47 protein-coding genes and 1 riboswitch (1 of these 48 running past the window's edge) are annotated in these 57,671 nt (G+C 65.0%); of the genes, 24 read left to right on the forward strand and 23 right to left on the reverse strand.

The window, feature by feature from the left end; genetic code table 11:
• The 3 genes from AOT83_RS16530 to moaA all read right to left on the reverse strand — a co-directional run.
• Nucleotides 1-504: transglycosylase family protein (locus AOT83_RS16530; protein ID WP_165592886.1), on the reverse strand; the 504-nt coding region annotated here is incomplete at its 3' end.
• Nucleotides 505-514: 10 nt separating this feature from the next.
• Nucleotides 515-687, reverse strand: a riboswitch (cyclic di-AMP (ydaO/yuaA leader).
• Nucleotides 688-983: 296 nt separating this feature from the next.
• Nucleotides 984-1,232 (reverse strand): MoaD/ThiS family protein, encoded by a 249-nt coding sequence (locus tag AOT83_RS16535; protein ID WP_057966608.1) that lies wholly within the window; start codon nucleotides 1,230-1,232, stop codon nucleotides 984-986.
• Nucleotides 1,233-2,225: a GTP 3',8-cyclase MoaA gene (moaA, locus tag AOT83_RS16540; RefSeq protein WP_057966607.1), complete on the reverse strand. Its 993-nt coding sequence runs from the start codon at nucleotides 2,223-2,225 to the stop codon at nucleotides 1,233-1,235.
• 92 nt (nucleotides 2,226-2,317) lie between these two features.
• Here moaA and AOT83_RS16545 point away from each other — a divergent pair, with 92 nt between their 5' ends.
• Entirely contained in the window at nucleotides 2,318-2,731 is a 414-nt protein-coding gene (locus AOT83_RS16545) for a cold-shock protein (RefSeq protein ID WP_030094326.1), read from the forward strand.
• Nucleotides 2,732-2,759: 28 nt separating this feature from the next.
• Nucleotides 2,760-3,452 (forward strand): DNA alkylation repair protein, encoded by a 693-nt coding sequence (locus AOT83_RS16550; protein ID WP_057966619.1) that lies wholly within the window; start codon nucleotides 2,760-2,762, stop codon nucleotides 3,450-3,452.
• Here the strand turns inward: AOT83_RS16550 and AOT83_RS16555 are convergent.
• Complete coding sequence (locus AOT83_RS16555) at nucleotides 3,449-3,952, reverse strand: DUF2771 domain-containing protein (RefSeq protein ID WP_057966606.1); 504 nt, start codon at nucleotides 3,950-3,952, stop codon at nucleotides 3,449-3,451. The two genes, AOT83_RS16550 and AOT83_RS16555, sit on opposite strands and share 4 nt — an antisense overlap.
• Nucleotides 3,949-5,616, reverse strand: coding sequence for an MFS transporter (locus AOT83_RS16560; protein ID WP_109394957.1), 1,668 nt, complete (start codon nucleotides 5,614-5,616; stop codon nucleotides 3,949-3,951). Before AOT83_RS16560 ends, AOT83_RS16555 begins: the two co-directional genes overlap by 4 nt.
• Before the next feature lie 37 nt (nucleotides 5,617-5,653).
• Here AOT83_RS16560 and AOT83_RS16565 point away from each other — a divergent pair, with 37 nt between their 5' ends.
• Entirely contained in the window at nucleotides 5,654-6,391 is a 738-nt protein-coding gene (locus tag AOT83_RS16565) for a DUF3027 domain-containing protein (protein WP_057966604.1), read from the forward strand.
• Here the strand turns inward: AOT83_RS16565 and AOT83_RS16570 are convergent.
• Nucleotides 6,388-6,849, reverse strand: a complete 462-nt coding sequence (locus AOT83_RS16570) for an SRPBCC family protein (RefSeq protein ID WP_046252616.1) — start codon at nucleotides 6,847-6,849, stop codon at nucleotides 6,388-6,390. The two genes, AOT83_RS16565 and AOT83_RS16570, sit on opposite strands and share 4 nt — an antisense overlap.
• A gap of 41 nt (nucleotides 6,850-6,890) precedes the next feature.
• Nucleotides 6,891-7,136: a DUF2530 domain-containing protein gene (locus tag AOT83_RS16575; protein ID WP_030094332.1), complete on the reverse strand. Its 246-nt coding sequence runs from the start codon at nucleotides 7,134-7,136 to the stop codon at nucleotides 6,891-6,893.
• A gap of 80 nt (nucleotides 7,137-7,216) precedes the next feature.
• Between AOT83_RS16575 and AOT83_RS16580 the strand changes: the two genes are divergently transcribed.
• The 4 genes from AOT83_RS16580 to AOT83_RS16595 are packed head-to-tail and all read left to right on the forward strand — an operon-like array spanning nucleotide 7,217 to nucleotide 10,126.
• A complete protein-coding gene (locus AOT83_RS16580; protein WP_030094333.1) occupies nucleotides 7,217-7,648 on the forward strand; it encodes a MarR family transcriptional regulator in 432 nt (143 codons plus the stop codon).
• Nucleotides 7,649-7,682: 34 nt separating this feature from the next.
• Nucleotides 7,683-9,005, forward strand: a complete 1,323-nt coding sequence (locus AOT83_RS16585) for an MFS transporter (protein ID WP_057966603.1) — start codon at nucleotides 7,683-7,685, stop codon at nucleotides 9,003-9,005.
• Nucleotides 9,006-9,818, forward strand: a complete 813-nt coding sequence (locus tag AOT83_RS16590) for an RNA methyltransferase (protein ID WP_057966602.1) — start codon at nucleotides 9,006-9,008, stop codon at nucleotides 9,816-9,818.
• Nucleotides 9,815-10,126 carry a DUF2537 domain-containing protein gene (locus AOT83_RS16595; RefSeq protein WP_267888641.1) on the forward strand — a complete coding sequence of 104 codons (312 nt, stop codon included), beginning with the start codon at nucleotides 9,815-9,817 and terminating at the stop codon, nucleotides 10,124-10,126. The genes AOT83_RS16590 and AOT83_RS16595 overlap by 4 nt, the downstream gene beginning before the upstream one ends.
• Nucleotides 10,127-10,138: 12 nt before the next feature.
• On the opposite strand, the gene sepH is transcribed toward AOT83_RS16595, so the two are convergent.
• The 5 genes from sepH to AOT83_RS16620 all read right to left on the reverse strand — a co-directional run bounded on the left by sepH (nucleotide 10,139) and on the right by AOT83_RS16620 (nucleotide 13,453).
• Nucleotides 10,139-10,951, reverse strand: coding sequence for a septation protein SepH (sepH, locus tag AOT83_RS16600; protein WP_057966601.1), 813 nt, complete (start codon nucleotides 10,949-10,951; stop codon nucleotides 10,139-10,141).
• Nucleotides 10,952-11,187: 236 nt separating this feature from the next.
• Nucleotides 11,188-11,649 (reverse strand): lipoprotein LpqH, encoded by a 462-nt coding sequence (locus AOT83_RS16605; RefSeq protein WP_057966600.1) that lies wholly within the window; start codon nucleotides 11,647-11,649, stop codon nucleotides 11,188-11,190.
• Nucleotides 11,650-11,738: 89 nt separating this feature from the next.
• Nucleotides 11,739-12,047 carry a DUF202 domain-containing protein gene (locus AOT83_RS16610; RefSeq protein ID WP_057966599.1) on the reverse strand — a complete coding sequence of 103 codons (309 nt, stop codon included), beginning with the start codon at nucleotides 12,045-12,047 and terminating at the stop codon, nucleotides 11,739-11,741.
• Nucleotides 12,044-12,388 carry a DUF202 domain-containing protein gene (locus AOT83_RS16615; protein WP_057966598.1) on the reverse strand — a complete coding sequence of 115 codons (345 nt, stop codon included), beginning with the start codon at nucleotides 12,386-12,388 and terminating at the stop codon, nucleotides 12,044-12,046. The genes AOT83_RS16610 and AOT83_RS16615 overlap by 4 nt, the downstream gene beginning before the upstream one ends.
• A gap of 48 nt (nucleotides 12,389-12,436) precedes the next feature.
• Nucleotides 12,437-13,453: an AraC family transcriptional regulator gene (locus AOT83_RS16620; RefSeq protein WP_057966597.1), complete on the reverse strand. Its 1,017-nt coding sequence runs from the start codon at nucleotides 13,451-13,453 to the stop codon at nucleotides 12,437-12,439.
• A 71-nt stretch (nucleotides 13,454-13,524) separates the two neighbouring features.
• Here AOT83_RS16620 and AOT83_RS16625 point away from each other — a divergent pair, with 71 nt between their 5' ends.
• The 4 genes from AOT83_RS16625 to AOT83_RS16640 all read left to right on the forward strand — a co-directional run bounded on the left by AOT83_RS16625 (nucleotide 13,525) and on the right by AOT83_RS16640 (nucleotide 19,006).
• The gene (locus tag AOT83_RS16625) at nucleotides 13,525-14,367 is read left to right on the forward strand and encodes a short-chain dehydrogenase/reductase (RefSeq protein WP_057966618.1); all 843 of its coding nucleotides are present in this window, start codon (nucleotides 13,525-13,527) and stop codon (nucleotides 14,365-14,367) included.
• Nucleotides 14,364-15,848: an NAD(P)/FAD-dependent oxidoreductase gene (locus tag AOT83_RS16630; RefSeq protein ID WP_057966596.1), complete on the forward strand. Its 1,485-nt coding sequence runs from the start codon at nucleotides 14,364-14,366 to the stop codon at nucleotides 15,846-15,848. The genes AOT83_RS16625 and AOT83_RS16630 overlap by 4 nt, the downstream gene beginning before the upstream one ends.
• A 66-nt stretch (nucleotides 15,849-15,914) precedes the next feature.
• Complete coding sequence (locus AOT83_RS16635) at nucleotides 15,915-17,138, forward strand: bifunctional glycosyltransferase family 2/GtrA family protein (protein WP_078284292.1); 1,224 nt, start codon at nucleotides 15,915-15,917, stop codon at nucleotides 17,136-17,138.
• A complete protein-coding gene (locus AOT83_RS16640) occupies nucleotides 17,138-19,006 on the forward strand; it encodes a glycosyltransferase family 39 protein (RefSeq protein WP_078284323.1) in 1,869 nt (622 codons plus the stop codon). The genes AOT83_RS16635 and AOT83_RS16640 overlap by 1 nt, the downstream gene beginning before the upstream one ends.
• 81 nt (nucleotides 19,007-19,087) lie before the next feature.
• Here AOT83_RS16640 and serC read toward each other — a convergent pair whose 3' ends face one another.
• Nucleotides 19,088-20,203, reverse strand: a complete 1,116-nt coding sequence (gene serC / locus AOT83_RS16645) for a phosphoserine transaminase (RefSeq protein WP_057966593.1) — start codon at nucleotides 20,201-20,203, stop codon at nucleotides 19,088-19,090.
• A gap of 214 nt (nucleotides 20,204-20,417) precedes the next feature.
• Between serC and AOT83_RS16650 the strand changes: the two genes are divergently transcribed.
• Complete coding sequence (locus AOT83_RS16650; RefSeq protein WP_057966592.1) at nucleotides 20,418-21,473, forward strand: diiron oxygenase; 1,056 nt, start codon at nucleotides 20,418-20,420, stop codon at nucleotides 21,471-21,473.
• Nucleotides 21,473-23,155 (forward strand): FAD-dependent oxidoreductase, encoded by a 1,683-nt coding sequence (locus AOT83_RS16655; RefSeq protein ID WP_057966591.1) that lies wholly within the window; start codon nucleotides 21,473-21,475, stop codon nucleotides 23,153-23,155. Before AOT83_RS16650 ends, AOT83_RS16655 begins: the two co-directional genes overlap by 1 nt.
• A 3-nt stretch (nucleotides 23,156-23,158) precedes the next feature.
• Here AOT83_RS16655 and AOT83_RS16660 read toward each other — a convergent pair whose 3' ends face one another.
• A complete protein-coding gene (locus tag AOT83_RS16660) occupies nucleotides 23,159-23,626 on the reverse strand; it encodes a VOC family protein (RefSeq protein ID WP_057966590.1) in 468 nt (155 codons plus the stop codon).
• Nucleotides 23,627-23,672: 46 nt separating this feature from the next.
• On the reverse strand, nucleotides 23,673-24,809 hold the full coding sequence (locus AOT83_RS16665; protein ID WP_057966589.1) for a citrate synthase 2: 1,137 nt from the start codon (nucleotides 24,807-24,809) through the stop codon (nucleotides 23,673-23,675).
• A 110-nt stretch (nucleotides 24,810-24,919) separates the two neighbouring features.
• Here AOT83_RS16665 and pdxH point away from each other — a divergent pair, with 110 nt between their 5' ends.
• Entirely contained in the window at nucleotides 24,920-25,567 is a 648-nt protein-coding gene (pdxH, locus tag AOT83_RS16670; protein WP_030094351.1) for a pyridoxamine 5'-phosphate oxidase, read from the forward strand.
• 3 nt (nucleotides 25,568-25,570) lie between these two features.
• On the forward strand, nucleotides 25,571-26,224 hold the full coding sequence (locus AOT83_RS16675) for a GAP family protein (RefSeq protein ID WP_057966588.1): 654 nt from the start codon (nucleotides 25,571-25,573) through the stop codon (nucleotides 26,222-26,224).
• Between the two features lie 24 nt (nucleotides 26,225-26,248).
• On the opposite strand, the gene AOT83_RS16680 is transcribed toward AOT83_RS16675, so the two are convergent.
• From AOT83_RS16680 to AOT83_RS16695, 4 genes are read right to left on the reverse strand one after another with little or no spacing between them, the layout of a single operon-like run.
• The gene (locus AOT83_RS16680; RefSeq protein ID WP_075907867.1) at nucleotides 26,249-28,018 is read right to left on the reverse strand and encodes an AMP-binding protein; all 1,770 of its coding nucleotides are present in this window, start codon (nucleotides 28,016-28,018) and stop codon (nucleotides 26,249-26,251) included.
• A 15-nt stretch (nucleotides 28,019-28,033) separates the two neighbouring features.
• A complete protein-coding gene (pe, locus tag AOT83_RS16685; protein ID WP_030094354.1) occupies nucleotides 28,034-29,200 on the reverse strand; it encodes an acyltransferase PE in 1,167 nt (388 codons plus the stop codon).
• A gap of 52 nt (nucleotides 29,201-29,252) precedes the next feature.
• The gene (locus AOT83_RS16690) at nucleotides 29,253-32,273 is read right to left on the reverse strand and encodes an RND family transporter (RefSeq protein ID WP_057966586.1); all 3,021 of its coding nucleotides are present in this window, start codon (nucleotides 32,271-32,273) and stop codon (nucleotides 29,253-29,255) included.
• A 33-nt stretch (nucleotides 32,274-32,306) separates the two neighbouring features.
• Nucleotides 32,307-33,728, reverse strand: a complete 1,422-nt coding sequence (locus AOT83_RS16695; protein WP_078354431.1) for a condensation domain-containing protein — start codon at nucleotides 33,726-33,728, stop codon at nucleotides 32,307-32,309.
• A 300-nt stretch (nucleotides 33,729-34,028) separates the two neighbouring features.
• Between AOT83_RS16695 and AOT83_RS16700 the strand changes: the two genes are divergently transcribed.
• The 8 genes from AOT83_RS16700 (at nucleotide 34,029) to AOT83_RS16735 (ending at nucleotide 52,985) form a co-directional block, all read left to right on the forward strand.
• Nucleotides 34,029-45,140 carry a type I polyketide synthase gene (locus AOT83_RS16700; RefSeq protein ID WP_057966584.1) on the forward strand — a complete coding sequence of 3,704 codons (11,112 nt, stop codon included), beginning with the start codon at nucleotides 34,029-34,031 and terminating at the stop codon, nucleotides 45,138-45,140.
• A gap of 110 nt (nucleotides 45,141-45,250) precedes the next feature.
• Nucleotides 45,251-46,528, forward strand: a complete 1,278-nt coding sequence (locus tag AOT83_RS16705; protein WP_078313674.1) for an MFS transporter — start codon at nucleotides 45,251-45,253, stop codon at nucleotides 46,526-46,528.
• Between the two features lie 10 nt (nucleotides 46,529-46,538).
• Nucleotides 46,539-47,915 carry a DUF2252 domain-containing protein gene (locus AOT83_RS16710; RefSeq protein WP_057966582.1) on the forward strand — a complete coding sequence of 459 codons (1,377 nt, stop codon included), beginning with the start codon at nucleotides 46,539-46,541 and terminating at the stop codon, nucleotides 47,913-47,915.
• A 62-nt stretch (nucleotides 47,916-47,977) separates the two neighbouring features.
• Entirely contained in the window at nucleotides 47,978-48,955 is a 978-nt protein-coding gene (locus AOT83_RS16715; protein ID WP_057966581.1) for a GlxA family transcriptional regulator, read from the forward strand.
• A complete protein-coding gene (locus AOT83_RS16720) occupies nucleotides 48,952-49,719 on the forward strand; it encodes a DJ-1/PfpI family protein (RefSeq protein WP_057966580.1) in 768 nt (255 codons plus the stop codon). Before AOT83_RS16715 ends, AOT83_RS16720 begins: the two co-directional genes overlap by 4 nt.
• A 72-nt stretch (nucleotides 49,720-49,791) precedes the next feature.
• Nucleotides 49,792-51,075, forward strand: coding sequence for a citrate synthase (locus tag AOT83_RS16725; RefSeq protein WP_162269697.1), 1,284 nt, complete (start codon nucleotides 49,792-49,794; stop codon nucleotides 51,073-51,075).
• Nucleotides 51,076-51,148: 73 nt separating this feature from the next.
• The gene (locus AOT83_RS16730) at nucleotides 51,149-52,561 is read left to right on the forward strand and encodes a DHA2 family efflux MFS transporter permease subunit (protein WP_057966579.1); all 1,413 of its coding nucleotides are present in this window, start codon (nucleotides 51,149-51,151) and stop codon (nucleotides 52,559-52,561) included.
• 28 nt (nucleotides 52,562-52,589) lie between these two features.
• Nucleotides 52,590-52,985 carry a MarR family transcriptional regulator gene (locus AOT83_RS16735; RefSeq protein ID WP_057966578.1) on the forward strand — a complete coding sequence of 132 codons (396 nt, stop codon included), beginning with the start codon at nucleotides 52,590-52,592 and terminating at the stop codon, nucleotides 52,983-52,985.
• Here AOT83_RS16735 and AOT83_RS16740 read toward each other — a convergent pair.
• Both AOT83_RS16740 and AOT83_RS16745 read right to left on the reverse strand, forming a co-directional pair.
• A complete protein-coding gene (locus tag AOT83_RS16740) occupies nucleotides 52,982-53,965 on the reverse strand; it encodes an LLM class F420-dependent oxidoreductase (protein ID WP_057966577.1) in 984 nt (327 codons plus the stop codon). The genes AOT83_RS16735 and AOT83_RS16740 overlap by 4 nt on opposite strands.
• Before the next feature lie 59 nt (nucleotides 53,966-54,024).
• Entirely contained in the window at nucleotides 54,025-55,482 is a 1,458-nt protein-coding gene (locus AOT83_RS16745) for an NAD(P)/FAD-dependent oxidoreductase (protein WP_057966576.1), read from the reverse strand.
• Nucleotides 55,483-55,505: 23 nt separating this feature from the next.
• Between AOT83_RS16745 and AOT83_RS16750 the strand changes: the two genes are divergently transcribed.
• A complete protein-coding gene (locus AOT83_RS16750; protein WP_030094367.1) occupies nucleotides 55,506-55,865 on the forward strand; it encodes an FKBP-type peptidyl-prolyl cis-trans isomerase in 360 nt (119 codons plus the stop codon).
• 2 nt (nucleotides 55,866-55,867) lie between these two features.
• Here AOT83_RS16750 and AOT83_RS16755 read toward each other — a convergent pair whose 3' ends face one another.
• The gene (locus AOT83_RS16755) at nucleotides 55,868-57,181 is read right to left on the reverse strand and encodes a HAMP domain-containing sensor histidine kinase (RefSeq protein ID WP_046255527.1); all 1,314 of its coding nucleotides are present in this window, start codon (nucleotides 57,179-57,181) and stop codon (nucleotides 55,868-55,870) included.
• Between the two features lie 75 nt (nucleotides 57,182-57,256).
• Nucleotides 57,257-57,671, reverse strand: the 3' portion of a protein-coding gene (locus AOT83_RS16760; protein ID WP_046255528.1) for a response regulator transcription factor. Its footprint extends 320 nt past the window's final position; 415 of the gene's 735 nt are visible here — the last part of the coding sequence; its start codon lies beyond the right edge, outside the window; its stop codon occupies nucleotides 57,257-57,259.

Raw genomic sequence — 57,671 nt, forward strand, 5'->3', positions numbered from 1 at the left:
GGCCTCGGGGGCTTCGGCGACGAACTGCTCATCAGCCTCGGGGGCCGGAGCGGGCTCGGGTGCTGGGGCGGGCTCGGCAGCGGCCTGCTCCTCGTGGTGAGCGGCAGGGGTGATGTTCGCCGCGGGAGCGGTCCGGGGGGTAGCGCCGGACAGGCCACGACCGCAGACCGGCCAGGCTCCACGGCCCTGACCCGCGAGCACCTTCTCGGCGATCGCGATCTGCTGCTCCTTGGTGGCCAAGTGAGCGGACGGGGCGTACTGGCCGCCACCGCTGTTGATCCAGGTGCTGGGCGAGAACTGCAGTCCACCCTGGTACCCGTTACCGGTGTTGATGGCCCAGTTATTGCCAGATTCGCAACGCGCGACCTGGTCCCACTCGCCATCGGTGGCTGCGTTGGCCGTTGCGGCCATCATCAGACCGCCACCGACAAGGCCTGCACCTGCTACCGCGACCTTGGCCGCTTTAGCGCCCGCCTTGGTGGGCTTACTGTGCCGTCCACTCATATGTCCGTCGTATTCCTCTCTGTGACGCACCTGCGAAGTGAGCTGTCGGGTTCGAGCGAGAGGTCGCCCGGCCCGGTTTCCCGGGCTTCACCCCAAGAACCATGAAGGTTCATGCTGGAGATCAAGATCTCCGGCGGTTGGGTTCCCCGCCTCCGTCCCTTGATTTACCGACGAGGTGCCACACCCGAGGGACGGAGCTCGGTGCGCGGGTATGGACTCCGGATGACGGTACGTGTCGATCCGCATCTCGTCATGTTGGACATTTCACGGTGTTTCGTCCACGGCGGGGTGGGTTTATTCCCGTTGCCGGTGAGGTCTGCGCAGGTTATTGCGTAGCTCCACCGCCCCGTATCCACGCCGTGACCGTACTGTGACCTTGGGATGTGTGTCGTAGATCACGAAATTGCCTAGGTGTCTCTATATACAACTCTCAGAGATGCCTTAGAGCTTCCTTAGGAAATTGGCGGGCCAGCGCTCTTCTAACCGCCAGCGAACGGAGGCAGAACGTCCACGACAGACCCTGATTCCGGCCGGTGGGAGCGGTCGCGGACGGCCACGCCGTCATGAAGTAAGGAACAACGCGCCAATACGCGTTCCAGTTCCGGCCCTTTTGCGGCCAGCTGGCGCGTCAGGTCGTCGAAAGATGCCCCCGCGGGGAGCTCCACGGTCTCTTCTTCGATGCCTGCGGCATTCGCGGCGGCGGCGAAGTATCGGATTCGGATGCTCACCTAACCGCCGATCGCGCTCATGGGACGGTCAGGCTGCAGGAACGACGGGTCATTGATCCCGTGGCCCGGTTTCTTTCCCCACATGGCGGCCTGCCAGGCCGAGGCCACCACATCGTCGTCGGCACCCGAGCGGAGCAGCCCGCGCAGATCCGTTTCGGTGGTGGCGAACAGGCAATTGCGTACCTGACCGTCGGCCGTCAGCCTGGTGCGGTCGCAGTCCCCGCAGAACGGTCTCGACACCGACGCGATGATCCCGACCGTGGCGGGGCCCCCGTTGACCAGCCAGCGTTGTGCTGGGGCGCTGCCACGGGGCGCCGGATCCGCGCTCAGCGTGAATTCCCGGCTCAGGGCGGCGTGGACCTCGTCGGCGGTCACCATGTGAGCGCGGTTCCAGTGATGCCCGGCATCCAGTGGCATCTGTTCAATAATCCGCAGCTCGAAACCCCGCTCCAGACTGAACCGCAGCAGCTCGACCGAGTCCTCCTTGTACTGCTCGGGGGTCAGCACCGCATTGATCTTCGTCGGGGTCAGCCCGGCAGCGCTCGCGGCTTCCAGGCCGGCGAGAACGTCGGTCAGCCGGTCTCGGCGGGTGATCGCGGCGAAGCGATCCGCATCCAACGTATCCAGTGACACGTTGATGCGGTCCAGCCCGGCGTCCCGTAGTGTCGCGGCCTTACGGTCCAGACCGATGCCGTTGGTGGTCAGCGCGATATCCGGGCGTGGTGACAGTGCGGCCACCGCGGTGATGATTCGCTCCAAATCCTTGTATATCAACGGCTCTCCGCCGGTGAATCGGACGCTACGGATTCCGAGTTCGGTCACCGCGATGCCGATCAGCCGGATGTATTCCTCGGCGGTGAGCAATGCGTCGCTGCGCAGCCAGTCCAATCCCTCTGCCGGCATGCAGTACGTGCAGCGCAGATTGCACCGGTCGGTCAAGGACACCCGTAAGTCGGTCGCGATGCGGCCGAACGAATCGATTAACGGGGTCATAAGTCCAGCGTAGCGACCACTTGCGTGCGCCGAGTAGGATGACCAGTCACCGCGTCCTATTTGGGGCGCGTTAATCATGTGAGGTGAGTGCAGTGCCAACCGGCAAGGTCAAGTGGTACGACGCCGAGAAGGGCTTCGGCTTCCTGTCGCAGGAGGACGGCGAGGACGTGTACGTCCGGTCCTCTGCGCTGCCTGCTGGCGTTGAGGGGCTCAAGGCCGGTCAGAAGGTCGAGTTCGGCATGGCCGCGGGCCGGCGTGGCCCGCAGGCGCTGAGCCTCAAGTTGATTGACGCGCCGCCCTCCGTGCAGAAGACGCGCCGCGAGAGCAGCGGGCCGGTGAACCACAAGCACACCACCGATGAGCTACACGGCATGATCGAGGACATGATCACCCTGCTGGAGGGCACGGTGCAGACCGAGCTTCGCAAGGGGCGCTACCCGGATCGCAAGATCGCCCGCAAGGTCTCCGAGGTTGTGCGCGCCGTCGCCGCTGAGTTGGACGCCTGACCTGACACTCCTGCGCGCCGAGGACGTGATCGCGGCGCTCGATGCCGCCGGTGACCCCGGCCGGGCCCAGAAATCGGCACGGTTCTTCAAGACCGGGCCGGGCCAGTATGGCGAGGGTGACGTCTTTGTCGGTGTGTCGGTACCAGATCAGCGTGCGCTGGCACGGCAATTCCGTGGCATCGGACGTGATGCGGTGGCGCGGCTACTGGCCAGTGAGGTGCACGAGCACCGATTGACCGGGCTGATCCTGGCGGTATGGGAGTTCGCGCATGCCGAGGGCACCGAACGTGACGCGTGGGTGCAGATGTACCTGCAGCAGGTCCGCGGCGGCCGGGTGAACAACTGGGACCTGGTTGATTCCTCGGCTGAGCAGATTCTGGGGGAATGGCTTGTCGGTCAGGACTATTCGCTGTTGCTGGAACTAGCGGCAGAAGACGACCTCTGGAGCCGGCGGGTGGGCATCATCGGCACCTTCGCCTTTACCAAACGCGGTGACGCGCAGCCCCTCCTCGCGGTGGCGCCGCTGGTGATCGACGACCGGCGTGACCTCATCCAGAAGGCCTACGGCTGGATGCTGCGTGAAGTTGGAAAGCGTTGTGGAGCAGATATTCTCATCAGTTATCTCGATGCGCACGCCGCGGCCATGGGTCGTACCGCACTCGGTTATGCCACCGAGCACCTTGATGCCGTGGCACGTGCGGAGTATCGCGCTCGGCGCTAGTTCTGCCAGACCGTGGCCACGGACCAGATTGCGTGGGTGACCTCCAGCAGGTCGCCGGTCTCGGTCTGAACCACCGTCGGGAGCTTGATTTCCAGGCCCAACAGCCGCCGTCCCTCGCTGTCGATGGTCGGGATGGTCACGGCGGTCCGATGGTCGCGGTACACGCTTGATTCGGCCCGTTTGTGATCGACGTCGTCCACCGGCGCATAGATCCTGGACAACATCCATGGCGCCTGGGCGATGCGCCCATCTACCGAAAGCTGCACGGGTTCATGAGCGTTGACGGCCAACTGGACGGTGTGTCCGGGCGGGTCGCACTGGTCCAGCTTGTTCTTGTCGCAGTACTGATAGGGCGCGGCGTGGATGACGGTGCCGTGGGTGAATGCGCTGATCTCGGGCCGCTCGTCCTTATGCCCGTGCAGCTGCCAGGCGATGAACCCCACCATCGCGGCAGCGGTCAACACCAGGACGGCGGCAAGTGCCGCCAGTTTTGCCTTCACGCGACTACCTTGCCACCCTCTTGTTCGGCCATCACCGGGCGGTTACCGCCCAGGCCCGGAACGAGGGAGGCGCCACGGAAGCTGGCCAGTGTCTGCGCCAGGCCGAGGATGAGCACCGCGGATATCACCGTGAACCCCACCCACAGATCGGTGTAGATCATCACGCCGATGGCGCCACCGAGTACCCAGGACAGCTGCAGCAGCGCCTCGGAACGCCCGAAGGCCGACGCCCGGGATTCCTCGGGCAGGTCATCTTGCAGCGAGGCGTCCAGGGACGCCTTCGCGATGGCGCTGACTCCCGAAGTCACCAGCGTCGCGAACACCACGACCGCCAGCACCCCGGTGACCGCCGCCGCGAGCGCCACCACCGTGACCGCACCGGCGCACCGCACGACAAGCAGGGCTGGGCGGCCGAGCTTGAGCCGGGCGCTGGTGGCGTTGCCCGCGAAGTTTCCGATGCCAGCGGCGGCGCCGATCATGCCGAGCATCGCGAGCTGTTGGAAGCCGTGCGCGTCATGGGACTTGGCGACGAAGGCGGGGTACAGCGTGAGGAAACCGACCATAACCTTGATGGTGCTGTTGCCCCACAGCGCGGTGATGATGTTGCGGCCCAGTGGCTGGCGGATCTTGTCCTCCTGCTTGTGGGAGCGCCGGAGCAGGATCGTCGGGTGTTCACCGTCGTCGCCGTGGTAGCCGAAGGTGGTGGGCACCTCACCGGCGGTCACCTCGACCCACTTGGGGATGCGCATGGATGACCAGGCGCCAACCGCCGCCGCGGCCATCACGGCGAAAAGTGCTCCGGGCAACTGGAACACCCGGGTGAACGTGAGCTCGCAGGCCCCGGCGATGGCGCCGCCCACGATGGTCCCACCGACCAATCCGAAGGTCGTAAGCCGTGAGTTGACGCGCACCAGGTCGATGGTCGGCGGCAGCACCCGCGGCGTCACGGCGCTACGCAACACGCCAAAGGATTTGGACAGCACCAGCATTGACAATGCGCACGGATACAGCACCCAGGGAGGGAAGCTTCCGCTGGCGCCGTCGTAGTTGGCGATCATGATGACGGCCAGCGCGATGCGCAGCCCGAATGAGGCCGCCAACGCCGCCCGGCGCCCGTGTTGCAGGCGATCCAGCGCGGGGCCGATCAACGGGGCGATAACGGCGAACGGCGCGATGGTGATGAGCAGGTACAGCGCCACCTTGCTCTTGGACTCAGCGGTGGCCGCGGCGAAGAAGAGTGTGTTGGCAAGGGCCACCGCCATGGCGGCATCCACCGCGAAGTTGGCCATCACCGGATAGGTGAGCGCGGTCAGGCCAGATTTGTCGGCGCCGTCGGCGGTCGCGGCCTTGTGGAACAACCCGTACATCCGGGAGCCCATCTCACGGCTGCGCATCGCGGCCACCCGGGTGACCGTCAGCTTTGGCGGGATTTCCCGCTCAGGCCGGGGACGTCGTCGCGACTCGTCCCGGCGTTCCTCGCCCAGGGGCGGTAGATACCGGTTCGATGAGCCGCCGGCACGACGAGGATCCCGCTTGGCACCGCCCGTCGGATAGTTGGCCATACCGGGGTGGGAGTTTGCGTCGCGCGGATCCTGATTTCGGCGGCGAGATGGGGAGTCGCTACTGCCTTGGCGGTTCCCGAACCGCGCGTAGTCGTCCCGCACGCATCGATTGTCCCTCACGGTGAGAAGATGGTCAGCGATGGACATCACTATCTCCGGCCGCGACGCCCTCTACACCTGTATCGACCAGGCTCGTACGGCCATCGTCGAGTTCAGTGGGGAGACCGTGGGCAAGTACCTCGGGGCCTCCTCCGAGAGCACGGATCTGCACGCGTTGACCCACCGCTTCGAAGCCGATCTGCCGGGATACCGCGGATGGCACTGGGAGGTGGTGATGGCCGCGGCACCCGGCGCCACCGTCGCGACCGTCAGTGAGGTGGTGCTTGTTCCGGGCACCGAGGCGCTGCGCGCGCCGAACTGGGTGCCGTGGGAGGAGCGCATCCGCCCGGGTGACCTGGGCCCGGGCGACTTGCTCGCCCCGCCGCCTAACGATCCTCGCCTGGTACCCGGATACACCGACAGCGGAGATGCACAGGTAACCGAGACCGCCGGCGAGATCGGGCTGGGGCGTAAGCAGGTGCTGAGCCTGACCGGGCGTGTCGACGCCGCGCAGCGCTGGTTCGACGGCGACTGGGGTCCGGACACCGAGATGGCGCGCGCCACCCGCCGGGTCTGCCGATCCTGCGGCTTCTACCTGCCACTGGCCGGCTCACTGGGTGTCGCCTTCGGGGCGTGTGCCAACTCGATGTCGGCCGACGGCCGCGTCGTGCACATCGAGTACGGCTGCGGCGCCCATTCCGATACGCCGCAGCCACTCAACTCCGCGATGCCGCTGTACGAGCCCTTCGACGACGGCGTCCTGGATCTGGCGGACTAAACGCCTTCTGCGGCCGCTTTGATCCTGGCCAGCGATGTCCGCATGCCCTCCAGCAGTGCCTCGTCGAACACCTCGGTGCCGCCGAGCATCAGATTCTGCAGGTTGGTGGAGATCGCCGAGCGCTTCTCACCCATCACCCGCCGTTCGGTGACCCTGGTGCCACCGGCCGCGGTGGGCTCCAGCTCGTAGCTCCACTCGCTCAGGTTGTCTTTGACGTGCCAGGCCAGCCGCTTGTTGGGCTCGACGGCGGTCAGCACGGCGCGTGTCGGCCACACCTTCCAGCCCTTGCGGTTGTAGTTGACGACATTGGTGCCCGCCTGCACAGGACCGCGCACGAACATCTTGCGGGTCTGTGGGCTCCACCGCGGCATGTTGTCCAGGTCGGCGATCAATCCCCACACCTTCTCCACCGGCGCATCGATCTCGACGGCGGTTTCCAGCAGTGATGCGTTGGGCATGAGATTGCTCCTCTTTCCGGGATATTGCGGGGTTGATTCGGCTACAGGCCGGTTTGCGCGCCGCGTGAGCCGCGCCGCACCGCACGAACTTGTAGCAGGACGATGGTGGTGCCCAGCGCACCGGTACCCAGCCCGGCAAGCGTGATGGGACGCCAGCTCTCGAGCGCGGGAATGGTGAAGGCAAGGATGTTGGCAATGAGCCACAGCACTGTGCCTGCGACGACAACCGGCCACGGATTGAGCAGTGCGGCCGGGAGCGGGGGAGGTTGAGGCGCGGGGGTGTCCACTAGATGCGCAGCATACGTGGCACGAACTACACCGGGCTAGGTCCCTGTGAAAGCCCTGGACGTGCCGTAAGGTTTGGGCCGTGAGCGACCCCGATGCCCGGTTGGCCAGCGATCTGTCGCTTGTTGTCATTCGCCTGGCCCGGCATCTGCGGTTCCGGCGCGCGGATTCGCCGGTCTCGTTGACGCAGCTGTCGGCATTGGCGACGTTGCTTAACGAAGGGGCGATGACCCCGGGTGCGCTCGCTGCCCGCGAGCGCGTGCAGCCGCCGTCGATGACGCGGGTGATCGCCTCGTTGGCCGAGCTCGGGCTGGTGGAGCGCTCGGCGCATCCGACCGACGGCCGCCAGGTAGTTGTCTCGTTGTCGGAGGCGGGTGCCGATATCGTGCAGGCCGATCGCAGCGCCCGCGAGGAGTGGTTGCGCGAGCACCTGGACGATTTCACCCCGGAGCAACGAGCCGTGCTGCGGCAGGCGACCGACCTGCTGTCGGCACTGGTCAATGAAAACGGTTAGCTGACAATCTCGTTAGTCTCTAAAATGATTCACCGTGGCTGACCGCGGCGGGATATTCGTATCGCTGCGCACACGTAACTACCGGCTATGGATCAGCGGTCAGATGGTGTCGCTCGTCGGCACCTGGATGCAGCGCGTCGCGCAGGACTGGCTGGTGCTGGACCTCTCGCACGGCAACGCCTTCCTGCTCGGTGTGGTGATGGCGCTGCAATTCGGGCCGACGCTGTTGCTCTCGGTGTGGGGAGGAATGCTGGCCGACCGCTACGACAAACGCCGGATGCTGATGCTGACCCAGGCATTGATGGCGCTGTTCGCGTTGACCGTGGGCCTTCTGCAGGTCACCGGTCTTGTCCGGATCTGGCATGTGATGGCGGTGGCCTTCGCAATGGGATGCGCCGCGGCTATCGAGGCACCCACCAGGCAATCCTTCACCATTGAGATGGTGGGTCCGGAGCATCTGCCCAACGCGGTCGGGCTCAACTCCATGGTGTTCAACCTCGCGGGCATCATCGGGCCGGCGATCTCGGGAGTGTTGATCGGGCTCGTTGGTACCGGCTGGGTCTTCCTGCTGAACTTCGTCAGTTTCATTGGTGTGGGTATCGCGTTGTGGCGCATGCGGCCCGCGGAGCTACACCCGAGTGATCCGGTTCCGCCCGCTAAGGGCCAACTGCGCCAGGGCTTTTCGTATGTATGGCACCGCCGCGATCTGTTCATGATCATGCTTACCGTGTTCCTGGTCTCGACATTCGGGCTGAACTTCTCGCTGACACTCGCGGTGCTGGCGCGAGAGACCTTCGGTCGTGGCGCCGAGTCATACGGGCTACTGTCGACGGCGCTGGCAGTCGGCACATTGTTGGGCGCCACGCTGGCTGCCCGGCGCACCGAGAAGGTGCGTATGAATCTGTTCTACAGCGCCGCTATGGCTTTCGGGGTTTCCGAGGCTGTCGTCAGCGTAATGCCGACCTATCTGTCGGTGGCCGTCGCGCTCATCCCGACGGGTCTGCTTGCGCTGACGTTCACCACGTCGGCGATGAATATCATTCAGCTGTCCGTGGATTCGCAGCTGCGAGGAAGGGTGATGGGCATTTACATGGTGGCGTTCCTGGGCGGCACCCCGCTGGGCAGCCCGTTGGTGGGCTGGCTGGCCGATCTGCACGGCGGACGGATGCCGCTGCTCATCGGCGGGGTGGTATCGGTGGCTGCCGGGCTGACCTGCGCGGTGTATCTGCGCCGTCATCCGTGTCCGGTTGTGGCCGAGGTGGTTCCGGAAGCCGGCCAGATACGTGCCGGGCTTGTTCCGCCTGCTCCGGTCGCTACCCCGGTGTGCGAACCGACGCCGCTGGCGAGGCGGACGTAGATGCTGGTCATCGATATCGACAACGCCGCCGACCCTCGTTTGGACAGCTTCCGCGATCTCAACAGTGTCGACCGCAGGCCGGATCTACCCAGTGGGAAGGGGCTGGTGATCGCCGAGGGCGTCTTGGTGGTGCAGCGCATGCTGGCGTCACGATTCGCACCTTTCGCGCTTTTGGGTACCGACCGTCGATTGACCGAGCTCGCAGCCGATCTCGAGCCTGTCGATGTTCCGTACTACCGGGCAAGTCCCGAGGTCATGGCGGAGGCCGTCGGCTTTCATCTCAACCGCGGAGTACTTGCCGCGGCGAGGCGCCCCGTGGAACTGTCGGCGACCGAACTCATGCAGACGGCGCGTACGGTGGCGGTGCTGGAGGGCGTCAACGACCACGAGAATCTGGGTTCGATTTTCCGCAATGCCGCGGGAATGGGGGTCGATGCGGTGCTCTTTGGCAGCGGGTGCGCGGACCCGTTGTACCGGAGGGCGGTGCGGGTGTCGATGGGGCACGCGCTGCTGGTGCCGTTCGCTCGTCTTCCTAAATGGCCGAAGTCGTTGTACAGATTGCGGGACAACGGATTCCGATTGTTAGCGATGACGCCTGCCGGAGACTCGCGGTCGCTGGCCGATGTGATTCCGCCGCTTCAGAACGAGAGGGTGGCGCTGATGGTGGGTGCCGAGGGACCTGGGTTGACCGACGTGGCTTTGCGTGCCAGCGATTTCCGTGTACGCATCCCGATGGCCAATGGCACCGACTCGTTGAACGTGGCCACCGCTGCGGCGCTGGCGTTCTATGAGCGCGCTAGGCTCGCGCCGTGACCGGCGATAAGCAGCCCGCACGGCGGGCAACGAGCTCGGCGGAATCCGACACCCCGTGGGTCGAGGGCATCTTCTCGGCGATGTGTGTGGCCGTGGTGGTCGCGGTGGGCGTGGTGGTGCTGAGCCTCGGTCTTGCGAAGGTACATCCGCTGTGGGCAGTGCTGCTCAATATTGTTGCAGTGGGGGGTCTTTCGCCAACATTATGGGGTTGGCGGGAACGCCCGGTGCTGCGATGGTTCGTGCTGGGCATCGCGATCGGGATCGCCGGCGGATGGTTGGCGGCCGTGGTGACCGCCTTGATCACCTAGGGTGCGGTCTCGCTAATTCTGGCCGCTGGAGCGAACCCCGAGTAGCACGTCTTCCCAGGTGGGCACCGCGGGCTTGCTACGCCGTGAGCGGCGCGGCGCGGGAGTCGGCTGGGCGTCGTTGACTTCCTCGACCGGCTCCGGCTCGTGGACGGGCTCGGGCTGCGGCGCGGGGCGTTCGGTGAACAACTCCGGTTCGGGCTCGGGGAGAAGCGGAGCCACCGGCGCAACAGTGCGCAGGCTGCGGGTGAACGTCGGGTCGATGAGCTCGCGGGCGGAATCATCGAGTGCGGTCACCGTGCCGCCATGTGCCCCGGGGGTGAACCGGAAGTGCGCCTTGTTGTCCGACCGGCCCGCACGCCACTGCAGCTGGACGGTCCATCGACCGTCCTCGACCTTCCAGGCGTCCCACTCGATGGCGTCGGGGTCTAGTCCCCGCGCGAACATTGCGCCGGCCACGGTATCGGCGAGTGAGTTGACGGTGGGGCCGTCGCTGCGGACGGGGTGGGCCGCGGTTGCCATCTCGGCAGCGCGCTGGCGTTCCAGCAACACCGGATGGGCGAACCGCTCGATCCGTGCGACATCGACTCCTGCGGCTGTGGCGACCTGCTGGACGGTGGCGCCGGCCCGGATGCGGGCCTGAATTTCCCGGGGTCGCAACGAGCTCTCCATTTCGATCTGAATCTGCCCGAGGCGGGACAGATCACCCCGGGCGGCTGCACGGAGCCTGTCGTCGGCGTCGATGACGAACTTGTCGCTGCCGTTGGAATCCTGGCAGACCACCCGCTTGCCGTCGGCTGATAGGCCGATGACTTTCAGTTCGCGCACGATGTCCTCCTCGCCCTGGCCTGGATGACCCAGTTCTTGGGACCTTAGTGCAGGTAGAGGGCCATTCCACGGTGACACGCGGGGGTGTGGGCTACTTGCTTTTACGGACAGTTCGCGCTATGTGACGCATGTGGCAGATGTTGTTTGCCACGGGGTAGATCGCGCTGACCCGACGGGGCCGGTCTAGCCGGGTAGCGCGGATCCGTCGCAGTTACCCGGCTAGACGCCCAACTGCCTTATGGGCAGGTGACCTCGATTTCGAAAGGCTTCTCGACGGGCTGCATCGGGTTGGCCATGTCGACGCCGGTGGCGGTGCCGCTGATGTTGTACTTCTTCCCGTCCTTCTTCACGGCGGCCTTGCCGCCCGGCGCGCCCTCGGTGTAGCCGAGCGAGACGCCGTTGATGTTGCCGAGGCCCACCGAGGTGACGGAGGGTGAATCGCCATCGCTTAGTACGGCCGCGATGGCCTGGGCCCCGCTGCCGATGCCGATGTTCATCTTGCCGCCAACGGTGCTGCAGGCCACGGACCCTTCGATCTTCTGCTCCTTGCCGTCGATCACGACTTTGGCGGTGCTGTTGGTGGCGACGGCGCCGCCATTGCCACTCACCGTGGTGCTGGACTTATCGCTCGAACAGCCGACCAAACCTGCGGCGATAATCGCCGCGCCGCCAATGGCGACCACAAGCCCACGCTTCATTGCGTTCTCCTTATGTGTGATGGGGGTGGAGCCGAACAGGAGAAGTATGAGGTCGTGAGGGGGTCTGGTCTGCGGAATCGCAGGTATACCTACGTACCCAGATTTGCGATGTCGATACCGGCCGACAGCACGATCACCGCGACCACAGTCAGGGTGGTCAGTGCGATGGGCCTGCCGCCGTGATGCCAGTGCCCTCGCGCCAGCGCGTGATGACGCACGGTGCTGATGGCGGCGATTCCGAGTACAACCGCGGTCGCGACCAATGAGGCCACGGCGGTCTGCTTGTGGATGAGCGCGTGGGTCAGGAATACCGCTGCGGCTCCGGCGGCGGCCAACCCGGTGCGAAGCCAGGCCAGCGCCGTGCGTTCGACTGCGTGAGTCTCGGGGTCGGTTCTCATCGGTAGAACACGGCAATCGATGCCAGGATCGCGACGAGTCCGATGCTGACCGCGAGCAAGGGCACCAGCAGCGTGCCCTTCAGAGGCTGGTCCCGATCCATCCGGCCTTTCACATCGCGCCAATGAACGTATGCGCCAATGGACACCACCACGGCCAGGGCCAGGCAGGACGCCGCCAGCACATGCCGGACCCCAGCGTGGTGAAACGGTTGGACGAGGGTTTGTACCGCCACACCACCGGCGAGTAAACCGAGGGCGGTCCGGATCCACGAGAGGAACGTGCGCTCGTTGGCCAGCGTGAAGCGGTAGTCGATCTCGTGATCTTCGTGCGGTTCTGTCACCCCGACCAACTTACCGAGCGTGAGACCGGTGCCCGGACGAGTTGAGCATCACGTCAGACGCGTCCGTGGCGGAGCGCCGTGCCAGCGCGTGTATGCGTGCGTGAATGCCGCGGGTTCGGAGTACCCCAGACGGTCGGAGACCTCTTTCACGGTGAGGCCGTTGGCGAGGAGTTCTTTGGCCAGGGTCTCGCGTACCTCGTCGAGCAGCGCCCGATAGGAGGTGCCCTCGCGTGCCAGCCGACGGTGCAGCGTGCGCTCGGCGATGTGCATGCCCGCGGCGATGTGGCCCATGGTGGGCACCTGTCCGGGGACTCGAAGCAGCTGGTGGCGCACCTCACCGGCGATACCGTCACGGGAGCGCCGTTGTTCGAGCAGCTCCTCGCACTGGCGCACGCACAGGGCGGCCGTGTGCGGATCGGCGGTGGGCAGCGGTGCCGCCAGCAGCTCGGTGGGAAACACCAGCGCATTTCGGGGCGAGTCGAATTCGACGGTGAGTAGCTCGGCCAGGAGGCGCAGCGGCGTGTCGGGACCGCTCCGAAGCTGCACGCGTGCTCCTACTGGCATCGCGCCGCCGAACAGGATGGGAACTATGCCGGCGATCGCGGCCAGATCGCGTTCCAGTAGAAACCGGCGGACATCGGGCGGGATGTCGCTCTCGTCGAGATCGAAAACGCTGTCCGCGTCGCCGATGGTCAGCGTGAAGCGGTGAAACGTCGAGCTGAGCTGGCTGAAACGCAACCCGACCGCGAGCGCGTCGCGCATGGTCGGGCTGGACAGTAGGGCGAATCCCAGGATTCCAGCACTGGCGATTTGATAACGGGTACCCACCTCGATCCCGAGCCCCACCGGATCTCCCGTGAGCGCCAACAAGTTCCGCACGATCTGCAGTTCCTGGGCCCCGCTCACGACGGCGTCGGGCCCTACCAGGTCGGCGTCGGTGAGACCCGTCTCCGCCAGGCATGGGCCTGTGCCGAAACCGCGGTCTCTGGCCGCTTCGACGAGGTTCCGCGTCGCGGTGGGTGAGCGCGGATAGTCCCAGAACGGGCGACCACCATCATCGGGCACTGTCCGAATTTATCAAGTCTTTGGCGGATGAAGTCATTCAATGCCGGATGCGCGATCAATACGTTCAGGCCATGGCAAGGACGTCTGATCACATGTTTGGGCAGGTGGCGGTCATCACCGGCGGTGCCAATGGCATTGGTGCCGAGGTGGTGCGGCAGCTATCGCGGCGGGGAGCTTCGGTGGCGGTGCTGGATCGGGACGCCGCCCGGGCGGATGCATTGGCCGCTGAGTTGGGGGACGGGGTGGCCGGGTTCGCCGCCGATGTCACCGATCCCGAATCGATCGCCACGGCAATGGACGCTGTCGTCCAACGATTCGGTGGAATCGACATCGTGCTCGCGAACGCGGGCATTGCTGGCCCCATCGCGACGGTCGCGAGCGTTCGGCCGCAGGAGTGGCAGCAGGTGATCGATGTGAACCTGGTGGGCGTGTTCCACACCGCGCGGATCGCTATTCCGCACGTTCGGGCGCGACGCGGATACGTGATGGTGGTCGCCTCTGCGGCATCCGGGCTTCCCGGTCCGACCTTCAGCGCCTACATGGCCGCTAAGTGGGGTGTTGAGGCGCTGGCGCGTGCATTGCGAATCGAGCTGTCCGACAGTGGGGTTGGTGTCGGCATCGCGTACTTCGGGCTGATCGACACCGAGTTGGGGAATTCGATAGCAGCTAACCACGGTCTCGGGGCCATCATGTCCACCCTCCCGGATTTTGTTGGCAAGGCCGCTCCGGTCAGCGCCGCCGGCACGGCGATTGTCGAGGGCATCGCACGGCGCAGTCGTCGGGTGTACGCACCACGCTGGGTGCCATTGTTGTTGGACCTAAGGACAGCCGTCTATCACCTGGACGGACTACTCGGTCGAAATAGACGACTGCGGAAGGCGATTCGCGAAGCGGATGCGGGGATAGCGGCATGACGCGCCGGTCACCCTCTGTCGCGATCGTCGGAGCAGGCATGTCCGGCCTGTGTATGGCGGCGATGCTGCACGAGGCGGGCGTTACCGATATCACCATTCTGGAGAAGGCGGATGAGGTCGGCGGCACCTGGCGAGACAACACCTACCCCGGCCTGAGCTGTGATATCCCTTCTCGTTTTTACCAATTCACCTTTGCGCCGAAGCCGGACTGGACCAGGTTCTTCTCGCCAGGGGGTGAAATCGGTGAGTATTTCCGGCGTTTCGCCACCGAGTTCGATCTTCGCCGACGCATTCGGTTCGGTACCACGGTCACCGAGGCCCGGTTCGAGGACGGTCGGTGGCGGGTGTGGACCGATCAAGGCGATGTCTTTGTCGTCGATTTTTTGGTCTCGGCTACCGGCATCTTGCGGGAACCGCGATATCCGGCCATCGACGGGCTCGCCGATTTCCACGGTCCGGTGATGCACTCAGCACGCTGGGACCACTCCTTCGACCCCACGGGGAAACGCGTCGCGGTCATCGGTACCGGATCGACGGGGGTGCAGATCGTCTGCGGCCTCGAACCGGTTGTGGGCGAATTGAAACTGTTTCAGCGCAGCGCCCAATGGGTGGTGCCCGTCCCCAATCCGTCGTACACGAAGCTGGCGGACATGGTGCGTGCCAAGGTGCCGATCCTCAGTGCCGCGGCCTACCACGGCTACCGCAGTGTGTTCGAGTTCCTTGCCGCGGCGTTGGTTCGTCCCGGCTGGCAACGCCGCCTGATTTCGGCACTGTGCAGGGCCAATCTGCGGACCGTGACGGATCCGGACCTGCGGCGCAGGCTCACCCCGGACTACCAGCCGATGTGCCGAAGGCTGGTGATTTCCGCGGGGTTTTATCGTGCGATGCAGCGTCCCCACGTCGCCCTGGTGGACACGGCGATCGATCACGTCGAACAACAGGGGATAGTGACTGCCGGGGGGCGGTTACACGAGGTGGATGCCATCGTGCTGGCCACCGGATTCGATGCCCACGCTTTTATGCGCCCGATGAATCTGATTGGGCAAGAGGGTATTACGATCGATGCGCTGTGGTCCGACGGCCCCGTGGCACATCTGGGGGTGGGCCTGCCGGGTTTCCCTAACTTCTTCATGCTGATGGGTCCGCATAGCCCGGTCGGCAACTATTCACTCACCGCGATCGCCGAGCACCAGTGCGAGCACATCCTGCGCTGGGTCCGTCGCTGGCAGGACAATCAGATCGACGCGGTGGCGCCCTCTGCTGCCGCGACGGCGGCATTCAATGCCGAGATGCGGGCCGCCATGCCGGGCACCGTATGGGCCACGGGTTGCACCAGCTGGTACCTGGGCAAGGACGGCGTCCCCGAACTGTGGCCATGGACGCCCGATGCGTATCGGCATCGACTGGCAGCCGAGCCGAACCCATCCGACTATGACCTTGTGACGCCGGATGCCAGATTGGTCGAACACCTGCGAAGGTAACCCCTCACAGGAAACTCACAGTGGCGACCCAGTTGTGTCGGAGCGGGGGGCACCATTGTCACTCTTGTGACCAGTGTGATGCAGCCGATCGACACCGCGACGGCACCGACCGCAGTACTCGCGTCGACCCTCGACATCGTGATCCCCGTTTACAACGAGGAGAACGACCTGGAGCGGTGCGTTCGCCGACTGCATGCGTTCCTTGCCAACGAGGTTCCGTACACGGCTCGCATCACCATCGCCGACAACGCCAGTACCGATGGCACCCTGCAGATCGCGCACCGGCTTGCCGCCGAACTCGACCACGTCGACGTGCTGCATCTGGAGGAGAAGGGACGGGGACGGGCGCTGGCCGCGGCGTGGCTGTCCTCGGACGCGGAGGTTGTGGCGTACTGCGATGTGGATCTGTCCACCGACCTCAACGCACTGATGCCGCTTGTCGCACCCCTGATCTCGGGACACTCGGATGTCGCCTACGGTTCCCGGCTCAACCGCAATTCGCGGGTGGTACGCGGGCCCAAGCGCGAATTCATCTCACGCACCTACAACCTGATTCTGCATGCCTCGCTGCAGGTCCGCTTCTCCGACGCCCAGTGCGGATTCAAGGCGATCCGCACCGACGTGGCGCGCCAGCTGCTCCCGTTGGTCGAGGACAAGGAATGGTTCTTCGACACCGAACTGCTGGTGTTGGCCGAGCGGGTTGGCCTGCGCATCCACGAGGTGCCGGTCGACTGGGTGGATGACCCGGACAGCCGAGTCGACATCGTTGACACCGTCCGCAAGGACCTGCTGGGCATCTGGCGGCTGGGCCGGGCACTCATGCTCGGCACCCTGCCGCTGGAAGAGCTACGTCACAGCCTCGGGCGTGAACCCCTCGTCGAGGGCGTGCCTGCCGGCATGGTCGGCCAGTTGGTCCGGTTCGGAATCATCGGTGTGGCAAGCACATTGGCTTATGCCTTGCTATTCCTGGTCTTGCACGGAGTGGTGGGGGATCAGGCCGCCAATTTCCTGGCGCTGCTCATCACCGCGGTGCTCAACACCTCGGCCAACAGGTTCTTCACCTTCGGCGTGCGGGGTCGGCGCGACGCGGCCAAGCATCAGTTCCAGGGGCTTGTCATCTTCGGCATCGGGTTGGCCCTCACCAGCGGATCTCTGGTGGCCATGCACCACCTTGTCCCCGACGCCTCCAAGCATCTGTTGCTGATCGTGCTGACCGTGGCCAACCTCGTTGCCACCCTCGTTCGGTTCGTCGGATTGCGGTGGGTGTTCCGAAGCGCGAGCATCCGCTAGTGCGGGAACAGTCCCGGGAGCCGATCAGCGTTGCTCTCCTGCTGATCGGCACCGCGGCGGCATATCTGGTCAATCTCGGCTCCAACGGCTGGGCCAATTCCTTTTATTCTGCTGCGGTGCAGGCGGGTTCGGTCTCGTGGAAGGCCGCGTTCTTCGGATCGTCGGATGCCGCCAACTCGATCACTGTCGACAAACCGCCGGCCTCGCTATGGCTCATGGAACTGTCCGCGCGCATCTTCGGGCTCAGTAGTTGGAGCATCCTGGTGCCCCAGGTGCTTTTGGGCGTGGCATCGGTCGGGCTGTTGTATGTGACCGTTCGCCGGTATTTCGGCCATGGGGCGGGTCTGCTGGCCGGTCTGGTGCTTGCGGTGACGCCGGTGGCGGTCCTGATGTTCCGCTTCAACAACCCGGACGCGCTGTTGGTCTTTCTGATGATCGCCGCGGTATGGGCGATGATGCGCGGTATCGAGGATGGCCGCACTCGCTGGCTGCTTCTGGTCGGCGCGCTGGTCGGATTCGGCTTTCTCACCAAGCAGCTGCAGGTGCTGCTCGTCATCCCGCCCATCGCGCTGACGTATGTGATCGCCGCGCCGGTGGGTGTGGGGAAGCGATTGGCTCAGCTTGCCGGATCGGCTGCCGCGGCGTTGGTTTCGGCAGGTTGGTGGATTGTCACGGTGGAGCTGTGGCCCCCGGGCTCGCGCCCGTGGATCGGCGGATCGCCCGATAACTCGATTCTGGAGCTCACCCTCGGCTACAACGGGTTGGGTCGGCTCAACGGCAACGAGAAGGGCAGTGCGTCCGGTCCGCGTGACGAGATGTACGGCTTCGGTGGCCATTTCGGGAGCGAACCGGGCTTCGGCAGGTTGTTCCAACCGGCGCTCGGTGGGCAGATCGCCTGGCTGCTCCCGACGGCGGTGGCCTTGGCGGTGTTGGGTTTGGTCTTGCTGCGCAAGGAATCCCGAACGGACACACGCCGCGCGGTGTTGATTGTTTTCGGGTTGTGGGTGCTCACCACCGGCACCGTCTTCAGCTACATGCAAGGAATCTTCCACCCCTACTACTCGGTGGCACTGTCGCCTGCGGTCGCCGCACTTGTGGGGGCGGGTTCGTCCATCGCCTGGCGAGAGCGTGAACGATCCTGGTTGCGTTGGTCTTTGGTGGCCGCGCTATTGCTCACGGTGGTGATGGCCTGGATCTTGCTGAGGCGTTCCCCGGAGTTTGTGCCCTGGCTGCGCTGGGTGATTCTGGTCCTGGGGCTCGGGGCTGTCGTCGGCCTGGTCCTGAACAGATATCCCAAGGCCGTCTCCGCCGCCGCACTCATCGTGGCGTTGGCCGGTCCGGTCGCATACTCGGTCCAGACCATCGCGACCCCGCATAGTGGAGCGCTTCCCTCGGCCGGGCCGGAGGTCAAGGGCGGCGGATTCCCCGACTTCCCGGATATGCCCGGGCGAGAGCATCGTCCGGAATTCGAGGCCGGCTCGAAGCGTGGCGGAGGTCTGCTCGACGGCAGTGATCCGGGCCCCAAGATTGTTGCCGCGCTGGAGGCCAACGCTGACCGCTACATCTGGGTGGCTGCTGCCGTCGGCTCCAACAAGGCGTCGGGCTATCAGCTGGCCACGGGCCGTCCGGTGATGCCCATCGGTGGATTCAACGGGACCGACCCATCACCGACGCTGGCGCAGTTTCAGCAATACGTGGCCGACGGGCAGATCCACTACTTCATCGATGGGGAGGGCGGTGGCCATGGTGGCGAGGGATTCAGCCCCCCGGGCAGTGAGACCTCGAAAGCCATCCAGGAGTGGGTGCAGCACACGTTCGCCAAACAGACCATCGACGACGTCGATGTGTACGACCTCACGGTGCACTAGCACCCGGTCGAGTGGGAACCTGACGCGGTTTCTGTGGTGTTTTTCCTCGTCAGGTTCCCACTCGGGGCGTAAGGCGTTGAATCAGAGACGCTCGACGACCCAGTCGATGCACCGCGTCAGCTGGGAGATGTCCTCGGGGTCGATGGCCGCGAACATCGCCACCCGCAGCTGGTTGCGGCCCAGCTTGCGATACGGCTCGGTGTCCACCACGCCATTGGCGCGCAACACCTTCGCAACGGCGGCCGCGTCCACGTCGTCGTTGAAGTCGATGGTGCCCACCACCTGTGAGCGCTGCGCCGGGTCCGCCACGAATGGTGTGGTGAACGACGTCGCTTCGGCCCAGGAGTACAACCGCGATGCCGAATCGGCGGTCCGCTTGGTGGCCCAATCCAGACCGCCGTTGCTCAGCAGCCAGTCGATCTGATCGGCCAGCAGCAGCAGCGTGCCGATGGCCGGCGTGTTGTAGGTCTGGTTCTTGAGGCTGTTCTCCACGGCGATCGGCAGCGACAGGATGTCGGGCACCCAACGTCCGCTGCCACCGATCTCCTCCACCCGCTCCAAGGCGGCCGGGCTCATGAGTGAGAGCCACAGTCCGCCGTCGCCGGCGAAGTTCTTCTGTGGCGCGAAGTAGTACGCGTCTACTTCCGACAGATCCACCGGCAGCCCACCGGCGCCGGAGGTGGCGTCGATGAGCACCAGCGCGTTCTCAGAACCCGCGGGACGCTGGACCGGAACCATGACACCGGTCGAGGTCTCGTTGTGTGCCCAGGCGATCACGTCGGCGGACGGATCCGAGACCGGAGCGGGAGCACTGCCCGCATCGGCGACCACCTTGATCGGGTCACCGACGAACGGGTTCTTGGCCACGCAGGAGGCGAACTTGGCGCTGAACTCGCCGAAGGTCAGGTGCAGCGACTTCTCGCGGATCAGGCCGAACGCGGCAGCGTCCCAGAACAACGTCGAACCGCCGTTGCCGAGGATTACCTCGTAGCCCTCGGGGGCCTTGAACAGCTCTTTGAGGCCCTCGCGGACGCGACCGACGAGGTTTTTGACGGGTGCTTGCCGATGAGACGTGCCAAAGAGGGCGGCTCCGGCGTCCACGAGCGATTGCAGCTGTTCGGGACGAACTTTGGAGGGGCCGCAGCCGAAACGTCCGTCGGCGGGCAGGAGGTCAGCGGGGATGGTCAATTCAGCCACGGCTACCAGCCTAAACGGTGACCCATTGAGACCTGCCTCACACAAAACAAAGCCCGCAGAGAACGTCACATGGGACGTTTCGTCCCAAACCTAGATTGGGCCTTCCCGCCCTGTTTACACTCGCCCAGAGCTTGTAGACTTTCAAGTAGCCCCAGAACGTAAAAGTTTGCAGGTCCGTTACCGCGTCTTTGGACGAATCAAAGGAGATAAAGCCATGTCGCTCCGCGAGAAGCTCCGCGCGAAGAAGGAAGTGCGTGCCGACGCGAGCTATGTCCAGGTGCTCGAGACCCTGTCGCACGGCTCCACGAACCGGAACTTCGATCCCTTCATCGATATCGACTGGGATAACCCGGAGTATGCCGTCGTCCCCAATGACCCGCGCTGGGTGCTTCCGCACCGGACGGACCCCTTCGGCCGGCACCCCTGGTACCAGGCGCAGCCGCTGGAGAAGCAGATCGAGATCGGCATGTGGCGTCAGGCCAACGTCGCCAAGGTGGGTCTGCACTTCGAGAGCATCCTGATCCGCGGTCTGATCCAGTACGCGTTCAGCGTCCCCAATGGCTCACCGGAGTTCCGATACCTCAATCACGAGTCCATCGAAGAGTGCAACCACACCCTGATGTTCCAGGAGATGGTCAACCGCCTCGGTGTCGACGTGCCCGGCATGCCGCGCCTGCTGCGCTGGCTGTCCCCGTTTGTTCCGCTGGCCTCCACGCCGTTCCCGGAGATGTTCTTCGTCGGCGTGCTCGCCGGTGAGGAGCCCATCGACCACACCCAGAAGAACGTGCTGCGCGAGGGTGACAATCTGCACCCCATCATGAAGCGCGTCATGGAGATCCATGTGGCCGAGGAGGCCCGGCACATCTCCTTCGCGCACGAGTACCTGCGTAAGCGCGTACCGGCCATGCACTGGTTCAACCGATTTGTGTTGTCGATCGCTACCCCGATCACTATGCGGGTGTTGATGGGCGCCATCATGACGCCGCCGCGCAGCTTCGCCAAGAAGTTCGACATCCCGCAGGACGTGATGAAGGAGATCTTCTGGAAGAGCCCGGCATCGCGGCAGACGATGAGTGAGGTCTTCTCCGACGTGCGGATGCTGGTCCGGGAAACCGGGATGATGAACCCCGTCGCCAAGCTGGTGTGGCGGGTGCTGCACATCGATGGCCGCGCAGCCCGTTACCGCAGCGAGCCGCAGCGCGGCCCGCTGGTGAACTACTCGGCTCCCGAAGCCGCAGTGGCTGATTCACACAGCGCTGTTCCCGCCTGATGCCGCACGTAGTTACCCAGGCATGCTGTAACGAGGGCTCCTGCGTTTACGCATGCCCGGTGAACTGCATCCATCCCACGCCGGATGAGCCTGATTTCCTCAAGGCGGAGATGCTGCACATCGATGCATCGGCATGCGTCGACTGCGGTGCCTGCGTTGCGGCGTGCCCGGTCGATGCCATCAAGCCGGACTCGGTGCTCAAGGAAGAGCAGCTGCCCTTCCTGCGGATCAACTCCGAGTTCTATCCGCGCGAAATCCCCCGCGCCAGCTTGGCTCCGGTCATTCAGGCGCCGCCCGTCCGCTCCAGCGGGCGCGGACTGAAGGTGGCCATCGTCGGCTCCGGTCCCGCGGCCATGTATGCCGCCGACGAACTGTTGACCCAGCCGAACGTGAAGGTCAGCATGTTCGAGAGGTTGCCTGCTCCTTACGGTTTGGTGCGCGCCGGGGTGGCCCCCGATCACCAGCAGACCAAGCGGGTGACCAAGCTCTTCGACACGATGGCTGCGCAGCCCAACTTCGAGTTCTTCCTGAACGTCGAGGTGGGCAAGGACGTCAGCCATGACGAACTGCTGGCGCATCACCATGCGGTGATCTACTCCGTTGGAGCGTCCTCCGATCGGCGCCTGGATATCCCGGGGATCGCACTGCCGGGTAGCGCCACCGCCACGGAGGTTGTCGCGTGGATCAACGCCCACCCCGACTACACCGACTTCCGGGTTGATCTCGATCACGAACGTGCCGTCGTGATCGGTAACGGGAACGTGGCTCTGGACGTAGCGCGTGTGCTCACCGGGAGCACCGACCGCCTGGCGCGTACGGATATTTCGGATACCGCACTGACCGCGTTGCGCAGCAGTGCACTGCGTGAGGTGGTCATCGTCGGGCGCCGTGGGCCGGAACACTCCGCGTTCACCCTCCCTGAGCTGCTAGGTCTCGTGGGGTTGCCCGATATGACGGTGGTGATCGACGACGAAACCGCCAAGCTGGTCGACGAGGCGCTGCAGACGCATCTGGAGCCGCTGACCCGCCAGAAGCTGGAGGTGCTCAGCACCTGCCCGCGCGAGGCGCGGGAGCCGGGCGGTAAGACTATTCGTTTCGCTTACAACCGCACCCCCGTCAAGGTCTTGGGGGAGGAGCGTGTGACGGGCATCGAGTTCCAGCACGGCGACGCCGTCGACACCATCGATGCGGGACTGGTGCTCACCTCGATCGGTTACCGCGGCGTGCCGATGCCTGATGTGCCGTTCGACGATCAGCGTGCGGTGATCCCGAATGAGCAAGGGCGCGTGACGGATCCGGCTACTGGCAAGGCGCATCCAGGAACCTATGTGGCGGGATGGATCAAGCGCGGTCCGACCGGATTCATCGGGACCAACAAGTCCTGCTCGCAGCAGACCGTTACCTCGCTGGTAGAGGATTACAACAACGGACTGCTCGCTGATCCCGTGCAACGGCTGTCAGGCTTGTCCAAGCTGATCCAGCGGCGCCAGCCCACGATTGTCGATCACGATGGCTGGCTGGCGATCGACCGTGCGGAGATTGCGCGCGGCAAGGGCGAAGGCCGTCCGCGTGACAAGTTCGTCTCGGTGCCGGAAATGCTTCGCGTGGCCGCGAACGCCCCACAACCACCGTTGTGGCGCAAGGCAATCCGCGGATCGGCGTTGGAAGAGCTGCTCCGGTAGGGCCTACTCGCCGCCGCCGGCGACGTACTTCTTGAGGTCTTCGGGGTTGACGATCTTCACTGGTTGGCCCAATGACCACAGGTGCCCGAACGGGTCCTTAATGACGCCGAAGCGGTCGCCCCAGAACTGGTCTTCGAGTGGCATCTCGACGCTCGCTCCGGCGTCGACGGCACGGCTGAACCAGTGGTCGACATTGGGCACCGTGAGGTGGATGGTGACCGGGGTGCCGCCGAGGGCCGTGGGCGTGCTGGATTTGCCGTCGTTGTACTCGGGAAAATCGTCATTCATCATGATGGTCGTGCCGTTGATCTTGACGGCGGCGTGCATCACCTTGCCGTCGGGAGTCTCCAGTAGGCCGAGCTCTTCGGCGCCAAAGGCCTTCTTATAGAACTCGATCGCCGCGCGGGAATCCTCGACGATGATGTAGGGCGAGACGGAGGGTTCTACTGGTGGGAGGTCGGGAGGGGTCATAGGCCCCACCCAACCACCTCACGCGTAGTGACGCCAGAAGTTCAGGTTATGCGTCTACCCGAGAGCGCAGCAGCCCGAACCCTTCCACGGACTCGATCGGACGCGGCCCGGGCCCCACATACAGTGCGGCCGGTCGCACCAGTTTGTCGAGGCGCTTCTGCTCCAGGATGTGCGCGCTCCAGCCCGCGGTGCGGGCACAGGTGAACATCGCCGGCATCATGCGGGTCGGCACCTGCGCGAAGTCGAGAATGACCGCTGCCCAGAACTCGACATTGGTCTCGATGACACGGTCGGGACGACGTTCGCGCAGCTCGGTGAGGGCGGCCTGCTCAACGGCGGCGGCCACCTCGTAGCGAGCGGCGTCGAGGCGCTTGGCGGTGCTGCGCAGCACGCGCGCCCGCGGATCCTCGGCCCGGTACACCCGGTGACCGAAGCCCATGAGCTTCTCGCGGCGATCCAGGATGCCCTTGATGACGCCGCGGGCGTCGCCGGTCTTTTCCGCCTGCTCGATCATGGGCAGTACGCGGGCGGGTGCGCCGCCGTGCAACGGACCGCTCATCGCGCCCACCGCACCGGAGAGGGCGGCCGCCACATCGGCGCCGGTGGAGGCGATGACCCGGGCGGTGAAGGTTGAGGCGTTCATACCGTGTTCGGCGGCAGACACCCAGTAGGCGTCGATTGCCTCGACGTGCTTGGGATCGGGATCGCCCTGCCAGCGAGTCATGAAACGTTCTGTCACGGTGGAGCATTCATCGATCAGGCGTTGGGGTACGGCGGGTTTGGCGTTGCCTCGTGCGGACTGGGCGACGTACGAAAGCGCCATCACCGAGGCGCGGGCCAGCTGATTTCGCGCGACGGATTCCTCGGTGTCCAGCAGCGGCTCAAAGCCCCAGATGGGAGCGAGCATGGCCAGCCCGGCCTGCACGTCCACGCGGACATCACCGGTGTGAACCGGGATGGGGAAGGGCTCGGCCGGCGGGAGACCCTGGCCGAACTTGCCGTCGACCAACAGTGCCCATACGTCACCGAAGGTCACCCGCTGGGTGACTAGATCCTCGATGTCGACACCGCGGTAGCGCAGGGCTCCGCCGTCCTTATCGGGCTCGGCGATTTCGGTGGCGAAGGCCGTCACGCCCTCCAGTCCAGGTGCGAAATCCGCTGGTAGCGGCGCTGCAACCGTCATGATTCTCGACTCCCTACCTGTGGGTAACAACTCGGTAAAGGCGATTCTTGCACCTGCAAATAAGGGTGATTCTTAGTCACCTTGATCTCTCTTAGACGCTCGCCTGTAGCGTGATTTTCGTGACCGAATGGCTGCGCTCGGACTACCGTCCCGGAGAAAAGGACGGCAGTGGCGATCTGGATGTCGATTGGCTGGCCGAAGGCTGGCTTCCCTTGTTGCGCAAATGGTTTGACCTTGCGGTGTCCTCGGGTATCCCCGAACCGAATGCGATGGTGCTTGCCACTGTTGATGGCGGCCGGCCCGTGACCCGCACGGTGCTGTGCAAGGGGTTCGACTCCGCGGGTGTGACGTTCTTCTCAAACTATGACTCCGCCAAGGGGCGCCAACTCCAGCAAGCGCCCTACGCGAGCGTCACCTTTCCCTGGTACGCGCTGGGGCGGCAGGTCCACGTGCGTGGCGCGGTGACCAAGGTCGATCCGGCCCAGACCGCCAACTACTGGACCAACCGTCCGCGCGGATCGCAGCTGGGGGCCTGGGCCTCACAGCAGTCGGCGCCCATCGAATCGCGAGCGGCACTGTTGGCTCAGCTTGATGACGTCACTGCTCGGTTCGCCGATGTGGAGACGGTGCCGGTGCCCCCGCAGTGGGGTGGCTACGTGATCGCTCCGGAGACGGTGGAGTTCTGGCAGGGCCGTGAGAACCGCGTACACAACCGGATTGTCTTGCAAGACGGGCGGATTGAGCGGCTGCAGCCCTGACATATGTGGATCACATTGCTGGTGATGGCCCTTGCCGTCAGCTTCGAACCGTTCCGGCTGGGCATGACGGTGCTGATGCTGAATCGGCCGCGCCCCCAGCTGCAGCTGCTGGCGTTTCTGTGTGGTGGGTTCGTCATGGGGACGACCGTGGGGCTCGTGGTGCTGTTCACTTTCCGGCACGTGTCGACTGGATCGGCGCAGTTCACGTTGCCGCGGGTGCAGATCGGCATCGGGGTGGCGGCACTGCTCGTCGCCGCGTTACTGGCGTCGCGGGTGCGGGGTCCGTCGTCAAATGCACAGTTGGACAAGGTCACCGGGCGTATTCAGTCCATCGCGACGGGCGGATCGCTGTGGGTGGCATTGGTTGCCGGGCTGGGAATCGCGCTGCCCTCGGTCGATTTTCTGGCCGCGCTGGCCGTGATCGTGGCCTCGGGCACCCCGGCGGCTACGCAGGTCACCGCCCTGCTGATGTTCAACATCATCGCCTTCGCGCTGATCGAGGTTCCGCTATTGGCTCATGTTGTGGCGCCGGAGCGCACGGCTGAGGTGATGGCGAGGCTTAACAGCTGGATACAGTCCAACCGTCGCCGCAACATCGCGCTAGTGCTGGCCGTGGTCGGATGTGTGCTGCTCGCCGTCGGGTTAGCCGCGATCTGACGGCATTCGCCAGTCGCGTCGTGGTCAGGAAACCCCGACGCGAGTGTCCGAGTCCAGTCGGGTGAACTCGTCCTGGAGATACTGTTCGACGCAGGCCGCGCGCCGGATTTTGCCGCTCGTCGTGGTGGGAAGTGACCCGGCAGGCACGAGCACAAGGTCTCCGACATTCACGCCGTGCGCGTTGGCTATCGCCGAGGTGACCTCGCTCTTGATCTCATGGAGCCAGTGCGCCACCGATCCGTCAGAATCTGCGCGCTTCTTGAGCTCGATGACGGTCACCAGCTTCTCGGTGCTGTCGAACGGAACCGATATCGCCGCGACTCGACCGCGCGTGATCTCTTGAACCGTCGCCTCGATGTCTTCGGGGTAGTAATTACGCCCGCGGATGATCAGCAGGTCCTTGATGCGGCCGACGATGAACAGCTCGCCGTCGGAGATGAACCCGAGGTCACCGGTTCTCAGCCAGGGGCCTTCCGGAGTGCCGGGCGACGGCTCGGTCACCTTCGCGCCGAAGCACCGCTGTTCCTCGGGTGACTTGCGCCAGTAGCCGGAGGCGACATTCTCGCCGTGCACCCAGATCTCGCCGACCACCTCCGGTGCGCACTCCCGGTGTGTGTCACTGTCGATGATCCGCACCGTGGGGGATTGCGGCACATGGTATTTGACCAGCGCCGTGCCGGTCCCGGCCGGGCAGCGCCGCACGCGGCCCGCGGACAGCTCTTCGACGTCGAAATGAGCGGCAGGCTCGGTCTCGCTCCAGGTGCCCGAGGCCACGAAGACGGTCGCCTCCGCCAGCCCATAGGACGGGCGCATCATGTGGTCCTGGAAGTTGAAGTGCGCGAACCGATCGACGAAGCGCCGCAACGTGGCCTGCTCGACGCGTTCGGCGCCGCTGATGATGCCGAGAACTCCGCCCAGATCGAGCCCGGCCAGGTCGGCATCGGTCGTCTTGCGGGCCGCCAAATCAAAAGCGAAGTTGGGTGCCGAGGACCACGCGTGCGGGTTCTTGGCCAGTGCTCGCACCCACCGCGAAGGGCTTTCCAAGAATGCGATCGGGCTGGTCAAGTCGGCGTGGTAGCCGCCCAGGATCGGGGCGCAGACACCCAGCACCAGACCCATGTCGTGATAGAAGGGCAACCAGGACACGATGGTGGCATCCGCCGGAATCCTGGAACCGGTGTCCACGAAGAAGCTGCGCATCAACTGCTCGAAATTCGACTGAAGATTGCGGTGGGACAGCACGACGCCGGTGGGTGTTCGGGTCGAACCCGAGCTGTACTGCAGGTACGCGATGTCCGGTACGTCGGCCGGAACGGTGCTCGGCCCGCCGTCGATGTCGAGCCGCAGCGTGTCGATCTCGATGATCTTGGGGGCGATCTCGAGGCGCGACTGGTCGACATAGTCGCCCACATCTGAGGCAACCGCCGAGGTCGTGAGAACCACCGAGGGCGAGGTGTCATCGAAGACGGCACTCACCCGGTCAAGGCTCGAACCGCGGTGTGGCAGCGGGAGCGGCACGGCGATCAGCCCGGCTTGCATGGACCCCAGGAAGGCCAGGATGTACTCGAGGCCTTGTGGAGCCAGGATGAGCGCCCTGTCGCCGGCCGCCGCGTGCTGGCTGAGTTCGCGAGCCACGTTGAAGGTGCGACGAGACAACTGTGACCAGGTGAGGCTTTCGGCAACGCCCGTTGGGCTGTGGCTGTAGTCGGTAAAGGTGAACGCGATGTCATCCGGGCGCAGGCTCGCCCGGCCGTGCAGCATCGACAGGATGGATGACTGGGTTGAAGGTGTCATGGTGTCACGTCCGTACTAATTGGGAGGGGCTGAGCGTGTGCCGTTGCCCAGCACGGCCAGAGCGCCGCTGGTGATCTGTGAAAGCGGATCGGCACCGCCGCCGAATGTCGCTTGCGAGGCCGGCGCCGTGACCTTGGCGGGGTCAAAACCGCGCACCGGGTCCACCGCGATCGGCGCCGTCGCCGGGTCATCGTTACGGGAGTAGCCCGCATCCACTCGAGGCTGCAGTATTGCGTCGAGCCTGTTCAGCGTCTCCTCGGGAACGCCGAGGTATTTGAAACCCAGCACCAGGGGAAGGTGCTGTTCGGGGATGAAGTACGTCGTCGTCGTTCCTCCCCGGGAGTTAACTTCCGTCCGGATGTTCTGCGGCGGAACCATTTTCGGATTGGTGAAGGCAATTGCCGTATGGCCGGTGGCCAGACCCGCGATGGCATTGGCAACCGCAAACAGGTTGTCCGGCCGGTCCGGCCAGTCCGCGATGCTGTCATACGCGGAGATGAATTGGTCCGTGTGGTACTGGCTTTCGACCGGAGCCGGCACGGTGTAGTCCATGAACGGCACCACCGACCCGGGTGCGAAGTTCTGCGTCAGGAAGCTCTCACCGAACGGGTGCCGCGCGACCGGATCGCCGAACGTCGCGAACGTCAGTGAGTCCGGCGCCGGCGCGGTCGGATCGCTTGCCAGCGCTGACTTAACGGCGTTGAGTACGAGCGCCCCCTCGGAGAGACCCATCGCGGTACCGGGACCGCCTGTGCGAATGGCGTTTTCGAGGTTGGGTTCGCCGACGTCGATCGACTCGCCGATGCTGGGGCCGTCTAGGCCCAGGCCGGGCATGATCTTCTCCCCGACCGGGCCGATGCCGGGGAACAGGCGCTCCAGGGTGTGACCCTGGACCTGCCCAGCGGGGTACCAGATGTTTTCCCGCTTCATGCCCGGGAACCAGTCCTTGCCGGTCATCCGGATGTACTCGTCATAGGGGATGCCGAGCACGTGCGCACCGCCCAGGGCATATGCGGTCCGATCCGGCGATACCGGCGCGGCCATCGCCGTCCCGTCTGCCGCGATTCGGGGGATAGGCGGTCCGGGCACCTGTGGGTCGTCGGCGACAGCGGACGGGATGCCAAAACAGCCTGTCATGCTGGCGACTACCAGCAGGGCCGCTCCCGCGAGGAGGTCTTTCATCCGTGCTCCTGACCGCTCGGCTTCATTTTCAGTGTCACATACATTTCTGGTGCTAGCCCGCCTGCGCCGCGGGCGCTGCGGGTGGCGGCGACGTCACCGATGGTCTCTGGCGCTTGCTGACCCGTGACGGCCACCAGTTGGCCCATCCCACCAACGCCGCGATGGCGGGCACGGTGATGGTCCGGACGACGAAGGTGTCCAGCAGAATTCCCACGCCGATCACGAAGCCGCCCTGGACCACGATTCCAATGCTAGAGAACAGCAGGCCACCGACCGACGCAGCGAAGATCAACCCGGCCGCGGTGATCACGCCACCTGTGGAATTCAGGGCGCGGATAATCCCGTAGCGCACACTGTTTGTCGACTCGTCCCGCATTCGTGACACGAAGAGCATGTTGTAGTCGGCGCCCACCGCGACCAGCACAACGAAGGCCAAAGGCGGCACCGTCCAATGCAACTGCTGGCCGAGCAGGAATTGGAACGTGAGCACCCCGATACCGATGGCCGCGAAATACGACAGCACCACCGACCCGACGAGATACAGGGGCGCCACGATCGCCCGCAGCAACACCATCAGTGTCAGCAGCACGACGATGAGTGTCGCCGCGATGATGAACTGGATGTCGTGCTGGTAGTAGTCGCGCGTGTCGCGCAGGGCAGTCGGAAACCCGCCCATCGAAATCGTGGCATCGGCCAGCGTGGTGTTGGGCTGAGCACCCTTGGCGACATCGCTGATTTGGTTGACCTGGTCCATCGCCTCGGGGCTGAACGGGTTGAGCTTCGTCTGAACGAGGTACCGCACGGAATGGCCGTCCGGTGAGATGAACGCCTTGGCCGCTCTTTGGAAGTCCGGATTGTTCAGCACTTCGGCGGGAATGTTGAATCCCGCTTGCGACGGGTCCGCGGCATTGGTCTTCATTGTCAGCAGGAAGGCCGATGCCTGGTTGAGTCCATTGACGATCACCTTGATCTGCCCGACGAGCTGATCCACACCGCCGGCCACCTGCTGGCTACCGCCGGCCAGGCGGTCGGCGCCCTGCCGCAGCTGGTTGAGTCCGGCTTGCGGACCGCCGGGCTTGTCCAGGCCCATGGCCTGCAGCCCGTTCATGACGCTCATGAGCGAGGCGTTGAGCTTGGTTACCGTCGCGGAAAGTGTTGCTTTGTTGCCCGGTGAATTCCCGAGCTGATGAGCGAGCTGATTGATTTCGTCGAGGCGTCCGCTGTTGCGTTCGCCGACGAGTCGCTCGAACTGGCCGCGGGTGGTGGCGCAGGAGACGTCGGCATCGCAGACCGGGTTGGCCTGTAAGGCGTTCAACACCGGGTTGATCCACGCGAACATGTCTTTTGCGGCGGAGAAGTTCCACCCCATGTCATTGGCGAGCGCGTTAATGGCATCGACGAGCTTGGCGGCGTTGTCCACATTCCGCACTAGTTCGTCGCCGCCCGATTTGGTCTTCAGCGAGTTGGACGCGTCGAGCAGGCTCTGCAGACCGGGGACGATCTTGTTGAGCTGGGTGCGCAGGTCGCCGAGGCTGCCGGCCAAGGTGTTGGCGCCGGCGGTGAGCCGGTTGAGGTCGCTGCTGCGCTGGCTGATCTGGTTGGAGCCGTCGGCCAGCCGGGTGCCGACGAGCCCTGCCTGATAGGTGGCCCTGAACTCGGGTGGCACCTCGCCGAGCGGGCGGGTGACGCCGCTGACCAGGCCGACGTCGGGGAGCTGAGCGATGCGGGACGCCATCTGTTCCAAATCGGCGAGAGCCTGTGGGGTGCGCAGGTCACGCGGCGACTGGATGAGGATGTATTCGGGAATGGACTGGCTGAGCGGGAAGTGCCGTTCCAGCGCGGTGTACCCGACCGAGCTGGGCGCCGACGGCGACACGGCCTTGCGATCGTCGTAGTTGTAACGCGCCAGCAGGGCGCAGCTCCCCAGCAGGGCCAGCACCACCACACTGGCCACCAGGTGTGGAATCGGACGACGAACGATACGTATGCCGGACCGCCGCCAGAACTGCGCAGTGAGTTCGCGCCGCGGCCTGACCCAGCCGCGTGGTCCGGCCAGTACCAGGATTGCGGGCAGCAGGGTCATTCCGGACAGGTACGCGACACCGATCCCGATGGCCGACGACACTCCGACCGTCTGGAAGACGCCCATCTTGGCAAAGCTCAAGAGCAAGAAGGTGATACCCACCGTCGTGGCGGACGCGGTGATCACCTTTCCGATCGACATCATCGCGGCGCGGACCGCCTGGTCGTAGGTCTTACCCGCCCGCAGATAGTCGTGATAGCGACTGATGAGGAAGACCGCATAGTCGGTGCCCGCGCCGGCCAGGATCGCGCTGAGGAACACGATGGACTGGTTTGAGACGCCGGCCCCGGTCAGCTGCGAGTAGGCCGCCACCACGGACTGCGCGATCACCAGCGAGGACCCGATTGTCACCAGTGGAAGCATCATCGTCAGTGCGCTGCGATAGACCAGCAGCAGCACCGCGAGCACCAAGATGGCGATCGCGAGTTCGATCGGTAGGCGGTCCTGTTGTCCTGCGACAGTGAGGTCGGCGACCGTGGCCGCCGGACCGGTGATGTGCACGGTCGTGGGACTGCCCTGGGCGCTGCGCTGGATGAGGCCGGTAACCCGGTTGTACGAGTCGAAGGCCTTGGGCGTACCCAACTCGCCCGCAAGGCCGATCGGCAGGATCCAGGTTTTGTTGTCCTGACTCGTCAGAAACTTTCGCAGCTCGGGTGTGCCGATGAAGTCCTGAACCGACACGACGCTGGTCAGGTCGTGTCGTACCGCATCCACCACCTTGCGGTAGGTCGCGGCGTCCTCGGGTCCCAGTCCGTTCTCGTTGATGAACACGACCAGGAGCAGGTCGTCATTGCTCGATTCGTGAAACGCCTCGGTCATCTTCTTGGCGGCGACGCTCGACGGAGCATCGGCCGGCAAAATGGCGAGCGGATGCTTCTCCGCCATTTCGGTCAGTGAGGGGAAGGTCAGCGGCAGGGCGATGGCCAGCGCCACCCAGGCGCCTATCACCGCCCATGGCCATCGCACCACGAGATCGGCTAGCCGCCGCATATCTTCCTCACCCTCATTCTGATGTCGCCCAAGCTACGCGACGCGTCCCCAGTGACCGCTGTCCGCGACTCGCCCGCACACCGACTTCATGGCCTCCATGTAGCGCAGCGCCGACTTCTCGGCGATCGGGTTATCGGGATGCATGATCGCCATCGCTGTCCCTTCCCCGTACCGGAATATGTAGATGGTCAACTGGTAGGAGAATCGGCCGTCCGGATAGATACCAATGTTGTCGGCAAGGCCCAGCTCGCCCGCCGCGAGGATGGCATTGAGCGGAGCGGCGCCACCGTGGAAGAAGTTCGACACCGGAAAGTTCGGTTCCGGCCACTTCAGCCACGGCGCCAATTCCAGGACCCGGTAGTACGGCACCCGGGACATGTCCAGACTCGAATCGAAGGCGGTCTGTGCGGCGTACGCCGCTTCGTTGAAAGAGGTTGCCGCGATCGGAACGGTGATCGGGATCAGGCCGGTAAACCAGCCTTGCGTCATGAAATTGTCGCTAGCTGTGCGTGAATCCCTCGGAGTCAGACCGTAATAGGTGACCGCCCCGGTGAATTCGTGCTCGACCAGGCCGAGGCAGGCGAAGAGACCACCGACGAACCGTGAGCCGGCAGTCGAGCAGGCGGACTCGAATCGGTCCGTCTGCTCCGGGCTCATCAGCGACAGGGAGGTCATGGTGCTGGTGGTCGCTTCGGCCGGGTTGCCCAGTGGAAGCGGGAACTCGGGAAACGTCCCATTGTTGTTCTCGGCAAAGTCGATCCACGCGCGTACCCCGGGCGAATCCAGGGTTAATGCCGATGTGAACTCGCGCTCGCGAGTGCAGAAGTCGTCGAAGCTGCCGGCATCGGGAAGCGTGAGGGCCTGCCCGCCTCCGCTCAGCGCGGAGTACATTCCGTTGGCTTCCATCATGGTGGTGCCAATCAACGTCGCATCACCATGTACGTGGTCCATGGCAGCGAAGAACGTGAAGTGGTTCTCGCTCTGGATGATTCCAAAGGTGAAGCATCCCCATTCCAGTGGGCTCGGTATGTCGATGACGTGGCTGCGTATTTCATCGACCGTCATATGCCCTTGTGTTACAGGCGCGAACTCGATTTCGCTTGGATCGCTGATGGAGTGCCGTACGAACGTCCCGTCCTCGGCGCGCTCGAACCAGCTGCGGAAGGTGTCATGCCTACGCAGGTATGCGTTGAGGGCATGGTCCATCGCGGCGATGTCGCACTGGCCCGCGACATCGCAGCTGGCGATTATTTGGCGCGAGAAGTTTAGGCCAGCTTTGTTCCGTTCGTAGTAATTTCGCAGATGTTGGCTCTGCATGTAGCTGACTGGCACCAAACTCACAGGTGCTTGCCGGGCGTTCTCGGCCGCGGCTGGGGTGGGGTGCCACGAGGTGACGGAGCCGGGGCTCAACGTCCATTCGTCAAGTGCGCCAACAGTTATCGTGCCAATGCGCAAAGCGCCGTCCTCTCGCTCGGCCGGCCCCGCTCCGGCATCTCTCGTCGGTGGCCCAACATACCCTCGGTTTGACCGCACAACGCGCGGTCGGCCAAGACCCGGAAACCCCATGCGCCACATGGCATACCGGGAATAACTAGAACTTACTGTCCTAGTTACCACGAAGTTTGGGAACAACAGTGCGCACGATACTTGTTCGGCTAGAGTCGCGTTCGCACCCGCCGATGTCCAGAGTCACATTCTCGGTCCGACGATGTCGAGGGCCACTCTCCCCACCCGCCGACGCAAGGAGGCCACAGCATGGAATCCGCTGACCATCCGATCAATCCCGCCCCACGTTTTGCAATCATCGGATATGCAGCGCGTTTTCCCGGTGCCGCCAACGCGGACGAGTTCTGGGACGTGCTGCGTGAAGGCCGTGATGCGATATCGGAGGTACCCGCTGACCGGTGGGATGCCGATGAATTCTTTGACTCCGAACCCGGAGCTCCCGGCAAGGTCGTAACCCGTCGTGCCGGCTTCGTCGATGACGTGACGGGGTTTGACGCGCCGTTCTTCGGTATGTCGACGCGCGAGGTCAGGCTGATGGACCCGCAGCACCGACTGTTGCTGGAGATGGCATGGCGGGCAGTGGAGCATTCCGGAATCGCCCCAACGGATTTGGCCGAGACCAACGCCGGCGTGTTCGTCGGTTTGGCCACCCATGACTACCTGGGAATGGCGTCCGATGAGCTGACTTTCCCGGAGATCGAGGCCTACATGGCCATCGGCACCTCCAATGCCGCGGCCGCCGGCCGCATCAGCTACCGGCTGGGGTTGCAGGGACCGTCGGTTGCCGTCGATACGGCGTGCAGCTCGTCATTGGTAGCAATTCATCAAGCGTGCCAAGCACTTCAACTCGGAGAGTGCGATCTCGCGCTGGCCGGCGGTGCGAATGTCCTGCTGACCCCGGCCACAATGATCACGTTCTCGCATGCGCACATGCTGGCGCCCGACGGCAAGTGCAAGACATTCGACGCGGCCGCGGACGGCTACGTGCGTGGTGAGGGATCCGGCGTCATCGTCATCAAGCGCCTTGAGGATGCGATCCGCGACGGTGATCGCATCCGGGCCGTGATCCGGGGCAGCGCGATTAACCAGGACGGCGCATCGGGCGGGTTGACGGTGCCCAATGGCGTTGCTCAGCAGCGTGTTATCGCCGATGCGCTCAAGCGTGCCGGTGTCGCGCCGAGTGACGTCGGGTATCTGGAGGCGCACGGCACCGGAACATCGCTGGGCGATCCGATTGAGGCCCAGGCCGCTGGCGCGGCCTACGGCATCGGCCGTGCGGCGAACGATCCGTTATTGATCGGCTCAGCGAAGACGAACATCGGACATCTGGAGGCGGCCGCGGGTATCGCGGGCGTCATCAAGGTCGTGCTGTCACTCGAGAACGAATTGTTGCCGCAGCACCGCAACTTTCAGAATCCGTCGCCGCACATCCCCTGGGACCGGCTCCCGGTGGAGGTCGTCAAGGAGGCCACCGCGTGGGAGCGCAACGGGCGCCCACGTATTGCGGGAGTTAGCTCGTTCGGGTTCGCCGGAACCAATGCTCACGTCATTCTCGAAGAGGCTCCGGTAGCGGCCGAGATCGAAACGGTCGAAGAGCCGGAGTCGACGGGGGACCGGTTCAGCATTCTGCCGCTGTCGGCGCGCACACCCGCCGCGTTGGTGCAGATCGCCGATCAATACCGCAGCTGGCTGAACGGGCACCCCGAGGCCACGTTGGCGGACCTGTGCTTCACCGCCGGAGTGGGGCGCGCACATTTGGAGCACCGCGCCGCGCTGGTGGTCAACTCCCGTGAAGCCGCCGTGGAGCTGCTCGGCGCCGTCGCCGATGACCGCCCTGCCCCGGGCCTGGGGCGTGGAGAATCCCATGACACGCCCAAGACGGCGTGGCTGTTCACCGGCCAGGGCAGCCAGTACCCGGGCATGGCCCGTGAGCTGTTCGACACCGAGCCGGTGTTCGCCGAGACGCTGAAGCGTTGCGCGGCGGCGGTGGCCGATGTTCTCGAAAAGCCGTTATTGGATGTCATTTTCGATGTAGACGGTCCAGATGCCGAGGCGACGCTGCGGCAGACCGCCTATGCACAGCCCGCGCTGTTCGCAGTGGAGATGGGCTTGGCCCGGCTCTGGCAATCGTGGGGCTTCGAGCCGGATGTGGTGTTGGGTCACAGCGTTGGCCAGTACGCGGCAGCCTGCGTCGCGGGCGTGTTCAGCCTCGAGGACGGCGCTGCGCTGATGGCCGAGCGCGGCCGCTTGTTCGGCAGCTTGCCCGCCGGCGGGCGGATGGCAGCGATATTCGCCGCCGCCGAGCGGGTGGAGAGCCTGACTGACGATTTCCCCAGTCTGTCGGTTGCCGCTTATAACGGTGCCAACACCGTATTGTCAGGTCCCGCACAGGATCTGGAAAAGGCGGTGGCGGGGCTGGTCGCCGAGGGCATTCGGTGTGACTTCCTGGAGACCAGTCACGCGTTCCACTCGGCCTTGCTCGACCCGATCCTCGACGAGTTCGAGGCGTATGCCGGCAAGTTCAATTACAAGACACCACAACGGATCCTGATCGACAACCGCACGGGCACCGCGCTGGGCAGAAGTGTGAAACTGGACGGTGCGTACTGGCGCAGGCACGCACGCCAACCGGTGGAGTTCGCCAAGAGCGTGCGCACCCTCGCCGACATGAATTGCAAGGTGCTGTTCGAGATCGGCCCACAACCGGTACTCACCGCCGCCGCGCTCCGCGCCTGGCCCGACCCGGCCACCGCGCCGCGGGCGATCGCCTCCTTGCGTCGAAACACCGCGGACCACAGGCAGATCACCGAAGCCGCTGCCGACGCGTATGTCCTGGGGCACCTGCCCGATTTCGGTGCGTTCCGGCACGGCCACGCGCGAAAGCTCGACCTGCCTACCTATCCGTTCGAGCATCGCCAGTACTGGTTCAGTGATAAGCGAAACGCCGACAATCGCGAGGCCACGAACCAGCAACAGCCGGCTTCCGGGCCGCGCACCGAGGCCGTCCGTCTGCTCGAGGACGGAAAGATCGAGGAACTCGCGAACCTGCTTGGCGGTACAAGCGACGACCAGCAGACTCTGGCGGTCCTCACAAAGCTTGCGGCACAACATAACCAGCAACGCACCACGCAGACGATCGCGGATGCTCGCTACCAGTTCCGGTGGGACAAGTCGCCCACGCCGCTCGCGGGTGCGGATACCAGCACGGCTACCACCTGGCTTCTCGTGGGTGATGTAACCGGCGCGGCCGCGCCTCTGGTTGATGCGCTCACTGCACGTGGACAGCAGTACCGGGTTCTCGGGTTGCCGACGTCCGACGCCGAAGAGGCGCAGCTCGTCGAGGTGCTGCGCGCTGCGGCAGAAGATGATTCGGCATTGCGCATCGTGCATGTCGCGGCCCTCGATGGGGGTGTCTCCTCGGCGCGGTCGTTGCTGCGGATACAACACCAGATACTGGGCGGAACGCGGCGGCTCTTCCGCGCCGCTGCGGCTGCTGAACTGCGGGCACCAATCTGGGTGATAACCCTTGGCGCCCAGCGAATCACCGATACCGATACCGTGGCGCCAGAACAGAGTGCCCTGTGGGGATTCGGCCGTGCGGCAGCCCTCGAGCTTCCACAAGTGTGGGGTGGACTTGCTGATCTGGCCGATGCCAGTGCTGCCGAATGGTCACAGTTCATCAGCCGAGCTTCCGCATCGACCGATGCCGCAGCCAGGGAGGACCAGATCGCATTGCGCGATCAGTCGGTCTACGTTCCCCGGCTCGTGAGGCGGGAGTATCTGCCCAGCGGTACTCCGCTGGAAATCCGCGACAACGGAACCTACTTGGTCACCGGCGGGTTGGGTTCGATCGGGCTGGAGATCGCCGGGTACCTGGCCGCGTGCGGCGCCAAGAATCTGGTGCTGACCAGTCGGCGCGAACCGAACGAGGCGGCACAGCAGCGCATCGATGCACTGGGCGCGCAGCACGGCTGCGAGGTCCGGGTGGTCACCGCCGATGTCGCGGACGCACATGACGTGGCACGCCTGCTGGCAGGCGTGCAGGCCGAGTTGCCGCCGCTGGCGGGCATCGTCCATGCCGCAGGCGAGATCGGCACCACCCCGCTCAGTGATCTCGACGACACCGAGGTAGACCGTGTCTTCGCCGGTAAGGTCTGGGGCGCCTGGCATCTGAGCGAAGCAGCGGCCGATCTGAAGCTCGACTTCTTCATCAGCACCTCCTCCATCGCCTCGGTGTGGGGTGGCTTTGGTCAGACCGCGTACAGCGCGGCCAATGCCTTCCTCGATGGACTTGCCTGGCGTCTGCGTGAACAGGGTGTCGCGGGGACCAGCGTTAATTTCGGTCCGTGGACGGCAGGCATGGCCGACGCGGAATCCCGGGCGCGACTGGAACAACGTGGGATCAAGACGTTGTCACCGTCTGATGCGCTGGCCGGCCTGGCGGATGTGGTGGCGGCTTCCCAATCGAACGGTGGGGCGCAGGGCGTCGTCGCCCGCATCGACTGGGCCCGTTTCCTACCGCTCTACCAGCAGGCCGGGAGGCGAGCATTCCTGGCGGAGCTAGAGCGTGAGGTGCCTTCGCATCTGGCCACATCTCAGGGTGTCGCGCAGTCGGGCACGACGCAGCTGGTCGAACGGCTTGCGGGAGCTCCGGTGCAGCAGCGCAAGAAGCTTCTGACGGACTACCTGCGCGATGCGGTGGCCGAGGTGACGCGCGTGGACGTCTCGGAGATCCGTGAGGACGCGGGGTTCTTCGATCTCGGCATGGATTCCCTGATGGCCGTCGAACTGCGCCAACGCATGGAGCAGGGTGTGGGCAAGGAGATTCCGGTTACCCTGGTGATGGATCATCCGCGCATTTCCGATGTTGCCGACTATCTGCTCGGCGAGGTGCTGGGCCTCAGCGAACAAGCCAAGCCGGCGCCACAACAGGTATCGGCTGTCACGGATCGCACCGACGAGCCGATCGCGATCGTCTCGGTGTCATGCCGATTCCCCGGCGCGCCGGATCCGGAGGCCTTCTGGGAGGTGCTTTCCGGAGGCGTCGACGCGATTCGCGAGGTGCCCGAGGACCGCTTTGACATCGACGAGTTCTATGACCCGGATCCGGAGACCGCAGGCAAGACGTACACACGCTTCGGCGGATTCCTGGACGGTATCGATGGATTCGATCCCGAGTTCTTCGGCATTTCCCCGCGTGAGGCCGTCTGGATCGAGCCGCAGCAGCGACTGATGCTCGAAACGGTGTGGGAGGGATTGGAACGCGCCGGATACTCGCCGGCCGCGTTGCGCGGCAGCCGAACCGGCATCTTCGCTGGCGTAGGTGCCAACGAGTACGCGCACCTGCTGTCGTCGGAATCGATCGACAAGATTGAGCCCTACTTCATCACCGGTAACGCGCTCAACGCGATATCGGGACGTGTTGCGTTCGCGCTGGGATTCGAGGGACCCGCGGTGGCAGTGGACACCGCGTGCAGCTCGGCGTTGGTGGCGGTCCACCAGGCCGTGCAGGCCCTGCACTCCGGTGATTGCGATCTGGCAGTGGCCGGTGGTGTGAACGTTCTGTTGAGCCCGGTGACAGTCATTGCCGCCTCACGCGCCAGGATGCTTTCACCGGTTGGTCGCTGCAAGACGTTCGATGCGTCCGCCGACGGATATGTGCGCAGTGAAGGCTGCGGGATTCTTGTGCTCAAGAGATTGAGCGATGCGGAGCGCGACGGTGACCGGGTCCTGGCCGTGATTCCGGGTAGCGCGGTGAACCAGGACGGCGCATCCAGTGGACTGACCGTTCCCAACGGAGGGGCGCAGCAACGACTCATCGGAACGGTGCTTGCGCGTGCCGGTCTGGCGGGCGGGGACGTCGATTACCTTGAGGCGCATGGAACGGGCACCCCGCTGGGTGATCCGATCGAGGTGCAGGCGGCGGCTGCGGCCTACGGTGGCTCGCGCGAGGCAGACCGGCCGCTGCTGATGGGCTCGGTCAAATCCAACATCGGTCACACCGAATCGGCTTCCGGTGCAGCAGGTCTCATCAAGGTGGTGCTCTCGCTCCAAAACGGGGTGCTGCCGCAGAGTCTGCACTTCGAAAAGCCGTCCCCGCACATCCCATGGGAGTCGCTGCCAGTTCGGGTGGTGGACAAGGCCATTCCATGGGAGCCCAACGGTCGGCCACGGCGCGCCGGGGTGAGCTCGTTCGGATTCACCGGCACCAATGCCCACGTGCTCATCGAGGAGGCACCGCGACGGGCAGTGGTGACGGATGAAGGTGGCCCCGACGACACCGCCGCTACACCAGAAGTTCAGGGCGACAAGGTGAACGTCCTGCCGTTGTCCGCCAGGTCGCCGGAGGCGCTGGCCGCGGTGGCGCAGCGTTATGAGTCCTGGTTGAGCGCCCATCCAGAGGTCGACATCGAGGATGTCTGCCTCACCGCGGGGAGTGGGCGGTCGCACTTCGAACATCGTGCCGCTCTCGTCGTGGACTCGGTGGAGTCCGCGCGCGAGGGGCTGGCCGAGTTGGTTCAGAACCGGCTGCGCCCCGGTGTGGTTCGTGGCGAGCACACGAACCACCCGACAACGGCCTGGCTGTTCACCGGACAGGGCAGTCAGTATCCCGGTATGGCGCGTGAGTTGTTCGACGCAGAGCCGGTTTTCGCCGAGACCGTCACACGCTGCGCGGAAGCCGTCAAGGACATCGTCGAGCGGCCCTTGCTGGAGGTGATGTTCGCCACCGATCGCGAAACCGGCGGAGAAGCCGGGAAGGTACTGCGGCACACGTCATTCGCGCAGCCGGCCATCTTCGCCGTAGAGATGGGTCTGGCCCGGCTGTGGCAGTCGTGGGGCATTGAGCCCGACGTGGTGCTGGGCCACAGTGTCGGCCAGTACGCGGCCGCATGCGTCGCCGGAGTGTTCAGTCTGGAGGACGGTGCGCGACTGATCGCCGAGCGCGGCAGGCTCTTCGGCAGTCTGCCCGCGGGCGGGCGCATGGTGGCCGTCTTCAGCGACGCCAAGCATGTCGAACAGATCGCGAGTGATTTTCCGCGTGTGTCGGTGGGCGCCTACAACGGACCGAACACCGTGCTGTCGGGTCCGGGTGAGGATGTGGAACAGGCGGTCGCGCGCTTCGAGGAGGAGGGAATCCGGTGCACCTGGCTGGAGACCAGCCATGCGTTCCATTCCGAGCTGCTGGACCCCGTGCTCGACGAATTCGAGTCGTACGCAGCGCAAGTACAGTTCGCGACTCCCACGTTGCCGCTGGTGTGCAACCGCACGGGTGCGGTGCTGACGGCACAGACCCCGATCGACGCCCAGTACTGGCGGCGGCATTCCCGTCAGCCGGTGCAGTTCGCCGAGAGTGTGCGCACCGTGGCCGCGCTGGGTTGCTCGGTGCTGATGGAGATCGGCCCGCAGCCGGTGCTGACCGGCGCCGCGGTGCAGGTCTGGCCGGAGCACTTGGCCGCTCCGCGGGCGATTGTCTCGCTGCGCAAGGGTGTTGGCGACCGACGCCAGATCGCCGAGGCACTGGCCGCGGCGTACGTCGGCGGTCATCGGCCCAATTTCGCCGCGCTGCGGCGCCACCCGCGTAACACGCTGGAATTGCCGACCTATCCCTTCCAGCGCCGCCGCTTCTGGCCGAAGTCGTCCGGCGCCGCCATCGAAGGCGGGGGCGGCTTGTCCGCGGGCATCCTGGGTCGAGGCGAAGACCTGGCCTCCGGCGATTCTGTCTACATCAGCCGGTTGTCGGTCAGGTCGCAGCCCTGGCTGTCCGACCACGTTATCTACGGCACCGTCGTCGTACCCGGCGCAACGTATGCCGCGATGGCCCTGGCGGCCGTCGGCACTCCGGCACGGGCCAAGGATGTGTTCTTCTACGAGCCGATTATTTTGCCGGAGAAGAGTTCTCGTGAGGTACAGCTGACGCTGCATCCGCTGGAGGATGGCAGTGGGTCGAAGTTCCAGGTGCACAGCCGTCCCTACGGCGAACGCGATGTGGACTGGTCACTGAACGCCGAAGGCACCGTCGTACCGGGTATCGATGACAGCGCCGACGATGCGGCCGGCCAGTCCTCGGAGGCCGAGCCGGTTGACGCGGCCATAGAGCGGATGGAGCGCATGCGTCCGAACGAGCTGTTCGAAACCTTCGCTGATCTGGAACTGTCCTGGGGCCCAACCTGGTCCGGCTCTCTGAAGTCACTCTGGCTTGGTCAGGGTGAGGCCATCGGCGACGTCCTCGTCGGTGAGGAACTTGCAGAACAGCTCGGTACCGAGCCGATGCACCCGGTGCTGATGGATCTGTGCACCGGTGTGGCCTTCCCGGCGTTCCCGGCCCTGCTCGCGGCTGAGCAGGGCATCAACGATCTGTTCCTGCCCTTGCGGTACGGCCAGGTGACGTTGAAGGAAAAGATGCCGCGGCGCTTCTACTGCCGGGCCCGGTGGCATGAGAGCGCGCTGGACAGCGAGACCCAGGTCTTCGATCTCGACTATCTCGATCGCGATGGCCGTCACCTCGGTGGGATTCGCGAGTTCACGGTGAAACGTGCGCCGCGCGAGGCATTGCTGCGCGGGCTGGGCGGCGATGCCACCCGCCTGCTGTACACCCTTGGCTGGCACGAGGTTCCGGTGCCAGCCGCGGAGGATGGCACCGCGACGGCAAGCGGTACCTGGCTGATCGCCGGGTTCGACGAGCTGGCCGCCAGGGTGCCGGGCTGCATCCCGTTCGATCGGACGAGTAATCCGGAACTTCTCGGACAGGTGCTGGCAGAGGCCAAGGAGCGCGGCGTGCCGTTCTCCGGTGTCGTCTGGCGTGCCGCCGCACCGGGTGCGCAGGAGTCGAGCACCGATGAGATCGCGCGTCTGGAGACCGAGATCGCCAACCTGCTCAGTGCTGTGCATACGGTGCAGAACGGCGCACAAAATGGCGTGAAACTTCCCGATGGTCTCTGGATCGTCACCGAGCGCGCCGTGGCCACCGAGTCGGGCGAGCCGGTTGATCCGGTGCAGGCTTCCCTGTGGGGATTCGGGCGCACCACCATCAACGAGGAACCGGCGCTGCGTGCCAAGCTCGTTGATGGTGACGGCTCACCCGAGGCTGTACAGGCGCTGGCGAATCTATTGGTTACGCCGGTCGAGGAGCCGGAAATCGCTGTGCGGCAGGGCAAGCTGCTCGCCTCGCGGTTGTTGCCGTGGTCACGCAGCGGCAATCTCACGGTGCCGCGCGGGAGCGACTACGCCCTGTTGCCCACCGAACGGGGTGCCATCGACAACCTGCGGATCACCGAGAAGGAGGTCGAGGCGCCGGACGAGGGCTACGTGCAGGTGCGGGTGGAGGCCGCCGGTCTCAACTTCCGTGACGTGCTCAACGTGCTAGGTCTGTACCCGGGTGACCCGGGTCCGATCGGCGGTGACTTCGCCGGTGTCGTCACGCAATTGGGTGAGGGTGTTACCGAGGTCGCGGTGGGTCAGCGGGTCTATGGCTCCATGCAGGGTGCCTTCGCCAGCCGGTTCAACGCACCGGCTCAGTTCCTGGCGCCGATTCCGGACGGGATCAGTGCGGTCGAGGCCGCCACGATTCCCGCTGCGGCGCTAACGGTTCGGCTCGCCTTCGACTGGGCGCAGCTGAAGCCCGGCGATCGCGTGCTCATCCACGCGGCCAGTGGTGGTGTGGGATTGGCTGCGATACAGATGGCGCAACAGTGCGGTGCCGAGGTTTATGCGACAGCGAGCACCTTCAAGCGGGCGACCGTGCGCAAGCTCGGCGTGAAGTATGTGTATGACTCGCGTACAACCGATTTCGCCGACCAGATCCTCGCCGACACCGATGGGCATGGCGTTGACGTGGTGCTCAACAGCCTCACCAGCGAAGGGTTTGTCGAGGCGACCGTGCGGGCCACCGCCAAGAACGGCCGTTTCGCCGAGATCGCCAAGCGTGATATCTGGACTTCGGAGCAGATGGCCGAGGCACGCCCAGATATCGCCTACGAGATCGTCGCGCTGGACACGGTGATGTTCCAAGAGCCCGAACGTATTAGGGGCTTGCTGACGGAGGTTTCGGACGGTTTGGCCAAGGGGGAGTGGACACCACTGCCCGCCGAGATCTACCCGCTGACGGAGGCCAGGACGGCGTTCCGCCGCATGCAGCAGGCCCGCCATATCGGCAAGATCGTGTGCCAGATGCCGAATCCACTCGCACCACAGCAGGATCGGACCTATCTGATCACTGGTGGATTGGGTGCGATCGGCCTGCACACCGCGTCGTATCTGGCTCAGCTCGGTGCCGGTGACATCGTGCTGACCAGTCGCCGTGCTCCAGATGTGGACGCGCAACGGTTGATCGAGGAGATCAGTGAGCGCTCCAAGGCCCGCATCCACGTCTTCACCGCCGATGTCGGCGAGGAGTCCGAGGTTGTGAAGCTGCTGGAGCGGATTCGGGCGGAGCTGCCCCCGCTCGGCGGCATCGCGCATCTGGCAGGCGTGCTCGATGACGCCCTGCTGGGTCAGCAGAGCGTGGAGCGGTTCCGGACCACCTTGGCGCCCAAGGCGTTCGGTGCCGATTACCTTGACAGGCTGACGAAGGACGAGGATCTGGACTTCTTCATCGTGTCCTCCTCGGTGTCGAGTTTGTTCGGTTCGCCTGGTCAGTCCAACTACGCGACGGCCAATGCGTGGCTCGACGGTCTGATCGCGCGGCGCAGGTCGCAGGGCCTGCCCGCCACCGGCGTCAACTTTGGCCCCTGGGGGCAAGGAGGTATGGCCTCCTCGGAGGCGGCGACCGCGAACATCAGTGCGCAGGGCCTGATTCCGCTGGATCCCTCGGCGGCACTCGCGGCTCTGGCCGAGGTCATTGCCAACGGCACGGGCCAGGCCACCGTCATCAAGGCCAACTGGCAGCGTGCGGCGAAGGTGCTGGGCAGTTCGCGTCCGCCGATCCTGGACCTCGTGTTGCCGAGTGCCGTGGGCGAGGTGACCGGTGACAGCGAGTTGCTCAAGCAACTGATGGAGATACCGGTGCCGCAGCGGGCGGGTTTCGTGACAGAGTTCCTGCAGCGCGAGGTGCAGAACTTCCTGCGCCTGGCGCAGCCGCCGGCCGCGACGAGCCGGTTCTTGGACCTCGGTACGGATTCGCTGATGGCGATCGAGCTGCGTAACCGGCTGCACAGCCAGTTCGGCGGCAAGTTCACCATCAACGCGACGGCGGTGTTCGACTACCCGACCATCGGTGGGCTCGGTGAGTACCTGGTGGCGCAATTGCCGGATGCGGAATCCGAATCGCAGGAAGCACAACCCGCGGCGGAGCCAGCGCAGTCCGAGTCAGAGCCGGACACGGTGCTCACGCCATCTGACGAAGTATCCGAGCCGGCGCGGTGAACCCGTAGCCGTCCAGGTAAGTTAGCCAGCCTGGACGGCTGCGGTATCTGTTGGCCGGTGACTAGTGGAGCGGGTGCGGTCTGAGTCGATTTTTTGCGGACATCACTCCTCTGCGCAACGCCGATTTCCGGCGTCTGTGGCTGGCCGGGGTCGTCACGGTCATCGGCGCTGGGCTCACGCTGTTCGCGGTCCCGGTTCAGATCTATGCGCTCACCCACAGTTCGGCGTACGTGGGACTGACGGGCGTTTTCGGTTTGGTGCCGTTGGTGGTGTTCGGCCTGTGGGGCGGCGCGCTGGCGGACCGGATGGACCGGCGGACCCTGCTGATCATTACGGCCATCGGGCTGGGTGTTTCTTCGGTGCTGTTGTGGCTGCAGGCCGCGTTATCCGTCGACAACGTGTGGGTGGTGCTGTGCCTGCTCTCGGTACAGCAGGCCTTCTTCGCGGTGAATTCACCGACGCGCGCCGCGGCGATTCCGCGGATGCTTCCGCTCGATCAGCTGCCGGCCGCGAACGCGCTGAACATGACGGTCCAACAGTTCGGGTTCATCGCGGGTCCGCTGCTGGCCGGGGTGCTGCTGAAGTGGGTGGATCTGTCCACCTTGTATCTGATTGACGCCATCGCGTGCTTGGCGCCGATCTGGGCGACAGTCCGGCTGCACAGGATGCCGCCGAGTAGTGCGTCAAAAGATCTGCAAGCCAACACTTCTGGCCTTCGTGACGTCCTCGAGGGCTTCCGCTATCTGGCCGGGCACAAGATCGTCCTGATGTCTTTCGTGGTGGACCTCATCGCCATGATCTTCGGGATGCCGCGCATCCTGTTCCCGCAGATTGCCCACGAGGGGTTCGGTGATCCAGCCGACGGCGGCACCGTGATCGCGCTGCTGTCGGCGGCGATATCGGTGGGTGCGGTGATCGGCGGGGTGTTCTCCGGCTGGTTCCATCGGATCGATCGCCAGGGTCTGGCGGTGGTGGTCAGCATCGTGGTGTGGGGGCTGGCGATGGTGGGTTTCGGGCTCACCGCGCACGCGCCGCTGCTGTGGCTGTCGCTGGTGTTCCTGGTGATCGGCGGTATCGCCGACATGGTGTCGGCGGCTTTCCGGACAACGATCCTGCAATCGGTGGCGACGGACGATGTGCGCGGCCGCTTGCAGGGTGTGTTCACGGTGGTGGTGGCCGGAGGGCCGCGGGTTGCCGACTTCACGCATGGTGCGGCCGCCGCGGTCGTGGGTACGACGGCGGCCGCCGCCGGTGGTGGTGCGCTTGTGGTGGTGGGGGTGGTCGTTGCCGCGCTCCTCGTTCCGGTGTTCGTGCGGTTCCGGACGTCGGAGGAGATCACAGCGGAGGATGCGAGCGAGGCTGACCAGGACAAGGTGCAGCCCCAGTAGGTTTCACCCCATGGACGCTCTGACGCCAGTGGACTTGCGGCGACTTCCGCGGGACAAGCAGCTTGCTCTGGGCCGCGGGCTGCGTGACCAGATGCCGCGGCGACGCCTCGCGGAACTTCCCGATCAACCGCACCGGGATCCGATCGCGGTGCTCGCCGCGCAGAACACGTCCAGGATCCCGTCGCTGGTTCCGGTGCGCCGCGAGCGCATGTCGGAATCGCCGTTCGCGTTCTATCGTGGGGCGGCCGCGGTCATGGCCTCCGATCTTGCCGGCACGGCAACCACCGGGGTACCGATTCAGATCTGCGGTGACGCACACCTTTCCAACTTCGGGCTCTTCGCCTCGCGTGAGCGTGCGCTGCTGTTCGACGTCAACGATTTCGACGAGACCGCGATCGGTCCGTGGGAATGGGATGTCAAACGACTGGTCACGAGTGTGGCGATTCTCGGCCAGGAATTCGGGATGTCGGACGACGCGGTGCGCGCCAGCGCCACCAAGACCGCCGCCGCCTACCGCACCCGGATGCGCGAATTGGCGCAGCTGTCTGCCCTGGAACGGTTCTATCTCAAGACGACCGCGCTCGAGGTGCTGGATCTGGTCTCGCGACTGTCCAAGAGCGCGTCCAAGCTGGCAACCGAAACGGTCTCGAAGGCCTCCCGCAACACCTCGCATCGTGCGTTGAAGAAGCTGACGGCGACCACCGTCGACGGTCGCTACCGAATCGTGGAGCAGCAGGACATTGCGGTCCGGGTCCCGGAGGTGGGTTTCTCCGAAGCCGCCGCGATGGTGGAGGAGTACTTCGGTTCGGTGCCCGAGGACGTCGTAGCACTGCTGGCATGCCATCAGTTCGAGGATGCGGTGGTGCGGGTGGTCGGTGTCGGAAGTGTGGGCACCCGTTGCTATCTCGCCCTGCTCACCGACGCCGATGGGTCGCCGCTGTTCCTGCAGATGAAGGAGGCTTCGGCCTCGGTGATCGAGCCGTATTTTCCGCAGGAGTTGCGGCTGGATCACGGGCGCCGGGTGGTGGCCGGCCAGCGGATCATGCAGGCCAGCGGTGATCCCTTCCTCGGTTACGTGTCCTCGACGCGTCGCGGCAGCTTCTACGTGCGGCAGTTCCGCGATATGAAGGGATCGGTCGAGATCGCCAGTCTCACGGATCCCAACGACCTGGCGCTGTACGGGTCGCTGTGTGCGATGGCGCTGGCGCGTGCCCACGCTCAATCGGGTGTGCCCGGGGTGATCGCGGGCTACCTCGGCGCGGGGGCCGATCCGAATACCGCTGATGCGGCCTTCGCTGACTTCGCCGACGCCTACGTGCGCGTCAATCGTGCGGATCACCAGCGGCTGCTCGATGCTTCTGGGGAGCAGTGGCTGCCGAGCTCCTGATGTCCTAATTTGTGGGATACCCGACCTGGACGCCATTGCCCAGGTGGCGAACACTAAGAGGCGTGACGCGTTCGGTGGTGATCCTGGGTTTTCCGGGAGTTCAGGCCCTCGACCTGGTGGGGCCATATGAGGTCTTCTCGACCGCATCCCAGTACTTGACCGGTACCCCCGGCTACGACGTGTCGCTGGTGTCCAGCAATGGCAGTCCGATCGCCACCGGTTCGGGTATGGAGTTGGTCACCCGTCCGCTGCCTGATCCCGGTGCGGGATGCGACACCTTGGTCTTGCCTGGCGGCGTCGGTGTGCCCGCGGTTCAGCGGGATCCGGCCGTCATGGAATGGATCCGTGCTTCGGCACGCTGCGCGCGACGGGTGGTCAGCGTCTGCAACGGTGCGTTCCTGGCCGCCGAGGCCGGCCTGCTCGACGGTTGCCGGGCCACCACCCACTGGGCTATCGCCGAGACCTTGGCTAGTGAATTCCCAAGCATCACAGTAGATCCTGACCCAATCTTCATACGCAGCTCGGACAAGACGTGGACGGCGGCCGGGGTGACGGCGGGTATCGATCTGGCGCTGGCCCTCGTCGAAGACGATCACGGCGCGGAGGTGGCGCAGACGGTGGCGCGCTGGCTTGTTCTGTATCTGCGCCGTCCGGGTGGGCAGTCGCAATTCGCGGCCCCGGTGTGGATGCCGCGGGCCAAGCGCATGCCGATCCGCGATGTGCAAGAGGCCATCGAGGCGCAGCCTGGCGGATCACACCGAGTGCCCGAGCTGGCTCGTCTGGCCGCGATGAGCCCACGGCATTTCACCCGGGTCTTCACCGCGGAAGTCGGCGAGGCGCCGTCGGCCTATGTGGAACGCATCCGTTCCGAGGCCGCGCGCCGTCAGCTCGAAGAGACCGACGACACCATGGTGGTGATCGCGGATCGCTGCGGGTTCGGATCTGCGGAATCCTTGCGCCGCAATTTTGTTCGCCGCATGGGCGTATCGCCCGATCAGTACCGCAAGACCTTCTATCGCACCGAAAGGGCTTCGTTATGACTCAAATCGCCATCGTGTTGTACCCGGATTTCACCGCACTGGACTTCATCGGTCCCTACGAGGTGTTGCGCTTCATGCCCGACACCGAAGTCCGCTTCGTCTGGCACCAGCCCGGACCCATCACCGCTGATTCGGGCGTGCTGGTCATCGGTGCCACGCACTCGTTCGAGGAGACCCCCGCACCCGATGTCGTGCTGGTGCCCGGTGGGCCCGGAACGACCATGGCGGCCCGCGATGAAGAGCTACTGGAGTGGTTGCGCCGAGTGCACCCGACGACCACGTGGACCACCTCGGTGTGCAGTGGTTCGCTGGTATTAGCGGCAGCCGGTCTCCTCGAGGGCCAGCGGGCCACCTCGCACTGGTCCACGCTCCCGCTGCTGAAGCCGTTCGGGGTGACCCCGGTCGGTGATGAGCGCATCGTGCATGCGGATGACGGCGGTGTGGTCACCGCGGCGGGGGTGTCCGCGGGTATCGACCTGGGGCTGTGGCTCGCGGGCCACATCGCCGGGGAGGAGCGGGCCAAGGCGATTCAGCTGAGTATCGAATACGACCCGCAGCCGCCCTTCGACTCCGGGCACATGTCCAAGGCCAGTGCCGCGACCAAGGCCACGGCGACCGCCGGGCTTGCCAGGGACACGTTCAAGCCGGCGATCATCACCGCGGGCGCGATGTTGTTGTGGGACGGTGCACTCGCGACGGTGCGCCGGAAAGGGAGCCGCCGCCGGTCGCTCGGCACCCGGGTGGACCCCCGACCTCGACCCTGACCAGGCGCCGTGTGGAGGGAGCGACTACCTTCTCTATGAACGTTCTCATGGAGCCGCTGAACCTCAGAAGGGATGCCTGTGGCCGACAACAACGATTTCGCTACTCTCCAGTACCCCGGAGGCGAAACGAAGCTGGATATCGTCCGCGCGACCGAAGGCTCGGATGGCTTCGCGCTGGGGAAACTGCTGGCTGATACCGGCTACACCACGTTCGATGCGGGGTTCGTCAACACCGCGTCGACCAAGAGCGCAATCACCTATATCGACGGCGACGCCGGCATCCTGCGCTACCGCGGGTACCCGATTGAGCAGCTGGCCGACAAGTCCACCTTTATCGAGGTGAGCTACCTGCTGATCTACGGCGAGCTGCCCACGCCGCAGCAGCTGGAGGACTTCACCACCAAGGTTCAGCGCCACACTCTGCTGCACGAGGACCTCAAGCGGTTCTTCGACGGCTTCCCGCGCAACGCGCACCCGATGCCGGTGCTTTCCAGCGCCGCGAACGCGCTCAGTGCCTACTACCAAGACTCGCTGGACCCGCATGACGACGCGCAGGTCGAGCTGTCCACGATCCGGTTGCTCGCGAAGCTGCCGACCATCGCGGCCTACGCGTACAAGAAGTCGGTCGGTCAGCCGTTCCTGTACCCGGACAACACGCTTACCCTCGTCGAGAACTTCCTGCGGATGACCTTCGGTCTACCGGCCGAGCCCTATGAGGTGGATCCGGAGATCGTCCGGGCGCTCGACATGCTGCTGATCCTGCACGCCGATCACGAGCAGAACTGCTCGACCTCGACGGTGCGGCTGGTCGGTTCGTCCGACGCGAACCTGTTCACCTCTGTCTCCGGTGGCATCAACGCGCTGTGGGGCCCGCTGCACGGCGGCGCCAACCAGGCGGTGCTGGAGATGCTGGAGCGCATTCGCTCCGAGGGCGGCGATACCCATGACTTCGTGCGACGGGTCAAGAACCGCGAGGACGGCGTCAAGCTCATGGGCTTCGGGCACCGTGTCTACAAGAACTACGACCCGCGTGCGCGCATCTGTAAGGAGCAGGCCGACAAGATCCTCGGCAAGCTCGGCGGGGACGATCAGCTCCTGGAGATCGCCAAGGCCCTCGAGGAAGCCGCACTCACCGACGATTACTTCATCGAGCGCAAGCTGTACCCGAACGTCGACTTCTACACCGGTCTGATCTATCGGGCCATCGGCTTCCCGACTCGCATGTTCACCGTGCTGTTCGCGTTGGGCCGGCTCCCCGGCTGGATTGCGCACTGGCGTGAGATGCACTCGGAGCCGGGCAAGATCGGTCGCCCGCGTCAGATCTACACCGGTTACGGAGAGCGTCAGTACCCGTAGCTTCCCTCGGGAGATGACAAAGCTCACATAAATCTGTTTGCATCGCTAACAGTTGTAGTTTCACAATGGTTGTGTGGAAGCAGCTGTCGGTGCGCTCAGTGAGCGCCGCAAGATCGTCATCCTGGGGTCTTGCTGTCTGAGTCTGCTCATCGTGTCGATGGATTCCACCATCGTGAACGTGGCGCTACCGACCATCCGGGCCGATTTCGGTGCCAGCACCTCGCAGCTGCAATGGGTCATCGACATCTACACCCTGGGGCTGGCCTCGCTGCTCATGCTCTCGGGTGCCGCGGGGGATCGGCTGGGGCGCCGGAAGGTTTTCCACATCGGGCTGTCGATCTTCGCGGTGGGTTCGCTGCTGTGCAGCGTGGCCCCCACCGTCGGGTTGCTCATCGCCGCGCGTCTGCTGCAGGCGGTGGGTGGCTCCATGCTCAATCCGGTTGCGCTGTCCATCATTTCGCAGGTCTTTACCGGGCGCGTGGAACGTGCCAGGGCGCTGGGCTTTTGGGGCGCGGTCGTCGGGATATCGATGGCGCTGGGCCCGATAGTCGGCGGGCTGCTGATCGAATGGGTGGGCTGGCGTGCCGTCTTCTGGATCAACCTGCCGGTGTGCGCGCTGGCGTTTACGCTGACGGCTATTTTCGTGCCGGAGAGCAAGTCGGCGACCATGCGCGACATGGACCCGGTGGGGCAGGTGCTCGCCGTGCTGTTCCTGTTCGGCATCGTGTTCACGCTCATCGAAGGGCCGTCGCTGGGATGGGCCGCGCCGCGGCTCATCGTGGTTCTGATCACCGCGCTGGCGGCATTCGCGGTGTTCCTCAGGTATGAGTCCCGGCGGCGACACCCCTTCATCGATCTGCGGTTCTTCCGCAGCATCCCGTTCGCGTCGGCCACCCTCACCGCGATATGTGCGTGCGTGGCATGGAGCGCGTTTCTGTTCACGATGTCGCTGTACCTACAGGGCGAGCGGCACTTCTCGGCCATGCATACCGGTTTGGTCTATCTGCCGATTGCCGTTGGCGCGCTGGTGTTCTCGCCGATATCGGGCCGTATGGTGGGCCGGTTCGGCGCCAGGCCGTCACTGTTGGCGGCGGGCGCGCTGTTCTTCACCGCCTCGCTGTTGCTCGCCCGGGTTACGGCGGCGACACCGATCTGGGAGCTCCTGGTGGTCTTCGCCATCTTCGGCGCGGGATTCTCCATGGTGAACGCACCGATCACTAATGCGGCGGTCAGCGGTATGCCGCTGGATCGCGCCGGCGCGGCCTCGGCGGTCACCTCCACGAGTCGTCAGGTGGGCGTAAGTATCGGTGTGGCACTGTGCGGTTCGATCGGTGCACCCGCGCTGTGGTTCATGTGTGCGGGCCTCGGGCTCGCCATCGCTACGCTCGGTATCGTGTCCACGTCACCGTTCGCGCTGCGCTCGGCGCAGCGACTCGCACCGCTCATCGAGAGCACTGCCTCACGGGAGGTTTCTCGTGTCGGATAGGCCCCTCGCGGATGAGGTCTGGCGCACCATGGCGAGCCTGGTACTGGACAATCGCGATGGTTGGCGTCGGACGGTCGTCGAGGCGACCGGCCTGCCGTTCAGTCGGGTGCGCATCCTGAGAAGGCTTGCGCGACACTCCATGACAGTGAAGGGAATCGCGGAGGCCACGGCGCTGGATGCTCCAGCGGCGACGGTCGCGGTGAGCGATCTGGAGCAGCGTGGGTTGGTGGTGCGTCGCGTCGATCCCGACAATCGACGGTGCAAGCGTGTGTCATTGACCGACGAAGGCCAGCGCCTGATAGCGGTCATCGCGGAGATGGACGATCCCGCACCGGCCGGTCTTGCCGGGCTGGCCGAGGGCGAGCTGGAATCCCTGCGCGTACTCCTGGAGAAGGCCACCGGCCCGACTGTGCACGACGGCTAGATCGAGGCGCGCAGTTCCGCGAGCAGAGGTTCGGCGGCCTCGGACAAGAAGCGATCCTGGCTGTCGCCGCCCACCTGCACCAGGGCGATATCGGTGAAGCCCGCCTTCGCGTAGGCACGGGCGTTCTCGATGATCGTGTCGAAATCCGGACCGCAGGGGATATGCCCCGCGACGTCTTCGGGCCGGACGAATTGTGTTGCGGCAGTGAATCCGGCGGGCGTGGGCAGGTCGGCGTTGACGGGCCAGCCCCCGGCGAACCAGCGGAACTCGGCGTGCGCGCGCTTTACCGCCGCGTCGCGGTCGGTGTCCCAGCAGATGGGCAGCTGACCGATCACGCGACTCTCCTTGGGCAGTGCGGCAGAGCGGCGCGCCTGGTGCCACGCGTCCACGATTTCCGATTCGGGTGCTACCGCGATCAGGTGGTCTGCGGCCGGAGCGAAACTCGCCGCGGTGTCACCACTGGATACCGCGACGCCGATCGGGACAGGTATGTCGGGCAGATCCCACAGTCGCGCCGAGTCGACCTGAAAGTACTCGCCCTTCCAGTCCACATGCTCACCGTCGAGCAGGTCGCGAATGATCTGGATTGCTTCTCTGAGCATCGCTTGGCGACGCTTGGCCGTCGGCCACCCATGACCGACGACGTGCTCGTTGAGGTTTTCGCCACTGCCCAGCCCCAAGGTGAATCGGCCGTCGGCGAGGATCTGCAGGGTCGCGGCCTTCTGCGCGACGACGGCCGGGTGGTAGCGCATAGTCGGGCACGTGACATACGTGGCCAGGTCGACTCGTTCGGTCGCCTGAGCCACCGCGCCCAGCACAGTCCAGGCGTACGGGGCGTGCCCCTGCGCACTGAGCCAGGGAGAGTAGTGGTCGCTGGACACTTCGAAGTCGAATCCGGCCTGCTCGGCGGAAACGGCGTAGCGAACAAGGTCTTTTGGTCCGCTCTGCTCGGTCATGAGGGTGTAGCCGAAACGTGTCATGTCCGTCGTGTACCCCGGTCGAGCGGGATGAAACGCTAGGTCGGTGCGGGCGGCGGCACTCAGTTAGCGTCGAGTACAGCCATTGCGGCGTGGTATCCGCCGAGACCGGACACACCGCCTCCGCGGCGGGACCCTGAGCCGCACAGCAGGATCCGGTCGTGGTCCGTGTCCACGCCCCAGCGTTGTGCGGCGGTCGCCAGCGGGTCGTCGTCCTCGGCGAACGGCCACTGCAATCCGCCGTGGAAGATGTTGCCCGCCGTCATGCCGAGGGCGTGCTCCAGATCGGCGGTGGTCTTGGTCTCGATACACGGGTCTCCGTGCGAGTCGGTGGCCAGCACATCGGTGATCGGCTCGGCCAGTACCGAATTCAGCGATGCAAGCACGGCGGTCTGCAGTTCCTCGCGCGTTGCGGACAGTCCGTGCGGTGTGTGCAGCCCGAACACTGTCAATGTCTGCACGCCGGATGCTCGCAGCTCTGGTGACAGAATGCTGGGGTCAGCCAGTGAATGACAGTAGATTTCACACGGCAACGGGTCAGGGGCGGCGCCCGCCTGTGCCTGCCGGTAGGCGTTCTCCAGCTGCGTGTATGTCTCGTTGATGTGGAAGGTGCCGCCGAAAGCCTGCTCCGGTGTGACCTTTTCATCTCGCAGGCGCGGCAGACGGGTTAGCAGCAGATTGACCTTGACCTGCGCCCCAGGCTGACCCTCCGGCGGATCTTCGCCGAGGAGACGGGCCAGCACGGTAGGCGTGACGCCGCTGAGTACACGCTCGCCGATTGCGGTGTGCTCATCGTCACCGGCCCGATAGCGCACCTCGCCCTCGGGATTGATCGACAAAACCTCTGCCCCGGTGCGCAGTTCGGCACCGTACCGTCGGGCGGCCGATTCCAGCGAGCCCGTCACAGCGCCCATGCCACCGATGGGGACGTCCCACGGATTCATCTGGTGATAGAGGAAGCAGATGTTCTGCTGCAGGGAAAGATCATCGGCACTGGCGATGGTTCCGATCAATGCGTCGGTGAGCAGGACTCCGCGTTGCAGGTCGTTGGGTGTGGCCGCACGGATCACCTCCCCGATGGGTGTCTCGATCAGCTGCTCCCAGGCCCCCGTGCGGATGTCGCTTCGGCGCCGCAGTGGCTCCAGCATCGAGTCCCACAATGGCCGGGTGACCGAATCGCAGAGTGCTCCGAACTCTGCGAAATCATTTGTGCTGGCGAGAAACCCGCTTCGGCCGCCGTCCTCGGGATCCGGCGTGTACGACGCGTACTTGCGTCGCGCCAGGCGTACATCCAATCCCAGGTCATCGATGATCTGCCGCGGCATCAGGCTCACCAGGTATGAGTAGCGCGACAGCCGGGCGTCCACGCCCTCGAATGCTGGTGCCGAGATCGCCGCCCCGCCGAGCACGTCGAGCCGCTCCAGTAACAGCACCCGCTTGCCTGCGCGCGCCAGATACGCCGCGGCGGTCAAGGCATTGTGTCCGCCACCGACGATTACGGTGTCATACCTATCGGTCATGACCTAACGATAGGGTCGATCGCATGACGAAACCCGAGATCGATTTTCAGCCAGGTCCAGCGCCCACCGAACTGGTCATCAAGGACATCACCGTCGGTGATGGCGCGGAGGCCGCACCCGGATCGGTCGTCAACGTTCACTACGTCGGTGTCGAGTTCGAGAGCGGCGAGGAGTTCGACAGCTCGTGGAACCGCGGCGAGTCCATCGAGTTCCCGCTCGATGCGCTCATCCAGGGTTGGCAGGACGGTATCCCCGGCATGAAGGTGGGCGGACGTCGCCAGCTCACGGTGCCGCCGGCGCAGGCCTACGGCGAGGCGGGTGCGGGGCATCAGCTGTCGGGTAAGACGCTGGTGTTCGTGATCGACCTGCTTGGCGCGCGCTAGGGCTAATGCCCTGGGAGGCGCAGCACCAGTCGTGCGCCTCCCAGCGGGCTGGACTCCAAAGCCGCTGTGCCGCCATGGAGTTCGGCCTGCTGTGCCACCAGTGCCAGACCCAGGCCGGAGCCGGTGTGTGATGCGGTGGAGCCGCGGGAGAACCGTTCGAAAACCAGCTCGCGCTCGGCCTCGGGGATACCGCTGCCGTTGTCGTCGATGGCGATCTCCACGCCGTGCACGGTGCTGATCGCGGAGAGCCGGACTTCCGATGCGCCTCCGTGGCGGACCGCATTCTTGATCGCGTTGTCGATCACCAGCCGCAGCCCGGCGGGCAACCCCAGCATCAAGATGGTCGACGAGGGGACCAGAGACACCTCGACATTCGGATAGCTGCGGTCTGCATCATGCGCGGCGCGGTCTAGCAGCTCGGTGATATCGACCGGTACGTGGTCGTCCTCGGTGGTCAGGTCGCCCTGTGCGAGCCGTTCGAGCGCAGAAAGCGTTGCCTCGATGCGAGTTTGGGTCCGCACTGTCTCTTCGAGGATTTCGGCCCGCTGGTCCTCGCTGAGGTTCAGGGTGGAGAGCACCTCAAGGTTGGTCCGCATCGCGGTGAGCGGGGTGCGCAGCTCATGTGAGGCCACCGCGGAGAAGTCGCGTGCGGTTTCGAGGGCCGCCTTGGTCTTTTCCTGTTCGGTGTTGATGCGTTCGAGCATTCCCTCGACCGCCTCGGAGATTTCGACGGCCTCGCGCACGCCGCGCACGTTCACGTCGTCCGGGTTGGATTGTGCGTTGATGAGACGGGCCTGCTGCGCCAGCAGCCGGAAGGGGCTCACCACGATGAGGGAGATCACCCAGCCCACGATCACGGTCCCGATCAGTACGCCGCTACAGATCGCGAGGATGCGGATGTGGTACCGGTCGATCTGCCGTTGGGTCTCGGCGATTGGGGCACCCACCGCCACGGGGATGTTGCCCGGGGCGATGAACGACCGGACCCGGTATTCGACGCCGTTGATGGTGGTGTTGGCGTAGCCGGGTTCCAGCAGCGGCAGTTCCACTTCACTGGGTATGGACTTGGTCAGCCCGGCCACGCGGGCGGTGAGCACCAGGCCGTCGGGGGTGTCGATCTTCCCTTCCGAACTGATCACCGAATTCAGCAGGCTTGAGACGGCACCCAGGCTGGACACCGAGTCCAGCCGGCGATCCAGCTGGCTGTTCTGGTCATCTTCCACACCGAGCCACACCCAGGTGCCCAGCGTGACGACGAGTGCCATCACCCCGAGCGCGGCGATCGCGACAAGGGTGCGCAGTGAGAAGACCCGCATGGGCCGCTCCAGCAGTCGGTACGCCAGATCGGTAATCCGCTGGCTGCGGTGCTTACTGGGAGTGGTCATCGAGAGTTACTGCGAACGCAACACGAACCCGACACCGCGCACGGTGTGCAGCAGGCGAGGCGCGCCACTGGTCTCCAGCTTGCGGCGCAGGTATCCGATGAAGACGTCGACGACGTTGGTGTCGGCGGCGAAGTCGTATCCCCACACCAGCTCGAGCAGCTGGGCCCGGGACAGCACCGCGGTCTTGTGTTCGGCCAATACGGCCAGCAGATCGAACTCGCGCTTGGTGAGGTCCACCTCGACGCCGTTGATCCGGGCGCGCCGACCGGGGATCTCGACCTCAAGAGGGCCGACGGTGATGGTCTCGGTGGACGAGGTCGCTACCGCGCCGCGGCGGCGCAGCAGGGCCTTTACCCGGGCCACCAGCTCGGCGAGCACGAAGGGTTTGGTCAGGTAGTCGTCGGCGCCCGCCTCCAGGCCC

The sequence above is a fragment of the Mycobacteroides sp. H001 genome, from assembly GCF_001440005.1.
GTDB classification, from domain to species: Bacteria; Actinomycetota; Actinomycetes; order Mycobacteriales; family Mycobacteriaceae; genus Mycobacterium; species Mycobacterium gwanakae.

Excerpts from the sequence above, each read along its gene's own strand:
- AOT83_RS16565 (WP_057966604.1), top strand. The coding sequence starts at position 5,654 with ATGGACATCACTATCTCCGGCCGCGACGCCCTCTACACCTGTATCGAC.
- AOT83_RS16680 (WP_075907867.1), bottom strand. The coding sequence starts at position 28,018 with ATGACACCTTCAACCCAGTCATCCATCCTGTCGATGCTGCACGGCCGG.
- AOT83_RS16745 (WP_057966576.1), bottom strand. The coding sequence starts at position 55,482 with ATGACCGATAGGTATGACACCGTAATCGTCGGTGGCGGACACAATGCC.
- AOT83_RS16700 (WP_057966584.1), top strand. The coding sequence starts at position 34,029 with ATGGAATCCGCTGACCATCCGATCAATCCCGCCCCACGTTTTGCAATC.
- AOT83_RS16590 (WP_057966602.1), top strand. The coding sequence starts at position 9,006 with ATGCTGGTCATCGATATCGACAACGCCGCCGACCCTCGTTTGGACAGC.
- AOT83_RS16755 (WP_046255527.1), bottom strand. The coding sequence starts at position 57,181 with ATGCGGGTCTTCTCACTGCGCACCCTTGTCGCGATCGCCGCGCTCGGG.
- AOT83_RS16610 (WP_057966599.1), bottom strand. The coding sequence starts at position 12,047 with ATGAGAACCGACCCCGAGACTCACGCAGTCGAACGCACGGCGCTGGCC.
- AOT83_RS16740 (WP_057966577.1), bottom strand. The coding sequence starts at position 53,965 with ATGACACGTTTCGGCTACACCCTCATGACCGAGCAGAGCGGACCAAAA.
- AOT83_RS16650 (WP_057966592.1), top strand. The coding sequence starts at position 20,418 with ATGTCGCTCCGCGAGAAGCTCCGCGCGAAGAAGGAAGTGCGTGCCGAC.
- AOT83_RS16630 (WP_057966596.1), top strand. The coding sequence starts at position 14,364 with ATGACGCGCCGGTCACCCTCTGTCGCGATCGTCGGAGCAGGCATGTCC.
- AOT83_RS16665 (WP_057966589.1), bottom strand. The coding sequence starts at position 24,809 with ATGACGGTTGCAGCGCCGCTACCAGCGGATTTCGCACCTGGACTGGAG.
- AOT83_RS16625 (WP_057966618.1), top strand. The coding sequence starts at position 13,525 with ATGGCAAGGACGTCTGATCACATGTTTGGGCAGGTGGCGGTCATCACC.
- moaA (WP_057966607.1), bottom strand. The coding sequence starts at position 2,225 with ATGACCCCGTTAATCGATTCGTTCGGCCGCATCGCGACCGACTTACGG.
- AOT83_RS16675 (WP_057966588.1), top strand. The coding sequence starts at position 25,571 with ATGTGGATCACATTGCTGGTGATGGCCCTTGCCGTCAGCTTCGAACCG.
- AOT83_RS16605 (WP_057966600.1), bottom strand. The coding sequence starts at position 11,649 with ATGAAGCGTGGGCTTGTGGTCGCCATTGGCGGCGCGGCGATTATCGCC.
- AOT83_RS16570 (WP_046252616.1), bottom strand. The coding sequence starts at position 6,849 with ATGCCCAACGCATCACTGCTGGAAACCGCCGTCGAGATCGATGCGCCG.
- AOT83_RS16725 (WP_162269697.1), top strand. The coding sequence starts at position 49,792 with ATGCCTGTGGCCGACAACAACGATTTCGCTACTCTCCAGTACCCCGGA.
- pe (WP_030094354.1), bottom strand. The coding sequence starts at position 29,200 with ATGAAAGACCTCCTCGCGGGAGCGGCCCTGCTGGTAGTCGCCAGCATG.
- AOT83_RS16750 (WP_030094367.1), top strand. The coding sequence starts at position 55,506 with ATGACGAAACCCGAGATCGATTTTCAGCCAGGTCCAGCGCCCACCGAA.
- AOT83_RS16720 (WP_057966580.1), top strand. The coding sequence starts at position 48,952 with ATGACTCAAATCGCCATCGTGTTGTACCCGGATTTCACCGCACTGGAC.
- AOT83_RS16710 (WP_057966582.1), top strand. The coding sequence starts at position 46,539 with ATGGACGCTCTGACGCCAGTGGACTTGCGGCGACTTCCGCGGGACAAG.
- AOT83_RS16690 (WP_057966586.1), bottom strand. The coding sequence starts at position 32,273 with ATGCGGCGGCTAGCCGATCTCGTGGTGCGATGGCCATGGGCGGTGATA.
- AOT83_RS16655 (WP_057966591.1), top strand. The coding sequence starts at position 21,473 with ATGCCGCACGTAGTTACCCAGGCATGCTGTAACGAGGGCTCCTGCGTT.
- AOT83_RS16735 (WP_057966578.1), top strand. The coding sequence starts at position 52,590 with ATGGCGAGCCTGGTACTGGACAATCGCGATGGTTGGCGTCGGACGGTC.
- AOT83_RS16660 (WP_057966590.1), bottom strand. The coding sequence starts at position 23,626 with ATGACCCCTCCCGACCTCCCACCAGTAGAACCCTCCGTCTCGCCCTAC.